Origin of the sequence: Rhizobium sp. Root149, from assembly GCF_001427345.1 — a bacterium.
GTDB lineage: Bacteria > Pseudomonadota > Alphaproteobacteria > Rhizobiales > Rhizobiaceae > Neorhizobium > Neorhizobium rhizoryzae.
In genome coordinates this window covers 165,110-221,117 of the sequence record NZ_LMGD01000021.1, presented here as the reverse complement: position 1 = coordinate 221,117, position 56,008 = coordinate 165,110, and the positions used below count along the sequence as shown (strand labels likewise).

At 59.0% G+C, this 56,008-nt stretch carries 55 protein-coding genes, 1 other RNA gene and 1 pseudogene (2 of these 57 cut by a window edge); 21 read left to right on the top strand and 36 right to left on the bottom strand.

All coding sequences use genetic code 11. From position 1 onward, the window contains the following. Window positions 1-210, top strand: the 3' portion of a protein-coding gene (locus ASD54_RS16570) for a KpsF/GutQ family sugar-phosphate isomerase (protein ID WP_156379262.1). Its footprint begins 783 nt before the window's first position; the window shows 210 of its 993 coding nt (coding positions 784-993); the start codon falls outside the window, past its left edge; it ends in the stop codon at window positions 208-210. Here ASD54_RS16570 and ASD54_RS16565 read toward each other — a convergent pair whose 3' ends face one another. Together ASD54_RS16565 and ASD54_RS16560 are read right to left on the bottom strand one after the other, a co-directional pair. Continuing rightward, window positions 211-672, bottom strand: a complete 462-nt coding sequence (locus ASD54_RS16565; RefSeq protein ID WP_062555720.1) for an NfeD family protein — start codon at window positions 670-672, stop codon at window positions 211-213. Next, on the bottom strand, window positions 669-1,688 hold the full coding sequence (locus ASD54_RS16560) for an SPFH domain-containing protein (RefSeq protein WP_062555719.1): 1,020 nt from the start codon (window positions 1,686-1,688) through the stop codon (window positions 669-671). Before ASD54_RS16560 ends, ASD54_RS16565 begins: the two co-directional genes overlap by 4 nt. A 167-nt stretch (window positions 1,689-1,855) precedes the next feature. Here ASD54_RS16560 and queC point away from each other — a divergent pair, with 167 nt between their 5' ends. The 4 genes from queC to ASD54_RS16540 all read left to right on the top strand — a co-directional run bounded on the left by queC (window position 1,856) and on the right by ASD54_RS16540 (window position 4,649). Further along, complete coding sequence (queC, locus tag ASD54_RS16555) at window positions 1,856-2,563, top strand: 7-cyano-7-deazaguanine synthase QueC (RefSeq protein ID WP_062555718.1); 708 nt, start codon at window positions 1,856-1,858, stop codon at window positions 2,561-2,563. Window positions 2,564-2,566: 3 nt separating this feature from the next. Next, window positions 2,567-2,923: a 6-carboxytetrahydropterin synthase QueD gene (gene queD, locus ASD54_RS16550; RefSeq protein WP_062555717.1), complete on the top strand. Its 357-nt coding sequence runs from the start codon at window positions 2,567-2,569 to the stop codon at window positions 2,921-2,923. Further along, window positions 2,902-3,648 carry a 7-carboxy-7-deazaguanine synthase QueE gene (gene queE / locus ASD54_RS16545; protein WP_062555966.1) on the top strand — a complete coding sequence of 249 codons (747 nt, stop codon included), beginning with the start codon at window positions 2,902-2,904 and terminating at the stop codon, window positions 3,646-3,648. The genes queD and queE overlap by 22 nt, the downstream gene beginning before the upstream one ends. 116 nt (window positions 3,649-3,764) lie before the next feature. Continuing rightward, complete coding sequence (locus ASD54_RS16540; protein ID WP_062555716.1) at window positions 3,765-4,649, top strand: GGDEF domain-containing protein; 885 nt, start codon at window positions 3,765-3,767, stop codon at window positions 4,647-4,649. A gap of 48 nt (window positions 4,650-4,697) precedes the next feature. On the opposite strand, the gene hemH is transcribed toward ASD54_RS16540, so the two are convergent. From hemH to ASD54_RS16495, 9 genes are all read right to left on the bottom strand, one after another. Then, window positions 4,698-5,732 (bottom strand): ferrochelatase, encoded by a 1,035-nt coding sequence (hemH, locus tag ASD54_RS16535; protein WP_062555965.1) that lies wholly within the window; start codon window positions 5,730-5,732, stop codon window positions 4,698-4,700. A gap of 138 nt (window positions 5,733-5,870) precedes the next feature. Beyond that, window positions 5,871-7,853 (bottom strand): 5'-nucleotidase C-terminal domain-containing protein, encoded by a 1,983-nt coding sequence (locus tag ASD54_RS16530; protein ID WP_062555715.1) that lies wholly within the window; start codon window positions 7,851-7,853, stop codon window positions 5,871-5,873. A gap of 220 nt (window positions 7,854-8,073) precedes the next feature. After that, on the bottom strand, window positions 8,074-8,445 hold the full coding sequence (locus tag ASD54_RS16525) for a hypothetical protein (RefSeq protein WP_062555714.1): 372 nt from the start codon (window positions 8,443-8,445) through the stop codon (window positions 8,074-8,076). A 120-nt stretch (window positions 8,446-8,565) separates the two neighbouring features. Further along, window positions 8,566-10,014: a homospermidine synthase gene (locus ASD54_RS16520; protein WP_062555713.1), complete on the bottom strand. Its 1,449-nt coding sequence runs from the start codon at window positions 10,012-10,014 to the stop codon at window positions 8,566-8,568. A 139-nt stretch (window positions 10,015-10,153) separates the two neighbouring features. Continuing rightward, on the bottom strand, window positions 10,154-11,065 hold the full coding sequence (locus tag ASD54_RS16515; protein WP_313291248.1) for a DUF3445 domain-containing protein: 912 nt from the start codon (window positions 11,063-11,065) through the stop codon (window positions 10,154-10,156). Further along, on the bottom strand, window positions 11,058-11,714 hold the full coding sequence (locus tag ASD54_RS16510) for an aminotransferase class IV family protein (RefSeq protein ID WP_062555963.1): 657 nt from the start codon (window positions 11,712-11,714) through the stop codon (window positions 11,058-11,060). The genes ASD54_RS16515 and ASD54_RS16510 overlap by 8 nt, the downstream gene beginning before the upstream one ends. Further along, window positions 11,663-12,832 carry an aminodeoxychorismate synthase component I gene (locus ASD54_RS16505; protein ID WP_244484781.1) on the bottom strand — a complete coding sequence of 390 codons (1,170 nt, stop codon included), beginning with the start codon at window positions 12,830-12,832 and terminating at the stop codon, window positions 11,663-11,665. Before ASD54_RS16505 ends, ASD54_RS16510 begins: the two co-directional genes overlap by 52 nt. A gap of 52 nt (window positions 12,833-12,884) precedes the next feature. Beyond that, on the bottom strand, window positions 12,885-14,771 hold the full coding sequence (locus tag ASD54_RS16500; protein ID WP_062555711.1) for a diguanylate cyclase: 1,887 nt from the start codon (window positions 14,769-14,771) through the stop codon (window positions 12,885-12,887). A 158-nt stretch (window positions 14,772-14,929) separates the two neighbouring features. Further along, the gene (locus ASD54_RS16495) at window positions 14,930-16,747 is read right to left on the bottom strand and encodes a M3 family oligoendopeptidase (protein ID WP_062555962.1); all 1,818 of its coding nucleotides are present in this window, start codon (window positions 16,745-16,747) and stop codon (window positions 14,930-14,932) included. A 242-nt stretch (window positions 16,748-16,989) separates the two neighbouring features. Here ASD54_RS16495 and ASD54_RS16490 point away from each other — a divergent pair, with 242 nt between their 5' ends. Both ASD54_RS16490 and ASD54_RS16485 read left to right on the top strand, forming a co-directional pair. Beyond that, a complete protein-coding gene (locus tag ASD54_RS16490; protein ID WP_062555710.1) occupies window positions 16,990-18,528 on the top strand; it encodes a sigma-54 dependent transcriptional regulator in 1,539 nt (512 codons plus the stop codon). A 299-nt stretch (window positions 18,529-18,827) separates the two neighbouring features. After that, window positions 18,828-20,711, top strand: a complete 1,884-nt coding sequence (locus tag ASD54_RS16485; RefSeq protein ID WP_082547246.1) for a DUF882 domain-containing protein — start codon at window positions 18,828-18,830, stop codon at window positions 20,709-20,711. 207 nt (window positions 20,712-20,918) lie between these two features. Here ASD54_RS16485 and ASD54_RS16480 read toward each other — a convergent pair whose 3' ends face one another. The 3 genes from ASD54_RS16480 to ASD54_RS16470 form a co-directional block, all read right to left on the bottom strand. Further along, complete coding sequence (locus tag ASD54_RS16480; RefSeq protein ID WP_062555709.1) at window positions 20,919-21,188, bottom strand: DUF2312 domain-containing protein; 270 nt, start codon at window positions 21,186-21,188, stop codon at window positions 20,919-20,921. A gap of 177 nt (window positions 21,189-21,365) precedes the next feature. Next, window positions 21,366-21,674, bottom strand: a complete 309-nt coding sequence (locus ASD54_RS16475; RefSeq protein ID WP_062555708.1) for a DUF1244 domain-containing protein — start codon at window positions 21,672-21,674, stop codon at window positions 21,366-21,368. 12 nt (window positions 21,675-21,686) lie between these two features. After that, a complete protein-coding gene (locus tag ASD54_RS16470) occupies window positions 21,687-22,487 on the bottom strand; it encodes an N-formylglutamate amidohydrolase (protein WP_062555707.1) in 801 nt (266 codons plus the stop codon). Window positions 22,488-22,717: 230 nt separating this feature from the next. Between ASD54_RS16470 and ASD54_RS16465 the strand changes: the two genes are divergently transcribed. Together ASD54_RS16465 and pyk are read left to right on the top strand one after the other, a co-directional pair. Then, window positions 22,718-23,146 carry a DUF1036 domain-containing protein gene (locus ASD54_RS16465; protein ID WP_062555960.1) on the top strand — a complete coding sequence of 143 codons (429 nt, stop codon included), beginning with the start codon at window positions 22,718-22,720 and terminating at the stop codon, window positions 23,144-23,146. Beyond that, on the top strand, window positions 23,146-24,585 hold the full coding sequence (gene pyk / locus ASD54_RS16460; RefSeq protein ID WP_062555706.1) for a pyruvate kinase: 1,440 nt from the start codon (window positions 23,146-23,148) through the stop codon (window positions 24,583-24,585). Before ASD54_RS16465 ends, pyk begins: the two co-directional genes overlap by 1 nt. Window positions 24,586-24,665: 80 nt before the next feature. On the opposite strand, the gene ASD54_RS16455 is transcribed toward pyk, so the two are convergent. From ASD54_RS16455 to ASD54_RS16430, 6 genes are all read right to left on the bottom strand, one after another. Beyond that, window positions 24,666-25,631, bottom strand: a complete 966-nt coding sequence (locus ASD54_RS16455) for an alpha/beta hydrolase (RefSeq protein WP_244484780.1) — start codon at window positions 25,629-25,631, stop codon at window positions 24,666-24,668. Between the two features lie 72 nt (window positions 25,632-25,703). Beyond that, a complete protein-coding gene (locus ASD54_RS26215; RefSeq protein ID WP_244484779.1) occupies window positions 25,704-26,441 on the bottom strand; it encodes a hypothetical protein in 738 nt (245 codons plus the stop codon). Window positions 26,442-26,539: 98 nt separating this feature from the next. Then, the gene (ykgO, locus tag ASD54_RS16445) at window positions 26,540-26,665 is read right to left on the bottom strand and encodes a type B 50S ribosomal protein L36 (protein WP_003497670.1); all 126 of its coding nucleotides are present in this window, start codon (window positions 26,663-26,665) and stop codon (window positions 26,540-26,542) included. Window positions 26,666-26,813: 148 nt separating this feature from the next. After that, window positions 26,814-27,872, bottom strand: a complete 1,059-nt coding sequence (locus ASD54_RS16440; protein WP_062555704.1) for a 5-(carboxyamino)imidazole ribonucleotide synthase — start codon at window positions 27,870-27,872, stop codon at window positions 26,814-26,816. After that, window positions 27,869-28,369, bottom strand: a complete 501-nt coding sequence (gene purE, locus ASD54_RS16435) for a 5-(carboxyamino)imidazole ribonucleotide mutase (protein ID WP_137133540.1) — start codon at window positions 28,367-28,369, stop codon at window positions 27,869-27,871. Before purE ends, ASD54_RS16440 begins: the two co-directional genes overlap by 4 nt. A 17-nt stretch (window positions 28,370-28,386) precedes the next feature. After that, window positions 28,387-28,590: a DUF465 domain-containing protein gene (locus ASD54_RS16430; RefSeq protein WP_062555703.1), complete on the bottom strand. Its 204-nt coding sequence runs from the start codon at window positions 28,588-28,590 to the stop codon at window positions 28,387-28,389. A 455-nt stretch (window positions 28,591-29,045) separates the two neighbouring features. Here ASD54_RS16430 and ASD54_RS26210 point away from each other — a divergent pair, with 455 nt between their 5' ends. Beyond that, a complete protein-coding gene (locus ASD54_RS26210; RefSeq protein WP_082547245.1) occupies window positions 29,046-29,219 on the top strand; it encodes a DUF465 domain-containing protein in 174 nt (57 codons plus the stop codon). A 133-nt stretch (window positions 29,220-29,352) separates the two neighbouring features. Here ASD54_RS26210 and ASD54_RS16425 read toward each other — a convergent pair whose 3' ends face one another. Further along, on the bottom strand, window positions 29,353-29,610 hold the full coding sequence (locus tag ASD54_RS16425) for a metalloregulator ArsR/SmtB family transcription factor (protein ID WP_062555702.1): 258 nt from the start codon (window positions 29,608-29,610) through the stop codon (window positions 29,353-29,355). 77 nt (window positions 29,611-29,687) lie between these two features. Then, entirely contained in the window at window positions 29,688-30,464 is a 777-nt protein-coding gene (locus tag ASD54_RS16420; RefSeq protein WP_062555701.1) for a sulfite exporter TauE/SafE family protein, read from the bottom strand. Between the two features lie 149 nt (window positions 30,465-30,613). On the opposite strand from ASD54_RS16420, the gene ASD54_RS16415 reads away from it, so the two are divergent. The 6 genes from ASD54_RS16415 (at window position 30,614) to ASD54_RS16390 (ending at window position 37,517) form a co-directional block, all read left to right on the top strand. Further along, window positions 30,614-31,267, top strand: a complete 654-nt coding sequence (locus tag ASD54_RS16415; RefSeq protein ID WP_062555700.1) for a thiamine phosphate synthase — start codon at window positions 30,614-30,616, stop codon at window positions 31,265-31,267. Window positions 31,268-31,275: 8 nt separating this feature from the next. After that, complete coding sequence (locus ASD54_RS16410; RefSeq protein WP_062555958.1) at window positions 31,276-32,412, top strand: tetratricopeptide repeat protein; 1,137 nt, start codon at window positions 31,276-31,278, stop codon at window positions 32,410-32,412. Window positions 32,413-32,568: 156 nt separating this feature from the next. Next, complete coding sequence (locus ASD54_RS16405; protein ID WP_062555699.1) at window positions 32,569-33,369, top strand: inositol monophosphatase family protein; 801 nt, start codon at window positions 32,569-32,571, stop codon at window positions 33,367-33,369. Between the two features lie 306 nt (window positions 33,370-33,675). Then, on the top strand, window positions 33,676-34,731 hold the full coding sequence (locus tag ASD54_RS16400; protein WP_062555698.1) for a hypothetical protein: 1,056 nt from the start codon (window positions 33,676-33,678) through the stop codon (window positions 34,729-34,731). 3 nt (window positions 34,732-34,734) lie between these two features. Then, window positions 34,735-35,766 carry a peptidoglycan -binding protein gene (locus tag ASD54_RS16395; RefSeq protein ID WP_062555697.1) on the top strand — a complete coding sequence of 344 codons (1,032 nt, stop codon included), beginning with the start codon at window positions 34,735-34,737 and terminating at the stop codon, window positions 35,764-35,766. A gap of 80 nt (window positions 35,767-35,846) precedes the next feature. Then, entirely contained in the window at window positions 35,847-37,517 is a 1,671-nt protein-coding gene (locus tag ASD54_RS16390) for an FAD-binding dehydrogenase (protein WP_062555696.1), read from the top strand. A 63-nt stretch (window positions 37,518-37,580) separates the two neighbouring features. On the opposite strand, the pseudogene ASD54_RS16385 reads toward ASD54_RS16390, so the two are convergent. Beyond that, a pseudogene (locus tag ASD54_RS16385) lies at window positions 37,581-38,495 on the bottom strand (tripartite tricarboxylate transporter substrate binding protein); the annotation flags it as partial. Window positions 38,496-38,759: 264 nt separating this feature from the next. After that, window positions 38,760-40,544, bottom strand: a complete 1,785-nt coding sequence (locus ASD54_RS16380; protein WP_062555694.1) for an ABC transporter transmembrane domain-containing protein — start codon at window positions 40,542-40,544, stop codon at window positions 38,760-38,762. Between the two features lie 199 nt (window positions 40,545-40,743). Between ASD54_RS16380 and rpmE the strand changes: the two genes are divergently transcribed. Continuing rightward, window positions 40,744-40,965, top strand: a complete 222-nt coding sequence (gene rpmE, locus ASD54_RS16375; RefSeq protein WP_062555693.1) for a 50S ribosomal protein L31 — start codon at window positions 40,744-40,746, stop codon at window positions 40,963-40,965. Window positions 40,966-41,091: 126 nt separating this feature from the next. Then, window positions 41,092-41,985 (top strand): D-alanyl-D-alanine carboxypeptidase family protein, encoded by an 894-nt coding sequence (locus ASD54_RS16370; protein ID WP_062555957.1) that lies wholly within the window; start codon window positions 41,092-41,094, stop codon window positions 41,983-41,985. 80 nt (window positions 41,986-42,065) lie between these two features. Here the strand turns inward: ASD54_RS16370 and ASD54_RS16365 are convergent, their stop codons facing one another. From ASD54_RS16365 to ASD54_RS16315, 11 genes are all read right to left on the bottom strand, one after another. Continuing rightward, window positions 42,066-42,578, bottom strand: coding sequence for a DUF1465 family protein (locus ASD54_RS16365; RefSeq protein ID WP_062555692.1), 513 nt, complete (start codon window positions 42,576-42,578; stop codon window positions 42,066-42,068). A 447-nt stretch (window positions 42,579-43,025) separates the two neighbouring features. Next, window positions 43,026-43,217, bottom strand: coding sequence for a DUF1192 domain-containing protein (locus tag ASD54_RS16360; RefSeq protein ID WP_062555691.1), 192 nt, complete (start codon window positions 43,215-43,217; stop codon window positions 43,026-43,028). Between the two features lie 7 nt (window positions 43,218-43,224). After that, entirely contained in the window at window positions 43,225-44,049 is an 825-nt protein-coding gene (locus ASD54_RS16355; RefSeq protein ID WP_062555690.1) for a TIGR00282 family metallophosphoesterase, read from the bottom strand. Window positions 44,050-44,059: 10 nt separating this feature from the next. Then, entirely contained in the window at window positions 44,060-44,641 is a 582-nt protein-coding gene (locus ASD54_RS16350; RefSeq protein ID WP_062555689.1) for a 5-formyltetrahydrofolate cyclo-ligase, read from the bottom strand. Then, window positions 44,638-45,924 carry a hemolysin family protein gene (locus ASD54_RS16345; protein WP_082547244.1) on the bottom strand — a complete coding sequence of 429 codons (1,287 nt, stop codon included), beginning with the start codon at window positions 45,922-45,924 and terminating at the stop codon, window positions 44,638-44,640. The genes ASD54_RS16350 and ASD54_RS16345 overlap by 4 nt, the downstream gene beginning before the upstream one ends. Before the next feature lie 186 nt (window positions 45,925-46,110). Beyond that, window positions 46,111-47,151, bottom strand: coding sequence for a histidine kinase dimerization/phosphoacceptor domain -containing protein (locus ASD54_RS16340; RefSeq protein WP_062555688.1), 1,041 nt, complete (start codon window positions 47,149-47,151; stop codon window positions 46,111-46,113). Between the two features lie 15 nt (window positions 47,152-47,166). After that, window positions 47,167-47,604: a response regulator gene (locus ASD54_RS16335; protein ID WP_062555687.1), complete on the bottom strand. Its 438-nt coding sequence runs from the start codon at window positions 47,602-47,604 to the stop codon at window positions 47,167-47,169. After that, window positions 47,601-49,100 carry an ATP-binding protein gene (locus tag ASD54_RS16330; protein ID WP_156379261.1) on the bottom strand — a complete coding sequence of 500 codons (1,500 nt, stop codon included), beginning with the start codon at window positions 49,098-49,100 and terminating at the stop codon, window positions 47,601-47,603. The genes ASD54_RS16335 and ASD54_RS16330 overlap by 4 nt, the downstream gene beginning before the upstream one ends. Before the next feature lie 94 nt (window positions 49,101-49,194). Further along, a non-coding RNA gene (gene ssrS, locus ASD54_RS16325) (6S RNA) lies at window positions 49,195-49,353 on the bottom strand. Between the two features lie 61 nt (window positions 49,354-49,414). Next, a complete protein-coding gene (locus tag ASD54_RS16320) occupies window positions 49,415-49,795 on the bottom strand; it encodes a cell division protein ZapA (RefSeq protein WP_062555686.1) in 381 nt (126 codons plus the stop codon). Window positions 49,796-49,828: 33 nt separating this feature from the next. Then, entirely contained in the window at window positions 49,829-50,101 is a 273-nt protein-coding gene (locus ASD54_RS16315; RefSeq protein WP_062555685.1) for a DUF4164 domain-containing protein, read from the bottom strand. Window positions 50,102-50,449: 348 nt separating this feature from the next. Between ASD54_RS16315 and tkt the strand changes: the two genes are divergently transcribed. Together tkt and gap are read left to right on the top strand one after the other, a co-directional pair. After that, complete coding sequence (tkt, locus tag ASD54_RS16310; RefSeq protein ID WP_062555684.1) at window positions 50,450-52,429, top strand: transketolase; 1,980 nt, start codon at window positions 50,450-50,452, stop codon at window positions 52,427-52,429. Window positions 52,430-52,496: 67 nt separating this feature from the next. Beyond that, window positions 52,497-53,507, top strand: a complete 1,011-nt coding sequence (gene gap, locus ASD54_RS16305; protein ID WP_062555683.1) for a type I glyceraldehyde-3-phosphate dehydrogenase — start codon at window positions 52,497-52,499, stop codon at window positions 53,505-53,507. Window positions 53,508-53,581: 74 nt separating this feature from the next. On the opposite strand, the gene ASD54_RS16300 is transcribed toward gap, so the two are convergent. Then, on the bottom strand, window positions 53,582-54,868 hold the full coding sequence (locus ASD54_RS16300; RefSeq protein ID WP_244484777.1) for a TadE/TadG family type IV pilus assembly protein: 1,287 nt from the start codon (window positions 54,866-54,868) through the stop codon (window positions 53,582-53,584). A gap of 321 nt (window positions 54,869-55,189) precedes the next feature. Here ASD54_RS16300 and ASD54_RS16295 point away from each other — a divergent pair, with 321 nt between their 5' ends. Then, window positions 55,190-56,008: the start of a potassium/proton antiporter gene (locus tag ASD54_RS16295; protein WP_062555681.1), read on the top strand. Its footprint extends 1,011 nt past the window's final position; the window shows 819 of its 1,830 coding nt (coding positions 1-819); it begins with the start codon at window positions 55,190-55,192; its stop codon lies beyond the right edge, outside the window.

Below are 56,008 nucleotides of genomic sequence, written 5' to 3'. Positions count from 1 at the left end.
GCGCGAAACCTGACGCGCAATCTGGGCGAGCTGACGGTCGATGACGTGATGACCCGGACGCCGAAGACTATTCCCCCGGAAACACTCGCGACAGCAGCCCTTGCCCTGATCAACAAGCACAGCATCGGTGCCTTGATCATTGCCGATGCAGAAAAGCGCCCGCTTGGTCTCGTCCATTTCCACGATCTCTTGCGGATCGGCGTGGCCTGATCAGGCCACCGGTTCCACGATCAGTTCGCTGCCGCTCCAGTGTGCGACGCGCACGCGCATTCCCGCCGGAAGGTCCGGGCCGCTGACCGGCCACCAGGTATCGTCAAGGCGAATCCGGCCTCGCCCTTCGCGGATGGGTTCCGCCAAGGTGGCCGTTCTCCCAACCAGGCTTTCGCCCCGGCGGTTGAGCAGTGGTTGGTCGGTCTTTGCATCGTCGCTTCCGTAGAAACGCCGGCCGATCAGCGTGATGATCACCGAAAGGCCCGCGAAGAGCAGCAACTGGATCTGCCAGCTCCAGAAGGCCTGTTCCCAAACGAAAAGGGAGGCCGTACCCATGACAAGGGCGGCCAGACCGATCCAGATCAGGAAGACACCGGGTGCGGCCAGTTCCGCGGCCAGAAGCACAAATCCCAGGATCCACCAGTTCCAGGGACCAAGGGAAGCGATCATGCTCGCGATCATAGGTCGCTCTCGGGATTACGGTTGAACGGATTGACGGGGGGCGTGGTGCGCGGCTGATTGCTGACGCGGCGTGCCGTGTCGCGAGGTGTTTCGGATCGTTCGCCGAAGACCTCGCGAGCAATGGCGCCGATGCCGCCCAGAGAGCCGATCAGGGACGAGGCCTCCATCGGCATCAGCACGATCTTGGAATTGGATGCGGTGCCGATCGAGGCCATGGCTTCTGTGTATTTCTGTGCGACGAAATAGTTGATGGCGTTCACATCGCCTGCGGCAATGGCCTCGGACACCATGCGCGTTGCTTTCGCTTCGGCTTCTGCCAGACGTTCGCGCGCTTCGGCCTGCCGGAAGGCCGCTTCCTTTTCGCCCTCTGCCTGAAGAACGGCTGCCTGCTTTGCACCTTCTGCCCGCAGGATGGCGGCATTACGCGAGCCTTCCGCTTCCAGAACCTGCGCGCGCTTTTCACGCTCCGCCTTCATCTGGCGTGCCATGGACTGAACGAGGTCGGCAGGCGGCTGGATATCCTTAATCTCGACGCGCGTGACCTTGATGCCCCAGGGCTGGACGGCTTCATCCACGACGCGCAGCAGGCGTTCGTTGATGACCTCGCGGTTAGAGAGCAGTTCATCGAGATCCATGGAGCCCATGACCGAGCGGATGTTGGTCATGGTCAGGTTCTGGATTGCGTTCTGCAGGTTCGAGATCTGGTAGGCGGCCTGCGCCGGGTTCAGCACCTGGTAGAAAGCCACCGCATCGGCAGAGACGCTGGCATTGTCCCGGGTGATGACTTCCTGTGTCGGTACGTCCAGAACCTGCTCCATCACGTTCATCTTCGCACCGATTTTCTCGATGAAGGGCGTGATGATGTTGAGGCCCGGATCGAGCGTTCGGGTGTATCGGCCAAAGCGCTCCACGGTGTAACGATAGCCCTGCGGCACTGTTTTCACGGCGGCAAACAGCACCAGTATGACGATCACCACGGCTGCGATGACGACGATATCGAAACCAGACATAGGCATGGTTGTTCTCCCGCGCTTTCTACTCTTCCTGTCCGTGTAAACCTTATCGCACCAACCTGCCAGCGTCATGACAGCGCAGTGCTTGCCAAAGACGCGCTCCCTGCGCTAACAGGCGCGCAGGTAAAACTCCGGTCGCAGCCTACCCGGTAAAAACAAGGAACACGATCATGAAGACCCTCGTCGTCTGCTCCGGCGGACTCGATTCCGTTTCGCTTGCCTACAAGATCGCGGCGGAACAAACCCTCATTGGCCTCATCTCCTTCAACTATGGCCAGCGCCATTCCAAGGAAGTGGACTTCGCCGCCAAGGCTGCAGCAAGACTTGGCGTGCCGCACGACATTATCGATATCAACCCCATCGGCAAGCACCTTACCGGGTCCGCGCTGACCGATGACGTGGATGTGCCGGATGGTCATTATGCGGAAGAAACGATGAAGATCACTGTCGTTCCGAACCGCAACGCCATCATGCTGACCATTGCCTTCGGGCTTGCGGCAGCCCGGCAGGCTGATGCGGTCGCCGTGGCCGTCCATGGCGGTGACCACTTCATCTACCCCGATTGCCGTCCCGGTTTCATCAACGCCTTTCAAACCATGCAGAACGCGGCGCTGGAAGGCTATGCCTCGGTGACGCTGTTGGCTCCCTTCGTGGAGGTTCCAAAGTCAGAGATCGTGCGGGAAGGGGCGAAATACGATACGCCGTTTGCCGATACCTGGTCCTGTTACAAGGGTGGCGCGAAACAGTGCGGGCGCTGCGGCACCTGCGTGGAACGGCGCGAGGCTTTCCATCTCGCCGGGATCAATGACCCCACCGAGTACGAAGATCCGGATTTCTGGAAAACCGCGACGGCGGGCTTTGAAGCGCGGGAGGTCTGAACCATGTTCCGCATCACCAAGGAATTCCATTTCTCCGCCTCACACCGGCTGGACCATCTGCCGGAAGACCATCAGTGCAATCGTCTCCATGGTCACAACTACATTGTGGTGGTGGAACTGGCCGGGGAGAGTTTGAATGCCGATGGTTTCGTGCGCGATTACCACGATCTCAAGGCGCTGAAGACCTATATCGATGACCAGTTCGACCATCGTCATCTGAACGATGTGCTGGGTCACGGCTACACGACCGCGGAGAATCTCGCCCGCCATTTCTATGAGTGGTGCAAGGCGCGCTTTCCGGAAACCTCTGCCGTCAAGGTTTCGGAAACGCCGAAGACCTGGGCGGAGTATCGCCCGTGAGCGGTGACTTGATCCGGGTTTCGGAAATCTTCGGCCCAACCATTCAGGGCGAGGGCGTGTTGATTGGCCAGCCGACGGTTTTTGTCAGAACCGGCGGCTGCGATTATCGCTGTTCGTGGTGCGACAGCCTGCATGCTGTCGAGAGCGCCTATCGCGACACGTGGACTGCGATGAGTGTTCCAGACATCTGGGCCGAGGTCGAACGGCTTTCGGGCAAATCCCCGTTGATGGTGTCCCTTTCCGGCGGTAATCCGGCGATCCAGCCTCTAGGCCCATTGATCGAGCACGGAAAGAGGCGCGGTTACCGGTTCGCTCTCGAAACGCAGGGCAGTCTGGCGAGAGATTGGTTTTCGAGCCTTGATGTGCTGGTTCTTTCGCCCAAGCCGCCCTCCAGCGGAATGGAGTATGACCGGCAGACGCTTGTTGATTGCACCGCCCGGGCTGGAGAAGGCCCGCGCGTGGTGCTGAAATTCGTCGTGTTCGATGAGGCAGATTATGCCTTCGCCCGCTCGGTTTCGGCAGGATTTCCGCAGCTTAGCGTCTATCTCCAGCCCGGAAACCATACCCCACCGCCGCCCGATGCGGAGGATTTCCCCATCGATGTGGAAGGAATCATGGGCCGTATGCACTGGCTGATCGACCGTGTTATGGCCGATCGCTGGTTTGCCGCAACGGTTCTGCCACAGTTGCATGTGCTGCTCTGGGGAAACCGGCGCGGCGTTTGAAAATAAAAAAATCCGAAGCCTCTTTGATTCGAATTTTAACGATTCGCTTAAGTACTGATTAGCCCCCCGGTCCTAGGGTCCGGCACCTGACATGAATCAGTTGAGAGGAATTCGGAATGATTCCGACGCCATCCATGGCACTTCGGGCCGTTCGCGGTTCGTTGGTGGCCAAGATTTTTGCCGTTTGTTTTCTGGCCATTCACCTGCCGCTCATTGCCATGATCGCCTATCTTGGCAGCGGCTTTTCAACCAATCCCGGCCCGGTGCTCACCATTTTGCTGGCTGCGACCCTGATCGGCACGATCACCTGCCTGTCCACACTCTGGTGGTTCATCCGCCCCTTGCGCAGCCTGGCAAGCGCTGTGCAGCAATATCAGGCGGACGGGACGCCTGTGAGACTGCGCCTTGCCCAATCCGATGAAATTGGTGTCGTTGCCAACACGGTTGCCACGACGATTGCGGAACTGGATGGCGTGATGCGCAAGCTGCGCCAGCAGGCATCCACCGACCAGTTGACGGGACTTGGCAATCGCCGATGGCTGACAGAACGCATCGCGATCGAACAAACGCGGGCGGAGCGGGAAAAGGCTCCCATTTCCGTCGTTCTGTTCGATCTCGATCACTTCAAGAATATCAACGACAGCCACGGCCATGATGTGGGCGACAAGGTTCTGATGGCCGTTGGCGAAGTCATTCGCGACAACCTGCGCCGTTACGATCTTGCGGCGCGCATCGGCGGCGAGGAATTTTGTCTGGTTCTGCCGAAGACAAGAGCGAGTGAGGCTGCTGCGATTGCCGAGCGGTTTCGGGCGCAGTTCGAAAAGCTCTGGATAGAGCCTCTGCGGCCCGGTCGCGTGACCGCGTCGTTCGGCGTTTACGAGGCAACACCCGCCGATAGCATGCAGGCCATGCTTTTGCAGGCCGACCGGGCGCTGTATCGCGCAAAGGAGACAGGTCGAAACCGCGTTCAAAGCGCCGGTTGGCCGGCGGAATCGCGGTGAAATGTTAAAATGCCCGGCTAGCCGGGCATTTTCACTGCTTTTGGATCATCAGATCCAGCCTTTGAGTTCCTGGCGCGTGATGTGCTCGATCACGCGCATGCCGTCTTCGCTGTCGTTCAGGCAGGGAATATGGGTGAATTTCTCGCCGCCATTGTGCAGGAAGTCCTCGCCCGCTTCTTCCGCAATTTCTTCCAGTGTTTCAAGGCAATCGGAGACAAAGCCGGGGTTGAGGATGGCGATGCGCTTGATGCCTTCCTTGGCCAGTTTTTCGACCGTTTTGTCCGTATAGGGCTGTAGCCACTCTTCCGGTCCGAAGCGGGACTGGAAGGTAACCATCAGCTTTTCCTTCGGCCAGCCCAGCCGGTCGCGCAGCAGGCGTGTCGTCTTGTAGCACTGGCAGTGATAGGGATCGCCCTTCCTGAAGTAGGACATGGGAATGCCGTGATAGGAGGTGATCACCAGTTCCGGTTCCCAGTCCAGCGTCGCCAGATGCTTCTCGATCGAGTTCGCCAGGGCATCGATGTAGACCGGATCATCGTGATAGCGCGGCACGGTGCGCAAGGCGGGCTGCCAGCGCATTTTCAGAAGCGCCTTGAAGGCTTCGTCGTTCACCGTGGCCGTGGTCGCGGCAGCATATTGCGGATAGAGCGGGAAGAGCAGGATCTTTTCGCAACCCGCCTTCTGCATCTCGTTCATCTTGGCCTGGATGGCCGGCTGGCCGTAGCGCATGGCCCAATCCACATGCACATGTGGCATGTCCTTGAAGCGCTCTGCCAGGATTTCCGCCTGATTGCGCGTGTAGGTGCGCAGGTAGCTTTCATCCAGCTCCTTGTTCCAGATCGACTCGTAGGCCTTGCCCACCTTTTGCGGACGACGGTTCAGCACGATGCCGTAGAGGATCGGATACCAGAACAGGCGCGACCATTCGATCACGCGCTTGTCGGTCAGGAACTCGGCCAGATAGCGGCGCATGGATTTGTAATCCGTGCCATCCGGCGTGCCGAGGTTTACGAGCAGGACGCCCACCTTGCCGAACCGAACCGCAGGGTGATCTGAGGGCAGGTGGCCTGCTGCAGCATTCATCATCAAACTATTCCCCGGAAAACTATTGAGACCCGGCCTCAATACGCACAGTTTCCATCAACGGTTCTATTTAGAAACAAAAAGCGGTCCGGGAAAGCCCCGGACCGCTCATCGGTTTGTGGCAAAACGCCTCTCGACTTATTTCGCCGGAATCTGCAGTTCGGAGCCGATCTCGATCAGGTTCGGATTGCGGATCTTGTTGGCGTCCGCAATCTTCTTCCAGTCCTCGCCGTCGCCGAGCGTGCTTTCGGCGATCTTCCAGAGCGAGTCACCCTTCATGACCTTGTAGGTCTTGGGCGCTGCCGGAGCGGCCGCAACCGGTGCAGCAGCAGGCGCTGCCGGTGCCGGTTTTGCCGCAGCAGGCGCCTGTGCCGTTGCCGCAGGCGCAGCCGGTGCTGGCGTTGCAGCTGGTGCCGGTGCCGGTGCTGCAGGCGCTGGTGTCGCGGCAGCGGTTGCCGGAGCGGCTGGAGCCGCAGCAGGGGCGGGAGCCTTGGCCGGAGCAACGTAATCAGCCGGGGTCGTATCGGTGATGCGACCGTCGGTGTAAGGCTTGTAAGGATTGTTCGCGGTCAGATAGTCGGCAACCGTCTGCTCAAGGTTCGGACCAAAATCGTAGGGGTTGATGGCGTTGGTCGCAAACATCTTGAAGCCATCGCCGCCGCCGCGCACGTAGTTGTTGGTGACGACGCCGTAGGTCTTGGCTGGATCGAGCGCAACGAACTTGTCGCCTTCCTTGACCTGAACGTCGCCAACGCGGCTACCGACCGGCTTGGAGCGATCGAACGAGTATTTCATGCCGCCGACCTGCACGAAGCGTCCCGCACCATCCTCGATCTGGCTGACGCCGTTTTCAAGAGCCGCCTTGAGATCCGAACCCTTGATCTGGAAGGTGGCAATCGTGTTCTGGAACGGCAGAACCGTCAGAACCTCGCCCATGGTGATGTCGCCCTGGTCGATGGACGCGCGCAAACCGCCACCGTTGACGATGGCGATCGTAATGCCCTGATCTTTCACACGGGCCAGCGATGCATCGGCGAGCAAGTTGCCCATGGAGCATTCCTTGGCGCGGCAATTCTTGCGGTCACCGTCGATCAGGCCGTCCGAGACGCCCACGACTTTCTTCTTCAGTTCTTCCAGCGGCGCGCCCAGTTCCTTGACGCGCGCGGCATAGGCTTCGTCCGGCGTGACCGAGGCGTCCAGAAGCTTCGGAGCGCCGCTCGTTGCCTTCACCACGCCATTGTCGTCGAAAGTGACCTTCAACTCGCCGAGATACTTGGAATAGGCGTAGGCTGTGACCACCGGAATTTCGACGCCAGCCGGGTTCTTGACCAAGGTTGGATAGGGGCCGGAAGACTTGTTGTCGGTGGAGGACAGATAGGTGTGGCTATGACCACCGACGACAACGTCGATACCGTCTACGGCTGCCGCGATTTCCTTGTCCTTGTTGTAGCCGACATGGGTGAGCGCAATGATCTTGTTGACGCCCTGGCCTTCCAGATCCTTCACGGCGGACTTCAGGTAGGTAATCTCGTCTTCGAAGCTGATGTCTGGGCCGGGGGATGATGTTTCGCCGCTATCGGTTGCCAGAACAGAAACCACGCCGATCTTCTGGCCGCCGATTTCCTTGACCACATAACCCTTGTACTTGCCGTCCAGCAGCGAACCCTTCTTGGCAATCGTGTTGCCGGAGATGATCGGGAACTTCAGCGCACCGATGAACTTGTTCAGCTCTTCCGGACCATCGTCGAACTCATGGTTGCCGATTGCCATGGCATCGAAACCGATGCCGTTCATGAATTCAGCGACAGGCGCGCTCTTGAATGTGGAGTAGTAGAGAGAGCCCTGGAACTGGTCGCCAGCATCCAGAACAAGAATATTGGCACCAGCATTGTCCTTGCGGAATCCATCGATTGCGCTTTTCACGCGGGCGATGCCGCCGAAGCATTCCTTGGCGTCTGCCTCCTTCTGGGAGCAGGTCGCGTCCGACTTGTTGATCGCTTCGATTCGCGAATGCAGGTCGTTGATGTGAAGGACGTTCAGCTGGTAATCGGCAAACGCGACGCCGGACGACAAGGTCAAGGTCGCTGCTGCCAGTAGGCTGAAACCAAAGCGTTTCATCATCCTGAGTTCTCTCCTGTTCATGGGCGCGGTGTCACTCGCCCGTTCCGCCTGTTCTTAGTTGTTTTTTGTGACACGCGTTTCATGCGCATGTTTTCATTTGAAGATGCTGAACTCAAGCGAAATATGACAAGACGAATGTATCCATCAACAGGCTCGGATCGTCATGCTTACCAAAGAAAAAACCCTGCCGAGGCAGGGTTTTGCGGGGCGATACAATGTTTCAAATCTTGCGTGTCAATGCAAATTGTTTGCCGTTTTGTGACGTGCAGAGCAGCTGCCCGCTGGATCCCAGGCGGCAGTTTACCAACGATGTGGTTTTGTTGACGTTGGAATAGAGGCTCAATTGATACAAGCCATCGGGCTGTTGTGAGTAGGTGCCACTGGCCATTTGGGTGTTGGTGCCATCAGCGGTTCTGGTCTCAAACTTTCCTCCCATGAATGTAGAAACCAGGCCATTAGGATCTTGCCAGTTACCTTCTACGCCCTGCGGTTGTTGCTGGACGACCGGCATGGAGCGCGGCTGAGGGGATGAAACACAGGCCGACAGCATGGCTGCGGCAGCGATGAGCGCTAGGCTCCCTTTGATTTTCATTCTTGTCTCCCGCGATTCGGACGCGATTCAACTTTATCCAGATGTAATACAAGGCGGATGCTTTCACACCCGCCTTGCGATGAATTTCAGTGGAAATTGCGGCCTAAGACCGGAAACGCATCAGTTGCGCACAAGAATATTCTTGAACTGCCAGGGATCTTTCTCGTCCAGCTCCTCCGGGAAGAGGCCCGGGCGGCCATCGAGTGGCGTCCAGTCCGTGTAGTGCCCTTCGACCGGGCCGAGATAGGGCGTTTGCACTTCGAGGCAGCGCTTGTAATCCATCTCGTCGGCTTCAACGATGCCAGCTTTCGGATTTTCGAGTGCCCACACCATGCCGGCCAGAACAGCGGAGGTAACCTGAAGACCAGTGGCGTTCTGGTAAGGCGCAATCCGGCGGGTTTCCTCCAGCGAGAGGCGTGAACCATACCAGTAGGCGTTCTTGTCGTGGCCGTAGAGCAGCACGCCCAGTTCGTCCACGCCGTCCACCAGCTCGTCTTCGTTCAGAACGTGAAGCACGGGCTGTGCATTGCCGCCATTGCCGAACATTTCGTGCAGCGAAAGCACGGCATCATTGGCCGGATGGTAGGCGTAGTGGCAGGTCGGGCGGAAGCTGACCTCGCCATCCTTGTCGCGAACCGTGAAGAAATCCGCGATTGAGATCGACTCGTTGTGGGTCACGAGGAAGCCGTATTGCGGACCCGGCGTCGGGCACCAGGTGCGCACACGGGTGTTGGCGCCTGGCTGCTCCAGATAGATTGCAGCCTTGCAGCCCTTCTTGTGCTTCTTGGCGTTCTTCGGCATCCACTTCTCGTGCGTGCCCCAGCCGAGTTCAGACGGCTGCAGGCCTTCAGAGATGAAACCTTCCACCGACCAGGTGTTCCAGAACACGTTCAGCGGCTTGGGGTTCTTGGTGCGTTGGGTGTCGCGCTCGGCAATGTGAATGCCTTTCACGCCCACCTTCTTCATCAGCCTCGCCCAGCCTTCGCGGTCATCCACGGCAGGCTCTTCGAATTCGAGGCCGACATCTCTGGCAATGTCCAGGAGCGCCTGCTTGACGAACCAGGAGACCATGCCCGGATTTGCGCCGCAGGTGGAGACGGCTGTCGTGCCGCCCGGATTCTTCTTCTTTTCCTGACGAACGGTTTCGCGCAGCGCGTAGTTCGTACGCTCGGAGTTCTTCATGTTCTTGTCGAAATAGAAGCCAAGCCAAGGCTCAACCACAGTATCGATGTAGAGAACATCGAGCTTGCGGCACAGCTTCATCAGATCCAGCGAGCCGGTATCGACCGACAGGTTGACGCAGAAGCCCTGGCCTTCGCCTTCGGTCAGAAGCGGCTTCAGCAGTTCCTTGTAGTTTTCCTTGGTGACATGCGACTGGATGAACCTGATGCCATGCTTGTCGAGAATGGCCTTGTCGTCGTCGCGCGGGTCGATCACCACCATCCGGCTCTTGTCGAACTTGAAGTGGCGCTCGATCAGCGGCAGCGTGCCGCGACCGATGGATCCGAAGCCGATCATGACGATCGGACCGGTAATCTCGCCATGAACCGGATAGGTCATTTCACTCATCTGTGTCTCCTTGAGGTGCAAGGGCGTAAAACACCCGTGCATGGGGCCGCCAGCCTATCGTGTGCCAGCGGGCCAATTGTGCCGGTTCTAGATCACAAAACGGCGACATAATAAAGTGTTGGGGCCGGTTCTGATCGCTTCAAAACTGATTTTTGGAGAGTGCCATCTGTCTCAATCGCTGAACGAGTGGTGACCGTTGCCGGTCCAGACCCTTGTAGGCTGCCTGCTCCCCGCTCAATCCATCCAGTTGATCTGCAAGGGCCAGAGCCATGCGGCTTCCATCGGGGTGGGTGGCAAACAGACTGACGGGATCCAGATAGATCCGTATCGTGAAGACGATGTCGCCCGTGACCGGCAGTTTCGTCAGGGTCTGGCGTTCGACGCGCACGACAGCGGTTTCCGGCTCTGCCGCATCGTTGCGGCCTGATTCCGGATGATAGAGTTTTTCCTGCCAGTTGATCGACCAGTTGAAGCGCTCGGCTGGTTGTTCCGGCAACAGATTGTCGAAGATGCGGTTCACCATCATCGCATTGCGCGTTCCGCCCTGAAACCCCGGTACATGGGCGTGGATCTCTTCCATCGGGCGATCGAACTTCTCTGCAAGCACCCAGGATGAGGGAAAGGAAAGATGCGCTGCTGCAATATGCCAGCCGGTTGCGCGGCGGCGCATGATCACCAGATCATCCTGCACCAGAAATCCGGCGCGCAAGAGCGGCGGAACGGCCTCGTCGGCAAGGTCTATCTGCTGGCCCGCGAAACTTATGGTGGAGCCATCGCGCCGATAGACATGGGGGTGATCACGTTCCAGATGCAGGAGCAGGCAATCAAGGCATTCCTGTTGCGCATCAAGGCTGTCATGCGTGGCGCGAAACACATCATGCAGCCGCTCCCCGGCCAGCTTTTGCTTCTCGCGCACATAACGCGGCAAGTGCTGATCCGGCTCGATCCAACGGCTTGGATCGAGTGAGGAAAGACCTATCGTGAACGGACGAAGGCGTGTGGCATAGGGCGTATGGGTCAGCGGCATGAGGTCGGCACGTCGATCAGGCAAGCTCGCCTGCAATCAACCCGCGCAACGAGTTGCCGACGAAGATCTTCCGATGCTTGAGATCTGCGGGCTTGAGGACTTCCGAGCGAGCCTTGCGTTCGCGAATGAGCTCCGCGCGCAAAACACCCGGCAGGAGACCGCAGTTGAGCGCCGGGGTCAGCAATTGCCCATCTTCAGCCTCGACGAAGAGATTTGTGATCGTCCCCTCGCATAGTTCTCCGCGCTCGTTCAGCAGAAGAACCTCATCCGCTTCGTCTGATGAAAACTCGGCGCGGGCCGCTTCATAGGGGTCGCGTCGGCTGGTCTTGTGCCGGAACAATGTGTCATCGGACAGCAGGGTTTGCTTGGCAATGCGAAGCTTCCAGACCGTACCCTCGGCAATCGGCTGGAATGGAGTGGCGGTTACCTCTGCCTTGCCGCGGAATGTCACGGTCAACCGTGTCCGCATCGGGGTTGATGCTTCGGCCACGGCTTCCTCGAGCAGCTTGCCGACTTGCTGGGGCTGACGAAAGCCCAGCGCATCCGCAGAGCGGGTCAACCGCCGCAAATGCTGGTCAAGCCGCAGGAAGCCCTGTCCCGGCTCCCAACGGAGGGTTTCGATCAGCGAGAAATCCGCTGCTGGTTTACTGCGAAGCGCGCTTTGAGCAGGCATTCTTCATATTCCGCTTTTGCGTTCGAATCGAACACGATACCGCCGCCGACATTGAAGACCGCTTTTCCATCCGGAAAAAGGGTCAGTGTGCGGATAGCCACCGAAAACCTCATGGGTCCGGCCGGATCGCAATAGCCTATCGCGCCGCAATAGACATCTCGTGGTCCGGCTTCCAGCTTCCCGAGGATCTGCATGGCCCACATTTTGGGCGCACCTGTGACCGAACCGCAAGGAAAAAGTGCGGCCAGAATGTCCGGGAACCCGATATCCGGGAGCAGCTTTGCGCGGACATGGCTAACCATTTGATGAACCGTTGGATAAGTCTCGATGGAAAACAGCTTCGGCACATCGAGCGAGCCGACCTCCGAGATGATCGATACGTCGTTGCGCAGGAGATCCACAATCATGCGGTTCTCGGCCTGTGTCTTCTCGTCCGCCAGCATGGCAGCAATGATCGCGTCGTCTTCGGCGGGAGTTTTTCCCCGCGGTGCCGTGCCTTTCATCGGATGGGTTTCGATCCAGCCGGTTTCATCCACCCGGAAGAAAAGTTCCGGCGAGCGGGATACGATGGCCGGTCCGCCCAGTTCGATCAGTGCGCCGTAGTGCACCGGCTGGCGTTCGACCAGAGACGCGAAAATGCCCGTTGGCGTACCTGACCATCTGGCATGGACCGGCATTGTCAGGTTCGCCTGATAGCAGTCCCCCCGCCGCAGATGCTCATGCAGGGTGTCGAAGCGGCTTTGATAATCGGAGAGGCTCCATTCGGCCTGTGCGTCGTAGAGGACCGCCTCATTGTCGCCGATGGATGGCACGGAGACGTCGCTTTCGTGTTTCGGAGCCTCGAAAACGCCCATGCAGACCAGCGGCGTTTCCCGGTCATCGACAATCAGATGTCGCAGCTTCTCCTCGAAGATATGGCCTGCCTCATAGGATATGTATCCCGCCAGCCAGAAGCCATCTTTGCGCGCCTGTTCCAGACGCTGAAGTGCGGGCAGGATCTCCGCGGCTGTGCGTGCCACAACGATCTCGCGCGGATTGCTGAAGAGCATAGATCGCGAGGTGCGGTCATCGCGAAAGAGCGCATAGGGTTTCAATGCCGGTTCCATCTCGTTCTGCATGGCGCTTCTTATCGGGCAGAACTGCGGTGAACAATGGGGCTGTCGGGAATGTTCAAACCGCAGCGAATTGTTTGAGCGGTGGTGCTGGAACGGCACTCAAGGCTATGCGGTTGCGCCCTTGGCTCTTGGCCTCATAAAGCGCCTGGTCGGCAGAGACAATCAGGGTTTCCGACGTTTCCGAATGGCCTTTCGGGAGCACGCACAGGCCGATGCTGATGGTGACAATGCCGGACGGCGCATTCGCTTCGTGAGCAATCTTCAGGGCCTCCACTGCACGGCGAAGCTGTTCCGCCAACAGAAGACTTGCGGCCTGTCCAAAGCCGGGAAGAAGAACAGCCATTTCTTCTCCGCCAAAACGAGCAGCAACAGCGCCACTCTCCGGTAGGGCGCTGCGGATGGCATTTGCCACGTCGCGCAGGCAGTTATCGCCCGGCAGGTGGCCATAGGTGTCGTTGAACTGCTTGAAACGATCCAGATCAAGCAGCAGGAGTGAAACGGGAGCGCCGGGGCTTTCGCTCAAAACTGTCTGGAGATGCTGGCTGAAGTAGCGCTTGTTGAAGAGGCCCGTCAGTTCATCGGTCACGGCCAGAGTGTCCAGCTCACGCTTCGCCGTTTCCTGGCGGGTCACATCACGCGTTACCACAACAATTCCATCCGCCGGTGCGCCGTTTTCGCTGCGCACGCAAGAAAGAACACTCTCCAGCCAGATAACAGAGCCATCGGCACGCTGGCGCTGCGCCAGAATGGTTTCGGCCAACGAGCCGGATTGGAGCCGCAATTGCGCGGATCTCCATGCTGTTCTGGTCGCCTCGTCCTGCCCGTCCGTAACGTTCGTACCAATCAGCGTTTCAGGAGCTTGCTCAAAAAGTATTGCGGCAGCCGGCGATACGTATTCACGAAGACCCGCCATGGAATGCTTTTCAATGACATCGGAGGAAGCATTGGCGATCAGGCGGAGTTCGGCCTCGCGGGCCGCAACCTTTCGGTCGCCAATCTCGCGTAACCTGATCTGGCGTAGCCAGCGAAATGTGATGCCGAGGCCCACGACATAAGCTGCTATCAGGCATGCCCAGGGATATTTGGACCGCGTGACCCAATTGTGAAAGAGCGCACTCTTGGACCGCGTTACTATCGCGGTCACGCGGGTGTCTGGACTATAATAATAGCCGCTGAGGCGAGACTCGCCGCTTTGCAATCGATATTCGTGGTTGCCCTGCTGCTTTGCCGGACCTTGATCCTGGAAAAACTCCCTGTCGCCCAGGTCCGCCTCCACCGATCTGGCCCAGAAGGGATAGCGCAGCAGGACCCCGCCTTCGCTGTGCACCAGATAAAATGCCGTGTCGCCACGCAAGTCGAAGCTCTCGATAAACCTTGCGAAATGATCGAGACGGATTGTTGCAAGCAATACCCCGGCAAAGCTGCCATCAGGGGCGTCGATTCTTCTGGACACAGGCAGGAGCCAGTCTTTGGCAGACTTGCTGCGCACAGCCGTGCCGATATGTGTGTCGGTCGATGCGTGTGAACGGTGAAACCCAGAATATTCTTCCAAGGATAGTTCGGCGGTGGTGGCCATAGCATCCGGCCTGGAATGCGAAACAGTGCCATCTGCCTGAATGTAAATTATTTCATTCAGGAAGGTGGAGGATCGCCGCAGGCTCTGCATGTCTTCCAGAAGGGCCGCTTCCGGGCGCTGGTCCTGTCGTACGATTTGCGCCTTGAGTGCCAGTTGTGCAAGCGGCTGCTCTGCCAGAGCAAAGACATCATCGGTGTGTAGACCAATTGCTCTGGCTGTTTCCAGTAGCCGGTTGTTGGAGCTTAGCACCAGCCGTTGCCAAGTGGTGATCTCGTTCCAAACGCCCAGGCCAGCCAGCAAAGCAGCGATGACAATCACGGTCAGAACGCGAATTCTAGGCTGCCAGTTATCAATCGTCGATGTCATGGAATTTCATAGCCGTAGATCAAACCGGACATTGTCTACTATTTTATTCAAATTAATGAAGAATTCGAAAATGATCCGTGCAAGTGTAATATTCGCGGATCGGCGAGCAGTTCTGCCAAAAGCAGGGTCAGAGCCGCTCGCCAGTCGCCCGCTTGAGGTCATCCTGTCGTGTGTGCTGAATGTTCCAGCGCTTCCAGCTCGTCGATCAGACCTTCGATCATCGAAAGGCCCTTGCTCCAGAAGCCCGGATCGGTGGCATCGAGACCGAATGGTGCCAGCAATTCAGAGTGGTGCTTGCTGCCACCGGCCTTCAACAGATCGAAGTATTTCTGCTGGAAACCTTCCTCGGCGTTTTGATAGACGGCATAAAGCGAGTTCACCAGGCAGTCGCCGAAGGCATAGGCATAGACATAGAACGGCGAATGGATGAAGTGGGGGATGTAGGTCCACCACGTCTCGTAGCCTTCGGAGATTTTGATCGAGGGGCCCAGGCTGTCGGTCTGGACAGAGAGCCACAGTTGCCCGATCTGCTCAGCAGTCAGTTCGCCTTGCCTGCGGGCCGCGTGCACCTTTCTCTCGAATTCGTAGAAGGCGATCTGGCGCACGACCGTGTTGATCATGTCCTCCACCTTCTGCGCCAGCATGGCCTTGCGTTCTTTGCTGTCAGCGGTCTTGTTGAGAAGTGCGCGGAAGGTCAGCATTTCGCCGAACACCGAGGCGGTTTCGGCCAGCGTCAGCGGTGTCTGGCACATCAGAGCGCCTTGTCCGCCTGCCAGCACCTGATGCACGCCATGCCCCAGTTCATGGGCAAGGGTCATGACATCGCGCGGCTTGCCGAGATAGTTGACGAGCACATAAGGATGGGCGGATGGAACGGTGGGATGGGCAAAGGCGCCGGGCGCCTTGCCGGGACGTGCGGGCGCATCGATCCATTGTTCATCGAAGAAGCGGCGTGCAATGTCCGCCATTTCGGGCGCAAAGTTTCCGTAGGCGTCCAGAACCGTCTGGCGCGCCTGGTTCCAGGAAATCAGGGCCTTTGGTGTTTCCGGCAAAGGCGCATTGCGATCCCAGAAATTCATCTGCTCCATGCCAAGCCATTTGGCCTTCATGGCATAATAACGATGGGAAAGCCGCGGATAGGCCTCGCGTACGGCAGAGGCCAGCGCATCCACCACCTCCCGCTCGACCCGGTTGGCCAGATGGCGGCTGTCGGCGATATCCTCAAACCCACGCCAGCGATCGGAAATCTCCTTGTCCTTGGCAAGCGTGTTGGTAATCAGCGTGAAAACGCGCAGATTATCCTTGAAGGTCTTTGAGAGTGCCGCCGCCGCTCTGGCGCGAACCCCTTCGTCAGCTTCCTGAAGCAGATTGAGCGTGCGCTCCAGAGGAAGCTTCTCGCCATCGATCTCAAACCGAAGCTCGCTCATGGTCTCGTCGAAGAGGCGATTGAAAGCGGCCGCACTCGTCATGGATTTTTCCAGGAAGAGCTGCTCCAGCCTGTCCTCCAGCTGGAACGGCTTGTCCTTGCGCAGATCCACAAGCCAGGGGGCATAGTGAGCGGCCTTTGTGTCGCGTTCCAGGCAGCGGTCTATGATGGCATCCTCGATGCGGTTCAGTTCCAGTGTAAAGAACAGAAGATGCGAGGAAAGTTCGGTGAGCTTCGACTGGACATCGCCGAAAAACTTGCCGTTGGCAGGATCAGACGTATCGGAAAAATAGGTCAGGCCTGCAAAGGAACCGAGCTTCCCGGCCAGATCCTCCAGCGCTTCGAATTCCTCAATGGCTGCGCCAAGGCCTTCAGAGCCGCTCGCTTGTGCTGCCTGCTCAAGTTTGCCCTTCCACTTGGTCTCGAACGCCTGCGCAAGCTCTGCTGCTTTCTTCAGATCTGTGTTAAAGCTTGCGCTGTCGCGCGCCTCGTATAAATCCTGAAGGCGCCAGGTGGGCAAATCGCCAAGCGCGTCCTCGTTCTGGCTCAGATCTTGACCGCCGGGACTCGACGCGTGGGCAAATGCTGCATACGATCCGGGGTGACGAGGATGCTTAACGGTCAATGGTGATCTCCCAACTAAATTCTGGCGCAAATCGAGGCGCCTGTTCTGTTTTCCGTGACGGCAGTTAAAATGCAAGCATTTCCCAAAACAGGATATTCAACCCTTTCTGACACAACGATGTTCGATGGTCCCACTGAAGGGACAGAACTTGAGCACTCGGAGCAAGCATGACGGCCCATATACTTGTTGTCGATGACGACCCGGTCCAGCGGCGCCTTCTGAAAAATGCGGTGGAGCGGCATGGACATACGGCTCACCTGGCCGAGAACGGTCGCATTGCGATCGAGCTCCTGAAGCGAAATCGTCGCCAGTTCAATGTCATCGTGCTCGATCTGATGATGCCGGAAATGGATGGTCTTGGCTTCCTGCAAGCTGCGGCTGAAATCGATGTCGACGTGCCTGTGATCGTCCAAACCGGGCAGGGCGGCATCGAGACCGTTGTCCAGGCCATGCGAGCCGGTGCCTTTGATTTCGTCGTCAAACCGGTTTCACCAGAGCGCATCGCGGCATCCATTTCCAATGCACTGAAGGTGGATACGCGGGAGGCCAAGGTCAAGGCGACCCGAAAGACCAAGGGCGCGAGCATCGGCTTCGGTGACATCGTGTCGGCAAGTCCGGACATGCTGCGCGTCATCGATCTTGCCCATCGCGCCTCCCAATCCAACATCCCGGTCGTGCTGGAAGGCGAATCCGGCGTTGGCAAGGAAATGATCGCCCGCGCCATTCAGGCAAGTGGCGAGCGTGCGCACAAGCCGTTCATCACCGTGAATTGCGGTGCCATTCCCGCCAATCTCGTGGAGAGCATTCTCTTCGGTCACGAGAAGGGGGCCTTCACCGGCGCAACGGAGCGCCATACGGGCAAGTTCGTCGAAGCGGATGGCGGCACCCTGTTCCTCGACGAGATCGGCGAACTTCCGCTTGACGTGCAGGTCAAACTTCTGCGTGCCGTGCAGCAGGGCGAGATCGAGACGGTCGGGGCTTCGAAGGTTCAGAAGGTCGATGTCCGGCTGATCTCCGCGACGAACAAGGATCTGATCGAAGAGGTGCGGGCGGGCCGGTTCCGCGAGGATCTCTACTATCGCCTGAATGTGTTTCCGATCACCATTCCTGCCCTGCGTCGTCGCAAGGAGGATATTCCGCATCTGGCCCGGGTCTTCACGGAGCGGTTCTCTGCCGAGCAGAAGCTACCGACAACCCTGACGGTCGGTGCCAGCGCCATGGCGCTTCTGACGGCCTATGACTGGCCGGGCAATATTCGCCAGCTGGAAAACGCGATCTTCCGGGCCGTTGTGCTGGCGGAAGGGCCTGAGCTGACGGACAAGGATTTCCCGCAGATTGCGGCGCAAATCCCGGCCTATCAGAGCCCCGAGCTTCTGGCCACGATCGTCGAACCGCAACCTCATGACGACCCGCAGGACGAACAGGCAGCACTGTCTGATCTCTTGCGCTCGGCACGGGCCGACCATAACCGCACCAACAGCCATCATCACCCGGCGAGCGACAATATCATTGTCAGCACGGACGATACCGGCGAGGTGCGCAAGCTGGCGGATGTCGAGGAAGAACTTATTCGTTTTGCGCTCAAATTCTATCGCGGCCAGATGAGCCAGGTAGCGCGGAAGCTGGGAATCGGTCGGTCGACCCTTTATCGCAAGCTCAAGGATTACGGGATTGACCCCGACGACCCTTTGAAGGAGGCGGCGTGAACCCCGCGTCGCCTCCGAACTAGGCCCACATCATCACGAGTTTGGGAGCGCCTCGCCAGCGCTCCCGAATGCGTTTGCGCGTTTACCTTCGGGTAAGGATGGATTGTTACGTTCCGTCAACCATTCAGTAGTCATTTGTTGACCATGAAATAAATGCTTGTACACGTGTGGCAGATTTGCCATCGTGTCACCGCAATTCACGGTCATGTGAGGCAGCACCGGATGTTGTCTATCGGACGGGGAACGTTTTGCCGTATCAGAATGCAGATTCCACGCCTTCGGGTGACAACGGACGGCGAATGCTAGGCCGCGTGGCGCGCGCCGTAGCCAAAGCCGCGAAGGCGTCCGTGTTGGGACTGGCCCTTGGCCTGTCCCTGAACATCCTGCCTGTCAGCGATGCAGCGGCAGCCAACGAGACCCGCAGCCTCAAGCTCTATTTCGTGCATACCGGCGAACGCGCCGTGATTACCTACAAGCGCAATGGTCGCTTTGATCCCAAGGGCTTGCAGGAGCTGAACCGTTTCCTGAGAGACTGGCGCCGTAACGAACCCACCCGCATGGATCCGCGCCTTTTCGATCTGGTCTGGGAAGTTTACCGCCGGGTTGGCGGCTCCGAGTATATTCATGTCGTCTCTGCCTATCGTTCTCCCAACACCAACGGCATGCTGCGCTCGCGTACCAAGGGCGTGGCCAAGAACAGCCAGCATATGCTGGGCAAGGCGATGGACTTCTTCATTCCTGGCGTGAAGCTTGCGACCCTGCGCGAAACCGCCATGAAACTGCAGGTCGGCGGCGTCGGCTTCTATCCAACGTCCGGCTCCCCCTTCGTGCATCTTGATGTCGGCGGCGTTCGTGCCTGGCCGCGCATGTCGCGTCAGGATCTCGCGCGCCTGTTTCCGAACGGAAACACGGTTCATCTTCCCGCAGATGGTAAGCCGCTTCCCGGTTACGAGCAGGCCGTTGCCGATTACAAGCGCCGTGTCGCGGCCGATTCCATCCAGATCGCAGGGACTGCCGGTGGCGTAAGCTCTGGTTCGAGCGGCAAGTCCAAGAACCTCTTCGCAATGCTGTTTGGCGGCGGGGATGAAGAGGAGGATGCGGAAGAATCCGCTCCAACCATGGTCGCCCAGCGTCCAGCACCAACACGCGCTGCCGCCTCCGCGGCTTCCGAGGATGAAGAAGGTCCGGCACCTGCACCGGTTGCCGTGGCAACGGCTGCACCTCCAGCACAGCCGCAACAGGTGGCCATTGCCGCTCCGGTTCCGTTGGCACGCCCGGCATTCCGTCAGGAGCCCGAGCCGGGCAGCCTTGCGACGGCGCTCTATTCCCCACAGCGCGACACGGCACAACAGGCCATTGCGGCCGCCATGCCGGCAAGCCCGGCCACGCCGCTTGCACGCCCTTCGCCTGAAAATGCAGGCTTTGCCGATCTCGCCAGCATGTCGGTCCCTGTACCCACGCTTCTTGGTCCCCGCGGCCTGAAGGGTGATGCGCAGGGCGTGGCAACGGCATCGCTTGGTCAGCCGGGCAGTGACGAATACATGCTGGCTTCGGTTCCTGTACCGGCTCAGCGTCCAGCCTTGGCGCAGGTTCGTGCCGAAACTGTTGCCGCAGCGACCGCGCCGCAGGAGACGGACAAGCAGGCGCTGACACCTGACCTGATTGCCGAGCTGGCACGCACCGCAGAAGAGCCGCAAAGCCCTTCGGTTCCAGTTGCAGCAGTTCCGGTTCCGGCAAAGCGCGAGCCCCAGCAGCAGGTCGCCCTTGCCTCTCCAGCACCAGCGGATACGGGTGCCCGGGGCATGATCTTCAACGACGGTTTCGATCCACCGAAGCCTTCTGCAGAACCGCCAGCGCCGCATCCTGCCCGTGCTGCACAGCCCAAGCCGCCACGCCCGCAGGACATGCAGAACGTGCGGGCCGTAAAGGGTGGTGCGGTGACCAAGCTTGGTGGAACGCCAGCCACACCTGACGCCAAGGTCTTGACCGGTGATATTCTGGCGAAATGGGCAAGCTCCAACAGCCGCCCGGATCCGAGTGCATCCACGAAGGCGCCGCGCCTGATGACCCGAGTCTTCAGCACCGATTCCTCCAGTGCCTATAGCGGTGGTTTCCGCCCCGTTTCGCAGGCGGTTGCCGTGGATCCCAATCGTTTCAGCGATGCCAATACCGTAAAGCCCTGAGCGGCACTACGGAAAGCGATCCCGAAGTTTCAAAGCATCTGCCGGTTGATGAAATCCATCGATCTGCAGGTGCTTTCTTGCCGTGAACGACGGCCATGTCGATGCTGTGCGGACATGGGGAAGGGCATGTTCGATGTCAGCCCAAACAAAAATACCCGCCGAGGGGTCTCGACGGGCATGTCTTGTACGATGAAGTTCGGTTGCCGATCAGGCGGCTTCGTCCGCCGGGGCAATGACCATGCCCAGAGCCTGCAGGTAGGTATCGAGAATAAGATCCTCTTCCATACGCTCCTGCTCATCCTTCTTTCGAAGGGCGATGACCTTTTTCAGGATCTTGGTGTCGAAGCCCATGGACTTGGCCTCGCCATAGACATCCTTGATGTCGTCGGCGATGGTCTTCTTTTCTTCTTCCAGTCGTTCGATGCGCTCGACAAAGGCGCGGAGTTGGTCGCGGGCGACGCCATGAGCATCAGACATCGGGGCCTCCTGTCATATTAAGGATTTGGGTGTGGCGAGTGCCCGTCCGGACACGCGCATGCATCTGTTCGCAGGCAGCAGCAGGAAGGATCATCATGACCGGTCCGACCGCTGTCGTCTTGGGTCGTCCAAGTGCCGTGAACTCATGGCAAGGTCAAGGCGTTTTCAAATGCCGCCTCACGATTTGTGCGGGCCGCTGCTCTCGAAGGCTGCCTTTTGTGCATCGCTGGCTTCCGCCTGATACCGCGCCTTCCACTCCTCGTAGGGCATGCCGTAGACCATCTCGCGCGATTGATCCTTGCTGACGGGAAGGCCAGCTTCTTCGGCTGCTTCCCGATACCAGTTGGAGAGACAATTGCGGCAGAAGCCTGCGAGATTCATGAGGTCGATGTTCTGCACATCCGTCCGGTTGCGCAGGTGGGAGACAAGGCGACGGAAGGCGGCAGCCTCCAGTTCCGTCTGTTGCTCCTGGGTCAGTTCGCTCATCGCTTCATTCCTTCAAGGTTCGGACGGGTAGGGACCAGTGCGGGACGGGAAGATCGAATAATGGTGCAATTCCGGCCTATCATTGAGGGTCTCAAAGATTGGCGCCAGACGATCCACCCAGGCCGCAATGCCGTTATCGTCGCCGATCAGGTCCTGCCGTACTTCCAGCAGTGCATGGGGAATGCCCCGCATCATGCAATGGCGGTACATGGTGTCGTTCTTCAAGGCACCGTCGTAGGGTTCGTTGTCACCCACCAGAATGTCGCCCGCTTCCCGCAAGTGCGCGATCAGCGGATGCACGGCGCGATGATCGGTATCCCACAGAACGGCGGCATGCCAGGGTCTGGGCGTCCCCTTCCAGGCGGGCGTATAGGAATGCAGGGACAGCACCAGAGGCGCGTTGCCTGCCTTGGCCGCGACCTTCGAGATTGCCTGATCAACTGCATGATGGTAGGGCCGATGAAACCTGTTCAGCCGGTGCTGCCATTCCTCGTCGCTGATAGGGTAATTGCCGGGAATGATGGCGCCGTCGGAAATCTTCATGATCAGTGTCGGGTCATCCTCGCCGCGGTTCGGATCAATGAGAAGGCGCGAGAAACAGGACAGGACCGCAGGAACACCAAGCCTTGATGCCAGCTGCCGTGTCAGGCCTTCGATGCCGATATCATAGGCTATGTGACGTTTGAATGCCGATGCATCGAGACCGAGCGAACCATAGCTTTCGGGAAGACGGTTCATGGCGTGATCTGCCAGAAGGATCATGCCTTTCGTATCGTCTCCCTCAATGATTTCATGCGATTCGAACTCTTGCATCTCGATAAAGCGCCTGCCTTGCTTATGTCCATTTTGTCTTTGATGGCATGCCAGACAATCGTGGCGCAAGCAGGAAAGCAGACAAGTCAACCGTGGCTTACGGTAATTTAATCGATTAGATTTTGTTGACTTTCCAACGCTCGCGGGCGAAGACAGTGCAGATCATTTCTCATGGAGTCCCAGCGGAAGCCGTGTCGACAGTTAAATTCTCATCCATTCTTCTCAAGCTGATGCCGGCAATCGCGCTGACATTGGTCGGCGCGCCGGTTCTTTTGGCCGCAGCACCTGCTCACGCGGATTTTCGTGTCTGCAATGGCACGCAAAACCTCGTCGGCGTGGCCATTGGCTATCGCGCCGCCGAAGGCTGGATTTCGGAAGGGTGGTGGCAGGTTCCGGCCTCCAGCTGCGCGACTCTCATCGAGGGTGAACTGCAATCCCGCTACTATTATCTCTACGCGGAAGATGCCGCGCGTGGCGGGCGCTGGACCGGTGACGTGAACATGTGCGTTGCCGAAAACGAGTTCAAGATCACCGGCGTCGGTGATTGCTTCGCTCGCGGCTATCAGCGCATGGGATTCAAGGAATATGACACGGGCCGTCAGGGAAGCTGGATGGTCCAGTTGTCTGATACGCCTGGTACGCAAGAAGGCCAGAACTGATGAAGCGCAATCGCAAAGTGAAGATCCTCGCAACGCTGGGGCCTGCCTCCTCCGACGAGGCGATGATCGAGAAATTGCATCTGGCAGGCGCCGACCTCTTCCGCATCAACATGAGCCATGCCAGCCATGATGTGATGCGCACGCTGATCGAGCGGATCCGCTCGGTCGAAGCGAGGAACGGCCGCCCCATTGGCATTCTCGCCGACCTGCAGGGTCCCAAGCTGCGCGTCGGAAAGTTTGCAAATACCAAGGTGACCTTGGCTCCGGGCCAGACCTTCACGCTCGACAACAATGAAGCGCCGGGTGATGAGACCCGTGTTTTCCTGCCGCATCCGGAAATTCTGGAGTCCGTAAAGCCGGGTCATCGCCTGCTGATCGACGATGGCAAGCTGATGCTGAAGGCGGAAAAGTGCGACGGCAAGAGCATTGTCTGCACTGTGGTTGCCGGAACCTCCATCTCTGACCGCAAGGGCGTCAGCCTGCCGGATACGCTGCTCGCCGTCGGTGTTCTGACCGACAAGGACCGCGCTGATCTCGATGCCGTCCTCGCAACCGACCAGGTGGATTGGGTGGCGCTTTCCTTCGTGCAGCGTCCGGAAGATCTGGCAGAAGTGCGCAAGATCTCCAAGGGCCGCGTCGGCCTGATGTCCAAGATCGAAAAGCCACAGGCCATCGAGCGCATCGAGGAAATCATAGAGCTTTCCGACGCGCTGATGGTAGCCCGTGGCGACCTGGGCGTGGAAATGCCGCTGGAAACCGTTCCGGGCCTGCAGAAGCAGTTGACCCGCGCCTGCCGCCGCGCCGGCAAGCCGGTGGTCGTTGCCACGCAGATGCTGGAAAGCATGATCACGGCGCCGGTTCCGACCCGCGCTGAAGTGTCGGACGTTGCCACGGCGGTGTTCGAAGGTGCGGACGCCGTCATGCTGTCGGCGGAATCCGCATCCGGTCAGTATCCGGTCGAGGCGGTCTCCACCATGGCGTCAATCGCCAGCACGGTGGAGCAGGATCCCTACTATTCGAACATCATCTATGCGCAGCGTCCGTCGCCGGAAGCGACCGGAGCAGACGCTATTTCGCTTGCTGCGCGCCAGATCGCCGAGACGCTGAAGCTGTCCGCCATCGTCACCTATACCTCGTCCGGCACGACAGGCTTGCGCGCTTCCCGTGAGCGTCCGCAGGTTCCGATCATTGCGCTTTCGCCGGTCGTACAGACCGCACGCCGTCTTTCGGTCTGCTGGGGCCTGCATTGCGTTGTGGCCGAAGAGCCGAGCGATCTGGACGATATGGTCAACAAGGCCTGCCGCATCGTGGCGAATGAAGGCTTCGGCAAGCCCGGCGACCGCATCATCATTTCCGCAGGTGTTCCGCTGGGTACGCCCGGTGCGACCAACATGTTGCGCATGGCCTATATCGGCCCGGACGGCCAGTCCGGCGTCTGAGCCTCACCAATTCTGATCGTAAAGCGCCCGGCATTGTCCGGGCGTTTTCGTTTGACTTAATGCGAGAGTTACCTGGACGACTACTGAGTCGCATTCTCCTGTGCCACGCGCGCATCCACCTCCTTCGCAAGCGCCTGCAGATCGCGCGGCTTGCCGGAAAGCTTTTCAATGGCTGCAACGGCCAGATCGGTCGCCACATAGTCCGGCTTGTGGCCGACACCCTTCAGCCAGATCAGCTCCGAATTCTTGATGTCGCGTCGCAATCCCACCGAGTGAATGTTTGCCAAAACGACCGGATCGTCGTCGCCTGTGATGATTACGGCCGGCGTCTGGATTTCCGGATAGCGTGGGGAGACACGGGTCACGTAGTCGAGAAGATTGGCGACATCCTGTGCGTTGTACTGGAAGTTTGCCGGGCGCAGAACGAGGGCAGGGGCGCCTTCGGTCACATAGGTCTCGCGGCGTCTATTGGGGGCGAACACGCTCTTGGTGGCAGCGTCCAGGATCGTCATGCCCGCAGGCATGACCAGCGTGTGGCTGAACAGCCAGCCGATGACTGGCGTCGATGTCACCCTGTAGTGCCAGTCGATGCCGCCCGGCCAGGGATGGGTGGCAGGAGCCAGGAACAGCGAACCGATCACCTTGTCCGGGTGGTTGAGGGCAAAACTGGCCACGATGGCGCCGCCGAAGGAATGGCCGACGATGATGGCTTGGCGCATGCCGTAGGCCTCCATCAGCCTGGCGATAGCGTCCGCCTGCCCGTCGGGATAGGCGTTCTCCGGTCCACCGCGTTCCGAATAGCCGTGACCGGGACGATCAACGAAGAGCAGTTCAGCACGGCCTTTGAGCGGCCCCAGAAAGGCGGCCTCCTGATCCCGCAGGTTGCCGCTTGCGCCATGGACGAAGACGATCGGCGGCAGGTCGGCATTCGGCCCGGGGGGCACGTGCAGGGCGTTCATCTTGAAGCCGCCGACATCGGTCAGCGTGCCGATGTTCGGATACGTGTCCTCAATAACCTTGGCCTGCCAGGCGGTGAAGCCAAACAAGCCCGCGACAAGCGCTGCGACGATGATCAGAGCGATGATGATATAGGACAGGGGGAATGCCTCGGATGGGAATCAGGTACGGCTGCCAGCCAGCTTCTCGGAAAGCTTGGTAACGTTCTCCTGCGCGTCCCGTTCCGCAGGATAGATGGCAAGAAAGCGTTCCCATGCTTTCAACGCAAGCTCATCCTGTCCGTTTTCCATCAGAATCGTTGCCATGCCCGCCAAAGCAGGGAAATGGCGAGGTTCCCGTTGCAGAACCTGATTGATGTCCGTCATGGATTTGCGCCTGTCGCCCATTGTGTAATGCAGCGTTGCACGGCGATTCCATCCTTCGATATAGTCAGGTTTCAGAACCGTCACCTCATCCAGAAAATCCAGTGCGGCAGCGTTCTTCTTTTCGGCAATCGACCTGTTTGCCCATTGCATCAAGAGATCGACTGTCGGGCTATCGGATGCATTCCAGTTCGCAATGATCTTGTTGGCGATCTCTTTTGCCTTTGCCGCGTCGCGCTCCCGGCCCAGATCTTTCAGCAGCTTGTCCTGAGCCAGTTTCGGATCGGTGATCGGTGGCTCGGCAGGAACTGCAGCCTGAGTGCCTGCAGGAACGGTGACCGCACCCGGCTTCGGCGGCAGGGGCTGAAGAGGCGAAGGTTGACTGGGAGTAGGTTGAGGAGGTCTGGCTTGTGGAGCCGGTGCCTGGCCCGAGAGTGGGGGGCTTGATGGCAAGCCTGTCCCTGGTTGTTGCGCGCCCACAGGGCCGCAGAGCAAAGCGGAGGACAGAATGGCGATGGTCAAACGAAATCGGCGCATGGGATAGATTTAATCCGCATGCGCCGAGTTTCAAAACAAAAAACACACGTTATCGACAACGTGATGTCGAAGCTGCCCAAAGGCCGCTTCCGTCGATATCAGCCCTGACGAGCCTTGAAGCGTGGGTTCTGCTTGTTGATGATGTAAACGCGGCCCTTGCGGCGAACCAGACGGTTATCGCGATGACGGGCCTTAAGCGCTTTGAGCGAGTTCTTGATCTTCATTGTTCTGGTCCGCGTATTTCAGGGCGCTAGAGCCCTTAAGTCTCTGACAATCAAAAGCGCGCATTTACAGCGCGCCCTTTAGGATGGAGGGTGGATACAGGTTCACCAGCAGCCTGTCAACCGACAAGCCCCTGCGGAGAAGGGCTTTTCACCGCAAAAGCGCGGTGACATGGCCCATTTTGCGGCCAGGACGCGACTCCGCCTTGCCATAAAGATGAACCAGCACATGCGGCCTGGAGAGCCAATCGTTCAACTGCTCGATATCGTCGCCGATGAGATTGGTCATGACACAGTCCGAATGCCGGGCAGGATTTCCAAGTGGCAAGCCCGCGACCGCGCGGATGTGTTGCTCGAACTGGGAGACCACGCAGGCCGCTTCCGTCCAGTGTCCCGAATTGTGCACACGGGGGGCAATTTCGTTGGCAATCAGCGTTCCATCGGCCATGACGAAGAATTCCATGCCGATCACGCCGACATAGGAGAGGCCGGAGAGCAGGCGCTCGGCTGCCTGTCTTGCCGCATCGGCCGTGGATGAACTGATTCTCGCAGGCAGGGTGGAGGTGTGCAGAATACCGTTGCGGTGCACATTCTCCGCCAGGTCAAAGGTCTCAATCTCGCCGCTGATGCTACGGGCGGCGATGACCGAAACTTCACGTTCGAATGGAACAAAGCTCTCGAGAATCAGCGGCACGCCGCCCATGGCATCGAAAACGCCTGCGGCACTCTCGTCCGCCGAGCGAAACACGCGCTGGCCCTTGCCATCATAACCCAGTCTGCGCGTCTTCAGGACGCCCTGGCCGCCGAAATCGGCAAGCGCCCTTTCGAGATCCTCTTGCGAGTCAACGGCGTGAAACCGTGCTGTCTCGATGCCGCACTGGTTCAGAAAGCGCTTTTCGTGCAGACGGTCCTGCGCCACTTCAAGCGCTTTTGCAGGCGGATAAACCGGTCGCGTTTTTGCCAGCGCTTCAGCGGCACCGACAGGTACGTTCTCGAATTCGTAGGTGACGACGTCGCAACTTGCCGCCAGCCGTTCCAGCGCTGCGGGATCATCATAGGCGGCCACGATCTGTTCGTTGGCAACCTGTGCTGCCGGACAGTCTGGCTGTGGTTCCAGAATGATGGTGCGGAAATTCAGCCGGGCTGCGGCCATGGCAAGCATGCGGCCCAACTGGCCGCCGCCGATAATGCCGATGGTGGAAAGCGTCATGGCGCCTCGTCGATGGGATAGTCTGCAACGGACGCCGTCTGGCGTGCGCGGTATTCATCCAGCCTGTCGGCCAGATCCGGATCGGACAGTGCAAGCACGGCTGCTGCGAGAAGGGCCGCGTTGACGGCGCCTGCGCGTCCGATGGCCAGCGTTCCGACGGGAATGCCGGCAGGCATCTGGACGATGGAATAAAGACTGTCCATGCCCGACATGGTGCGCGATTGAACCGGTACACCGAAGACCGGAAGAGCGGTGAGTGCGGCCACCATTCCCGGCAGATGGGCGGCACCGCCAGCTCCGGCGATGATGACCTGGAAACCTTCCTCCCGCGCGCCCTTGGCAAAGGCAACCATGCGGTCCGGCGTGCGGTGCGCAGATACGATGCGGGCTTCATAGCCGACATCCAGGGCATCCAGCATGTCTGCAGCGTTCTTCATGGTTTCCCAGTCGGACTGGCTTCCCATGATGATGGCAACCGGCGGTCTCTCCTGCGGCAAGCTCACGTCCTCCGTGCTCACGCGATGATGTCGGGAATGATCTGGTCTTCCAGCTTCGTCATCTTATCCTTGATGGCGAGCTTCTTTTTCTTCATCCGTTGGATGCGCAGGGCCTCGCAACCGGTCGCGATCATGGCGTTGATGGCGGCATCGTAGTCTTCGTGTTCCTGCCGGAGGCGCGCCAGCGCCAGCCTGATATCCGCCTGTTCCTGATCGGCCATCGTCTGTATGTCCCCACATTTTCAATCCGGTCTTTGTATCGCCGGGGAATGCAGGCATGCTCCTAGCATCAAACCTGCCAAGCGACTAGTAGATCGCGCAGTAAAAGCGTTGGAAAGGCTTTTGGCGACGCATCCAATCTTGCGCAAAGATAAGAAATGCTAAACCACTCGCAACGGTAAACCGCGCCTGTTGATCTGCCAAGGGGCTGAAAAGAATAGACAATTTTGACGGACGTTGAAAAGTTGTCCGTGCCCGCCTGTTTCACGACAGTTCACGCAGGGTCATGCATCTTCGGGGATTTATTCACATTTAATCAAGACCACCAATTTGCCACGGAGAAGCCCCTATTTCGCCTTCGACAAAGCAGGCGGATCATGTCACACTTCCTTCGCAAACCAAAAGCCGCTGGCTCAGGGGAGCTGGTGGCCGGAGAACAAAAGGAAGGACGTGCCACATGACCATTCAGGCTCATATCGCATCGCTCGAGAAGAAACATGGTGCTCTTGAGGAGGAGCTCCAGTCAGTTCTAGCGTCCCCATCCTCCGATGACACACAAATTGCCATGCTGAAACGGCGCAAGCTGCGCCTGAAGGATGAACTGGAACGCCTCAAAAAGACGAAGCACTGACGCTATCGCGATCGTTTATGAGTTTTTGAAGATTGATCGCCGCCATGGATCGGAAAGATCCGCAGGCGGCGATCTCTTTGAAGAGGGGAGTTAAAGGGTCTCGCCCAGTGCTTCAATCGACAAGCCTGAACATTCAGGCCCAGAACTGGTCGAGCCAGATATTCAGCTTCTGGAATCCCTTGATATTCACGGAATAGATGCGGCGCGTGCCTTCGGACGTCACCGTGACCAGATTGCTGTCGAGCAAAGCCTTCAGGTGCTGCGAAACCGCAGGGCGGCTGATCGGCAGGCCTTCCGCCAGTTCGTTGACCGTGCGCGGGGCGCGCCTCAGCTCTTCCAGCAGGTGGCGACGATTGGGGTCGGCAATGGCTGCAAAAGGATCGGTCGACATGCAAGCACGCTACGCGAAGTTCATGCCCTCAGCAAGCGGATTTGTGCGGTGCGAAATGACCTTCTCGGCAAGCCTTCTCAGAGGGGCAGCGAGTCGTAGAGCAACTTGATCGCGGCGATCAGCCCCAGTCCGTAAGCAAGCGGATAAAACACGTCCGGCTTGAGCTTTTTGACGATGTATGCGCCCGCCATGGTGGAGATCAGAGCGACGGGGAGCAGCGTGAACGAAAGCGTCAGGTTTTTCGTATCGAGAGCGCCCAGCGCCACGTAAGGTATGACCTTCACCGCATTGACGATGGCAAACAGGCGAACGCTGGCGCCGGTGTAATTCTTCGGATCGAGCTTCAACGGCAGGGCGTAGATCTGGAAGGGTGGGCCGCCCGCATGGGCGACGAAACTGCCATAGCCAGAGATCGTACCCCAGAAGAGTGCCGGACCCTTGCGATGTCCGGTTGCTTCCACGGGCGTGGCACGATGAGGTCCATAGGTTTGATAGAAATAGCGGCTTGCAAACAGGATCATGGACACGGCGATGACGAAACGCAGTGCGTCATCCGGAACATAGGCCGATGTCGCCCAGCCGAGCGCGATGCCGATGATGCATCCCGGAAGCAGCGTCAGCAGCAGCTTCCGGTCGTTGAAGTTCCGCCAGGCATAGAGCGCGACCAGATCCATGATGATGAGGATGGGCAGGAAAATGGCAGCGGCGTCCACCGGGGTTACAACCATGGCCATCAGCGGCACGCCAATCAGCGCGAAGGCACCACCCAGCCCACCTTTGGACAGGCCAACGAGCGAAACCGCCGGAATGGCGGCGGCAAAAAAGATCGGGTCCGGTAGGGAAATGGCGAACATGAGGGATGACAGTTGATTGAAGGGCCTGTCCGGTCTATCGGACTCGTTGACCTATGACGAGCCTTGTCCGGATCAACTTGCATTTCAGAGTATGACGATGTTGAACGGTAAAGGCGCTTATCCGCCTGCCACACGAACTGGAGCCGATGATGACCCTTCCTGAAGATCGCTGCCGTCTTGTGCTGATCGTGCCGGCCATGGAAGACGACAACTCGCTGGCAGAGCAGTTGAGCCATGCTCTTCGGGGCGGTGACGTCGCATCCGTCATCCTGCCGCAATATGACAGCAATGACAGTGCATTCCAGAAACGGGCGGAGAAGCTGGTGCCCATCGTACAGGCAGCCGGTGCGGCTGCGTTGATTGCAGGCGATTCGCGCGTTGCCGGTCGCGTCAAGGCCGACGGCCTGCATCTGAGCGGCTCCATGGAAGAACTCAGCGAAGCCATGGAGAAGTTCTCGCCGAAGCTGATCGTCGGCTCTTCAACCGCGACGGACCGGCACACGGCGCTGGAAGTGGGCGAAGCGCGTCCAGACTACATCTTCTTCGGGCGCCTGGATGGCGATATCAAGCCGGAAGCGCATCCCAAGAATGTCGCCTTGGGCGAATGGTGGGCATCGATGATCGAGATCCCTTGCATCGTCATGGGCGGTACAGAGGTTGGCTCCGTGGTTGCCGTGGCCGAATCCGGTGCGGAGTTCGTGGCGCTTCGTACGGCAATATTCGATAATCTCGCCGGGGCGGCGGCCGCAGTTGCCGAAGTCAACGCAGTTTTGGACGAAAAAGCGCCACGGTTTGACGATTGAACATCGACATGCGTCGCACCCACCGTTCCATCAGGTCCAATTTGCTGAAACATCACCTTTTCCTTGCCGTGTCTGCGGCAGGCCTGATCTTCTGCTCTCCGGCATTCGCGCAGACCTCGGAGCGAGCGGTCACACGTCCCGTCGAGAACAATGCCGGGACTTTGCAAAAGGGAAGCCCGCCTGAAAAGGCTGGCGAAGAGGGCAAGCCGCCTGTGGAAGCCTATCCCTCCAGCGGCATTTCGCTGTTGCAGCGCATGGGGACGACACTGCCGCCGCTTCCGCCGGAAAAGCCCTATACCGGCCCGGTCGATGAAGCCTATGGCGCCTTCCAGCGCGGTCTCTATCAATTGGCGCTGGAGAAGGCGCTCCCCCGTGCCGAGGCCGGAGATGCCGCCGCGCAGACGCTGGTGGCCGAGATGATGACGCGCGGGATGGGCATTCCACGTGATTCGAAAAATGCAGCCTTCTGGTATCAGCAGGCAGCCGAGCGCGGCGATCCTTCCGCCATGTTCCAGTACGCACTGCTGCTGATGCGCGGCAAGGATGTGGCGCGCGACAAGGCAAAGGCCGATGATTTCATGCGGCGTGCGGCAGAGGCGGGCAATGCCTCGGCGCAATTCAACTGGGCGCAGCTTCTCGTAGCCGATAATCCCGGTGAGAAGGGGTTACAGCTGGCGCTTCCGTTTTACGAAAAATCCGCTGGACAGGGGGTCGCCGATTCCCAGTATGCCGTCGCCCAGCTTTACCAATCACTTCCGGACGTGCCGCCTGAGAAGAAGGCCAAGGCGCGTGAATGGCTGGAGCGGGCCGCCAAGGCGGGGTTCGACACCGCGCAACTCGACATGGGGATCTGGCTCGTCAACGGTGTAGGTGGTGAGCGCGACTATGACAAGGGCTTCGAATGGCTGCGTATCGCAGCTTTGCGCGGCAATGTCGTGGCGCAGAACAAGCTCGCTCATATGTATGTCAATGCGCTTGGCACGCGTCCCAATCCGGTGGAAGCGGCCAAATGGTATGTTCTTTCTCGACGCGCGGGGCTCTCCGATCCTGTGCTGGAAGACTTCTATCTCGGCATCAATGACGAGCAGCAGAAACAGGCCATTGATGCCGCAAACCGTTTCCGGAGAGGCGCGCAGAAGCCATGACGAAAGGCGCATCTTAACCCTTGCGCCGAGCAAAACTCCGGTCGCACTTGAATTTCAGCCGGTTTTGTGGTTCTGAACGCGCCTATTCACGAAAATTCGCCAAGTTTCGTTCCCTGATGGATCGGGAACACACGCCGTTTACCCAAGGATTATCCGATGGCTCGCTCCGCCCTTCTCAACGTTATGGTTCAGGCAGCAATGAAAGCCGGCAAGTCACTTGCTCGCGATTTCGGCGAAGTGCAGAACCTGCAGGTTTCGGTCAAGGGTCCGGGCGATTTCGTTTCGCAGGCAGACCTGAAGGCGGAGAAGATCGTCTATGACGAGCTGATGAAGTCCCGCCCGACCTACGGTTTTCTGGGTGAGGAGAGCCAGGAGATCAAGGGCACGGACGGTGCGCATCGCTGGATCGTCGATCCGCTCGATGGCACCACCAACTTCCTGCACGGCATTCCACAGTTCGCGGTTTCCATCGCGCTGGAGCGGGACGGCGAAATCGTTGCCGGTGTCATTTTCAACCCGGCAACGGATGAGTTGTTCACGGCGGAAAAGGGCGGCGGTGCATTCCTCAACGATCGCCGCATTCGCGTGGCGGCCCGCCGCGTTCTTTCCGATTGCGTCATCGGCTGCGGCATGCCGCATCTGGGTCGCGGCAATCACGGCAAGTTCCTGGTCGAACTGCGCCATGTCATGGGAGAAGTTTCCGGCGTTCGCCGTTTCGGCGCGGCCGCTCTCGATCTGGCCTATGTGGCAGCAGGCCGTATCGACGGCTTCTGGGAAGTGGGCCTTTCTCCGTGGGACATTGCGGCTGGTCTGATCCTCATCCGCGAGGCGGGTGGCTTCACCTCCACGCTCAAGGGCGGCACCGACATGCTGGACGATGGCACGGTCGTTGCCGGTAACGAATTGATCCAGAAGCAATTGCTGGAAGTGACCAACCGTCCGGTGCCGACGCGCTGATTCGCGACGACGCTAGAACTTTGAGGTCTGAAACATCTTCGGCCCGGTTGGCTGGCCGAAGATCCTAATGCATGTCGCGCTCAACCGGATTCGGTTGAGCGGAACGTACATGCATCAAGTCAAAGTCTTACAGCGTCGTTCGCGCGTTCAATCGAACGCGCCGCGCTGTAGCGGATTTTTCCGATATTCACTCGGGGATCATTCGAACGGGCGGGATAACCTGCTCATTGCCCGAGAGCATCACTTCAATTTGTCTCATTTTTGAAATAGCCTCCGCACCACTGTTGCGTGGAGGTTGCGTGCATCATGGCGAATGATACCCTGGAAGATGTGAACGGGACTGAGCTGGCGCCCCGGCACCACGGGTACAAACTTTCCAATCCGCTTCCCTTCATCTGGACCATGGTGATCTTCCTGATCATCATCGGCTTCATCGCTGCTATCCTTTATCGGCAGGCGCATACGGCATTCATGACCAATCCGGGTCTGAACGGGCTCATTCTCGGTGTGCTGGGCATCGGCATCATCCTGATCTTCAGCCAGGTCATCAGCCTCATTCCGGAGGTGCGCTGGTTCAATTCCTTCCGTGCAGCCGGCAGCGCCGACAGGGTTGGCAAGGAGCCGCGTTTGCTGGCACCCATGCGCGCGCTGCTGGGGCGTAGCCGCCACGTGGCGCTGTCTGCCAATGTCTTGCGGTCGATCCTCGATTCCATCGGGACGCGACTGGATGAAACACGGGATATATCCCGCTATCTCATCGGCCTGCTGGTGTTTCTCGGTCTTCTCGGCACCTTCTGGGGATTGATTGGAACGATCGGCTCGATCAGCGAGGTCATCCAGGGTCTCGACCCGAATTCCGGCAACAACAATGACATTCTGACGGCGCTGAAAAGTGGCCTGACGGCGCCGCTGTCCGGCATGGGTACGGCCTTTTCGTCCTCGCTGCTCGGTCTTTCCGGCTCGCTGATCCTCGGATTTCTCGATCTCCAGGCCGGGCGTGCGCAGAACCGCTTCTACACGGAGCTGGAGAACTGGCTGTCTTCCGTCACCGACGTGAACTCCGAGAACGCCGTTGCCGACGTGTCCGGCCAGCCTTCGTCCGACGAACTGCGCCGCATGGTCGAGCAACTGCGCAAGCTGGTTGCGCTTCAGGCCAAGGGGCAGGCGCCTGGCGATGCAGGCTCGCAATCGGAACGCTCCATGGCAGCCATCAGCCAGCTTGCCGAAAGCATTCAGGGGCTGGTCAAGAACATGCGCAACGAGCAGCAGATGCTGCGTGATTGGATCGAGGCGCAGCAGGACGAGGCCAAAGCCATGCGCCGCGCGCTCGATCGCCTTTCCGACAAGATCGGGGAGAAATAAGCCATGGCGCTAGGTCGCAACCGGCGCCGCGAGCGCGGGGTCGATTACTGGCCGGGCTTTGTCGATGCGCTGTCGACGCTGCTGCTCGCCATCATGTTTCTGCTCACGGTGTTCGTGCTGGCCCAGTTTATTCTCGGTCGGGAGATCACGGGTCGCGATGAGGTCCTGACGCGTCTGAACAGCCAGATTGCCGAACTGACCGAACTGCTGGCGCTTGAAAAGAGTGGCAAACAGGATGCCGAGGATGTGCTGGCCAATCTTCAGGCCTCGCTCTCGGCATCTGAAACGGAACGCTCGCGGCTTCAGGCGCTTCTTGATCGCGGGGCCGGCTCCAGTGACGCGGCCAATGCCCGGATTGGTACGCTGACCGAACAGCTCAATCAGGAGCAGCAGGCAAGTGCGCGCGCCATGAGCCAGGTCGAACTGCTCAATCAGCAGATCGCCGCCTTGCGAGCGCAGATCGCCGCCGTCGAAGCGGCACTGCAGGCTTCTGAAGCGAGGGATCAGAACTCGCAGGCGAAAATCGCCGATCTTGGCCGGCGCCTGAATGTGGCGCTTGCCCAGCGCGTTCAGGAACTCAACCGCTACCGTTCCGATTTCTTCGGTCGGTTGCGGGAAATTCTATCCGACCGCCAGAATATCCGCATTGTCGGAGACCGCTTCGTGTTCCAGTCGGAGGTTCTGTTTCCCGTTGGTGGATCTGATCTTGATGACCGCGGCCGGACCGAAATGGACAAGCTTGCGACCGCACTTCTGGAACTTGCGCAGGAAATTCCCGCGGAAATTAACTGGGTTCTGCGTGTCGATGGCCATACGGACAATGCGCCTTTGAGTGGCACCGGGCGCTATCGCGATAACTGGGAGCTTTCCTCCGCCCGTGCTACGTCCGTGGTAAAGTATCTTATTTCGAAGGGTGTGCCCGCCAATCGTCTGGTGGCAGCAGGCTTCGGCCAGTTCCAGCCGATTGCCGAGGGCGAAACGCCGGAAGCACGGTCGCAGAACCGCCGTATCGAGCTGAAGCTTACCGAGAGATAATCCGCTAAATAAGCAGTTTTCGAAACGTATTGGGCTCCACGTCTGCCCCTTGCCCTCTATTGACGTTTGCGTAAGAGTAAATGGAAATCGGGGGAGGGAGATTCACCGTGGAGTTTGATGTCATCGTCGTTGGCGGCGGGCTGGCGGGTCTGGTCGCAGCAACGGAAGCCACTGCCGCGGGCAAGCGCGTTTGCCTGATCGATCAGGAAGGGCCGCAAAATCTCGGTGGACAGGCTTTCTGGTCGCTGGGTGGCCTGTTCTTTGTCGATAGCCCGGAACAGCGGCGAATGCGCATTCGCGACAGTCTGGACCTTGCCCGTCAGGACTGGCAGGGTTCCGCTGGTTTCGATAGGCCGGAAGATCACTGGCCGCGTCTGTGGGCCGAAGCCTATCTGCAATTTGCAGCGGGCGAAAAGCGGGCATGGCTGCACCAGATGGGCATGCGCTGGTTCCCGGTTGTCGGCTGGGCGGAGCGGGGCGGCTCCCAAGCACATGGCCATGGAAACTCGGTTCCGCGCTTTCATGTGACCTGGGGAACAGGGCCGGGCGTCATTGAACCCTTCGTCAAGCGTGCTCAGGCCGATGCGGACAAAGGTCTCCTGACGTTCAAGTTTCGTCATCAGGTCGACAACCTCGTCAGTCAAGCGGGGCGCATCACCGGCGTGTCCGGCACTATTCTTGCGGATGATCCGGTCTTGCGCGGGCAGAAGAGTTCGCGCGAGGCTGTGGGGTCCTTCGAATTCACTGCCGTTGCCGTCATCGTCGCATCGGGTGGCATTGGTGGAAATCACGACCTCGTCCGGCGCAACTGGCCCCGCGAGAGGCTGGGCGAGCCACCGCAGAGCATGGTCAGCGGTGTGCCTCACCATGTCGATGGCCGGATGATCGGGATCACCCAGGCAAGCGGCGGCGCAGTCATCAACCCGGACCGCATGTGGCATTATACGGAGGGCTTGCGGAACTGGGATCCGATCTGGCCCAACCACGGCATCCGCATTCTGCCGGGGCCATCCTCCTTCTGGTGCGATGCGAATGGGAAGCGCCTGCCTGCGCCCGCCATGCCGGGATTCGATACGCTCGGCACGTTGAAGATCTTGCGAGATCGGGGATTGGATTACAGCTGGTTCATCCTCACCAAGGCGATCATCAAGAAGGAGTTTGCCCTTTCAGGATCTGAGCAGAACCCGGATCTGACGGGTAAGAATATCCGGCTTCTGTTGAAGCGTCTCGGCAAGGAGCCTCCCGCGCCCGTTCAGGCCTTTATGGACAAGGGCGAGGATTTCGTGGTGCGCAACTCGCTGGAAGAGTTGGTTGCGGGCATGAACAGGCTGACCGGTGAAAACAGGCTGGATCCCTCGCGCATTCGCCAGCAGATCGAGGCGCGAGACCGTGAAATTCTCAATAGCTTCTCGAAGGATGCGCAAGTCACTGCCATACGCGGCGCCCGAAACTATCTCGGCGACAAACTGATGCGCACGGCAAAGCCGCATCGTTTGCTCGATCCGGCAGCAGGCCCGCTCATCGCGGTGCGTCTGCATATCCTGACGCGAAAGACGCTTGGCGGCATCCACACAGATCTCAATGCGCGCGTGCTGGGGGCAGATGGCGAGGTCGTGCCGGGGCTTTATGCCGTTGGCGAGGCCGCAGGTTTCGGCGGGGGCGGCCTGCACGGGTACAATGCGCTGGAAGGGACATTTCTCGGCGGCTGCCTGTTTTCGGGCCGCATCGCCGGGCGACATGCGGCAGCCTGAGCAGGGGAAGCCAGAGAGGTGGCGTAAGCTGCCTCTCTGGCCTTTTCGTTCAGGGTCGTAGACTTAATCCATCGTCACATTGGCGCTCTTGACGATGGGTGCCCATTTCGCCAGCTCAGCCTTCACATGGTCGCCCAGTTGCTCCGGTGAGGAGGCAACGATGGAGGCGCTGAATTCCTTCATGCGGTCGGCCACGGCTGGCGTTGCGAGCGCTGCCTTCGCGGCTGCGTTCAGGCGGTCCACCACGGGCTTGGGCGTGCCCTTTGGAGCAAAGAGAGCGTTCCAGGTATAGGTCTCATAGCCCGGGATGCCAGCCTCAGCCATGGTCGGAACATCCGGGAAGGATGGTGCGCGCTGTGATGTGGTGACGGCGAGGGCGCGCAGTGTTCCGGCCTTGATGTGACCGGAAGAGGAGGGAAGGTTGTCGAACATGATCGGCACCTGATTGCCGATGACGTCGTTCAGTGCAGGACCGGCACCCTTGTAGGGTACGTGCTGCATGTTGACGCCCGCCATGCTGTTGAACAGCAGGCCCGACAGATGCAGCGGCGTTCCATTGCCGGACGAGGCATAGCTGTACTTGTCCGGATTGGCCTTCAGAAGCGCCAGCAGTTCGGCAACATTCTTGGCGGGAAGCTGCGGATTGACGACCAGCACGTTCGGAACGACCACCAGCAGCGAGACTGGAGCAAAGTCCTTTTCGGCATCGTAGGGCTTGGCCTTCAGCATCAGCGGGTTCAGTGCATGGGTGGCGACGGTTCCCATGAGGATGGTATAGCCATCCGGTTCGGCACGGGAGACGTTGGCCGCTCCCAGGCTTCCGCCAGCGCCCGCGACGTTCTGGATGATGACCTGCTGGCCAAGATCGGCAGACATGCGCTCGGCAATGACGCGAGCAACCACATCCGTTGAGCCACCCGCCGCGAATGGCACGACGAGCGTGATCGTACGTTCCGGAAACTGCGCGCTGGCGCTGCTTGCGGCAAAAAGGCCCGTCATCAGGCCAGCGGCCAGAATGGATTTGAGAAACTTCATCCGATCATCCTCCCGTAAATGGTCAAGCCAGCAGACGGTTCTCCTCCACGCCTGCCAGATGCGCGGAATTGTTGTCGCACGGATGCACAACACAACGGAAATACGACGATCGATCGGAAGGCACGCGCCAGACAATCTGCGAATGGGTGATTTTCCACCCATGCACAGCATTTGCCGGGTGGATTTCCACCCAACGTCCGGCCTTGCTTATTGCGCGGCGATGAAGCTCTGGCTGCCAGCCTCGAATTGTAGTTTGGCAAGGCTGGCATAGAGGCCGCCCTTCGCAACCAGTTGCTGGTGCGTTCCTTCCTCAACGATCCGCCCGTTCTCCATGACCAGAATGCGATCGGCCTTGAGAATGGTCGCGAGGCGATGAGCAATCACGATGGTCGTACGGTTCTGCATCAGACCATCCAGTGCCTTCTGCACCAGCGTTTCGCTTTCGGCATCCAGCGCCGAGGTGGCTTCGTCCAGAAGCAGTACGGGTGCATCCTTGAGGATGGCGCGGGCTATGGCAATGCGCTGTCTCTGGCCGCCGGAAAGGGTGACGCCACGTTCGCCTGCCATGGTGTCATAGCCGTTTTCGAGACGGGAAATGAACTCATCCGCCTGCGCCGCAATCGCCGCCTGCCGAACGGCCTCGCGCGTGGCATTCGGCTGTCCGAAAGCGATGTTGTCATGGATGGAAGCCGCAAAGATGGTCACATCCTGCGGCACGATGGCAAGACGGGAACGAAGTTCTGCAAGCCTTGCCTCGCGCAGATCGACGCCATCGAGGCGAATTGCGCCGGATGTCGGATCATAGAAACGCATCAGCAGGGCAAGGAGCGTGCTCTTGCCAGCGCCGGAAGGGCCGACGACTGCGACTGTTTCACCCGCAGCGACCGTGAAGGACAGCTGCTCGATGGCTGCGGCATTGGTCCGTGTCGGGTAGATGAAGCCAACCTTGTCGAAGCTGACTTCGCCGCGTGCGGGGGAGGGCAGGGAAACCGGATGCTGTGGATCGCGAATCGCCGGGACTTCGCTCAGCAATTCGCTGAGGCGCTCCGCCGCGCCACCAGCCTGCGAAAGCTCTCCCCAGACCTCGGAAAGTTGACCGAGTGAGCTTGCGGCGATGACTGAATAGAGAACGAATTGCCCAAGCGTTCCGGCGGTCATGGTGCCGTTCAGCACGCTTTGTGCGCCGTACCACAGCACGCCGACAATGCTGCCAAAGACCATCAGGATGGCGAAGCCGGTGAGGAAGGCCCGTGACCGGATGGCAACGCGCGCTGCGTCATAGGCCGCTTCGACGGTCGAGGTGTAGCGCGCGCTCGCGGCCTGTTCGGCGCCGAAGGCGTGAACGGTCCGATTGGCCGATATGGTCTCAGACGCGAAGGCGGAGGTTGCAGCCAGCGTATCCTGGGCCGCGCGCGCACGGCGGCGAACGGAGCGCCCGAAACCTACCAGCGGGAAGACGATCAGCGGAATGGCGCCCAGAACCAGAAGCGAGAGCTTCGGGCTCGTCAGGATCATCATCGCCATCGCACCAAGACAGAGGATGACATTGCGCAGGGCCTGCGAGGCGGCGGAACCAAAGGCGGACTTGATCTGTGTCGTATCCGCCGTCAGGCGCGAGACGATTTCACCGGACTGGTTGACATCGAAGAAGGAGGCCGAGAGCGCGGTGACCCGCTGGAAGACTTCTGTGCGGAGATCGGCAACGACGCGTTCACCGATCGTGATGACATAGTAGTAACGCATGGCGCTCGACACCGCGAGAAGCACGGCCAGCGCCAGCAACATGGCAAAATAGCTGTTGATGAAGCTGCCGTCTGCCGCCGCAAAACCATGATCCACCATGCGGCGCACGGCCAGCGGCAACATCAGCGTTGTTGCCGCCGCAAGCGCCAGAAACACGCCTGCAGCCGCCACCATCTTCCTGTAGCGCATGACATAGGGCATCAGGCGCAGCAGAGGCTGGGGGGAGCGGCGCGTCTTCTCGGCTTTCATCGGGCATTTCCGTCTGGCTTGGCCACAAAACAGGGCTGTTCAGCCCGTTTGCGGGTACTTGTGCTTTGGGAGACCTTCCTGTATAGGCTCCGCATCGAATTGGGAAGCCGTGGCCTTGACCGGTGCACGGCTTCATTTACGGAATAGGGTCGCTCGCTGCAATTGCGACATAAAGACCCCGCAAAGCAGGAACTGTGTCATGAAGGCGAACATCCATCCCGACTACCACAAGATCAAGGTTGTCATGACTGACGGCACCGAATACGAAACCTTCTCCACGTGGGGTTCGGAAGGCGCAGTGATGAACCTGGAAATCGATTCCAAGTCGCATCCGGCATGGACCGGCGGCAGCCAGCAGCTGATGGACCGCGGTGGCCGCGTTTCCAAGTTCAACAAGCGCTTCGGCGGCCTCGGCCTCTGATCTTGAGCCGGATCATGCATCCGGTTCTCTGACGATATCCTGCCGCCCGAGGCGAAAGCTTCCGGGCGGTTTTCTTTTTTGTCCGAAAGCCGGTATCTCGGCTTTCGCAACATGAAGAGAATGCTCATGTCTTTTGCCTTTTCGCGGTCGCTGACCTCGCTTTTCGTCGCAGGCTCCCTGTTTCTGTCCACTGCACCGGTCCATGCCGAAGGCAATCAGGCCAGCCTGGTCATCGATGTGAAAACCGGCCAGGTGCTGGAAGCTGACCGTGCGACGGAGCTGCATTATCCGGCTTCGCTCACGAAGATGATGACGCTCTACCTGACATTCGAGGCGCTTCACTCCGGCAAGTTGAAATGGACGGACCGGATCAAGATTTCCGAGAACGCCAATAACAAGGAGCCGTACAAGTTTGCGATCGGTGCCGGAAACACGATCAGCGTGCGCGAGGCGGTCGAAGGCATGATCGTGATCTCTGCCAATGATGCCGCAACCGCCATGGGCGAATATTTTGGTGGCACCGAAGAAGGGTTTGGAAAGCTGATGACGGCAAAGGCGCGCCAGCTCGGCATGGCCAATACCGTCTTCAAGAATCCCGCCGGACTTCCAGACCCCGAGCAGGTGACCACTGCTGCCGACATGGCGAAGCTTGGCATGGCGCTGATGCGCGACTTCCCCGAAGACTTCAAGATGTTCTCCGCGCGGTCCATCCAGTTCCGCAGCATGAAGATCCGCGGTCATAACGGCGTGCTGAACACCTATCCGGGCGCCAGCGGAATCAAGACAGGCTATACGGATGCATCCGGCTACAACCTGGTGACCTCGGTTTCGCGAGGAGGGCGCAGTCTCGTCGGTGTCGTGCTTGGAGGAAAGACGGCTCAGGAAAGGGATGAGACGATGAAGGTTCTCCTTGATCGCTTCCTGCCGACTGATCCGACGGCTGTTGCAAAGCGTCCCGGTGCGGATGTCGTTGCTCCTGCAAAGACAGCGACGGTCAAGACAACCGTTGCCCAGCCCTGAAAATACTTATTCGAGCAAAGAAAAAGCCGCGTCGCCCTTCATGGGCATCGCGGCTTTTTTCATGAACTTCTTCGTTGGGCTCAAGCGCCCTTGAAGGCCGTCCGTAGGAGATCGAGCTGCGCACGGACGCTGTTCTCGTTGTCCGGAACGATGGCTTCCTGCGGGCGATAGATTTCGCGATCGAGAAGCGCAACGCGGTTCTGCAGACGCAGCGAACGCTCGACAAGATCACGGAAGGCTTCCGGAAGATCACCCCAGCCCGGCGCCATGCGATCGACATTGAAACCGTCGAGGCGAACCTTGTTCTTTTCGGCAAGCACCTGATCGTAGCTCATTTCGCCATTGTTGACGGCGCGCTGCAGCAGCAGCCACGATGCCATCTGCATCAGGCGGGTGGTGAGCCGCATGGATTCGGCTGCGTAAAGAACAGTCGCGACTCGCGGCAGCACCTTGGACGCGGCGCGGCCCGGGCCATCCAGATAAGCGGCGGTCTCTTCGACCAGCGACATGCCTTCCGTATACAGCGCCTTGAACTGCGACGAGCTAGCGGCGCGGCCTGCGAAACTGACGGTATTCAATACCTGCTCTGACATCGAGATAATCCTGCTAACGCATCCACTTGATCAGGCAATGACGAAACCACTCAAAAGGTTCCGCTCTCGCTTCTTTCTGCAACAGAAGATGATCCCACTAGCGCAAATCCGCAAGGCGTTTCTTAAAGAAGGGTTAATTCCCACAGTTTACAAGCATAGACACAAAAAAAAGAGCCGCGGGAGCGGCTCTCAAGGTAAAACAGGGAGAATCAGACCAAATCGCCGATTGGAGAAACTGTCTGAGACCAGGAAACCCGGTCGAGATCATCATTACTGAAAATGCTTAATGGCCGATTAATAGGTTTACACGCGGTATAAATTCTTCGCGAGCAGCTATTCCAGTCTGGATCAGATCTGTCCCATAACGCCAAGTAACGCCACTTGTGATCGAAACCCCGCTCAAGTGATTCGTACGGTTGCAAACGCAAACGGCGTCAAGGGCCTCGCCTATCGCTTGAAGAAGTCTTCCGCCGCCCGGCGTCCTGCATCCTTCTGCGCGCGCTCTGCCTTCAAACGGACGATTTCCGCCTCGAGCAAAGCGACCCGCTTATCCAGCTCGTCCGCAGACAAGAGCGAGAGGTCGCAGCCGATTTCGTGTTGCGTTACCTTTTTCGGGCGGTCGTCGTCGAAGATGCTCATTGTCCGGTTATCTCCAGAATTCGGGAATGGCTTCCTGCAGGCGAGGGCCGATTCGAAGCGGGGCAATTTTTTCCGCAAGCCCGGTGCTGTCGGATATTTCCACGCCAACGCCACAGATCGTTGCGGGACCGCTGGCGGCCTCGAAACGCCCCTTCGGCATCTTGGAAATGAAACGGTTCAGCGGCTCTTCCTTCTCCATGCCGAGCGATGAATCGTAATCGCCGCACATGCCGGCATCGGACATATAGGCGGTTCCGCCGTTCAGAATCTGGTGGTCGGCCGTCGGAACATGCGTATGGGTGCCGACAACGAAGCTGGCACGACCATCGACGAAATGCCCGAAGCACTGCTTCTCGCTTGTTGCTTCCGCATGGAAATCGAAGACGATGGCGTCCGCCTGTTCCTTGAGCGGGCAAGCGTCGAGAATGGCTTCGGCGCTCTTGAAGGGATCATCCAGCTCCGGATGCATAAACACGCGGCCCATGATGTTGGCGACCAGAACGCGCGCGCCGTTGCGGGCGTAGAACAGACCGGAGCCGCGACCGGGGGTGCCAGCCGGGTAATTGGCAGGGCGCAGGAACTGATCGTGACGGCCAGCAAAGGACACGGCTTCCTTCTGATCCCAGACATGGTTACCGGTGGTGACGACATCGGCGCCGGCATTGATCGTCTCGAGATAAATATCTTCAGTGATGCCGAAGCCGCCCGCAGCGTTCTCGCCATTGACGATGACGAAATCGAGCTTGAGGTCCGAGATGAGGCCGGGAAGACGATCCCAGACGGCAGTGCGTCCGGTTTTGCCCACCATGTCGCCAAGAAAGAGAAGTCGCATGCCAATCCGTTCAGCTGTTCAGGCGTCTCAGGCCACTTTCTGTGAGGATGCCGTGAAGACGCATATCGTGAGGTTCTGCGGGTACTGATGCCACTTCCTGGCAATCGAAGGCAATGCCGATCAGACGTGGATGCAAGCCTTTCCTGTGCAAACGGTCGATTGCGCGGTCGTAATAGCCGCCGCCATAGCCAATGCGATGGCCGGTCCTGTCAAAGGCTGCCAAGGGTACGAGCATCAGCGAAGGGTCGAGTTCAGCGCAGTCGGCACCCGGACCGAAGGTGCCAAATCCCATCGGCACCAGAGGACGGTCCGCATGCAGTTCGCGAAACACGATGGTCGTCTTGTCGAGGATAACCGGCAGACAAAGAATGGCGCCGCGTGACTTGAGGCCTGCCATCAGCGGTCTGATATCCGCCTCGGACCGGATCGGGAAAAAGCCGGACACAATCGTGCCCGGCTCCATTTCCAATTCCTTGAGGCCAGTCTCGGCGATTGTCAGGCTCTTCTCGATGCGTTCTGCCGGCGCCAGCTGATTGCGGGCTGCCAGCCGTTCCGCTCTCAGAAGAGCCTTCGCCTCGACATCGCCGGTCATGCCTCGACCGCTGCCTTCTGCACCAGAAGCTTGTCGATGCGCCTGCCGTCCAGATCGATCACTTCGAAGGACCAGCCATTCCAGTTAAATCGCTCACCCAGTTCCGGCAGGTGCTTCAACTCGTCCAGCACGAAGCCGGCAACGGTCTCGTAATCCGGATCTTCCTTCATGGAGAAACCCATCTGATGGGCAAATTCATCGACCGGCATCCAGCCAGCAACGAGGAAGGAGCCGTCATCCCGCTGAACGATTGCAGGCTCTTCGACCTCGTCTTCCTGGAACACGCCGGTAATGGCCTCAAGAATATCGCCGGAGGTTACAATGCCTTCGAAATGGCCATACTCGTCATAGACCAGAACCATATGGGCGCTGGACTTGCGCAGAGCCTGGATCACGTCGATGGCGCCCGTGAGGTCGGAGACCACGGGAGCCTCGCGCATGCGGTTGCGAATGTCCGGATCCTTGCCTTCGGCAATTGCCTCGTAGGCATCCTTCACGAACAGAACGCCGAGAATTTCGTCGGACGAGCCGTTGCGAACCGGTAGCCGGGATTTTTGCGTGTTCCTGAGCTGAGCGCGGATTTCCGCCGGATCGTCCTCGATGTCGATGACTTCCACATCGCGGCGCGGGGTCATCAATCCGCGAGCGGTCCGGTCTGCGAGGCGCATGACACCGGAGATCATCGCCGATTCTTCGGTCTCGATCACGCCCGCGATCTGCGCTTCGGCAAGAACCGTACGAATTTCCTCATCGGTCATTCGCTCCTCGGATTCGCCCTTCTGACCCAGGAGCGCCAGGACGCTTCGACCGGAGGCATCCAGCAGCCACACCAGGGGAAGCGCGAGCTTCGACAGAAGCACCATCATCGGTGCAACGCGCGCTGCAACGATTTCCGGGGCTCGCAGCGCGATCTGCTTCGGCACCAGCTCGCCAACAATCAGCGAAAGATAGGTGATGGCCACAACGACGGAGCCGACGCCGAGGCCATCCGCCCAGCCTTGAGGAAGACCCATGGACAGAAGCCAGGCGGACAGGCGTGCCCCGAGGGTTGCACCGGAGAAAGCGCCTGAAAGGACGCCGACGAGCGTAATGCCGATTTGAACGGAGGAAAGGAAACGGCCAGGGTCTTCCGCCAGCTTGATGGCTTGCGCGGCGCCTCTGTTGCCTTGTTCGGCCATAACCCTCAGGCGCACGGCACGGGAGGAAACGACAGCCAGTTCGGACATGGCCAGTACGCCGTTAAGGATGGTGAGAAGAACGACGATGGATATTTCGGTTAACAAGTGACTCTCATTTGTTGCGCCAGAGCCAAGGCCACCTTGAATAAAGCGTGGCAGGCCCGGGCCGACTCGAACATCCGGTCGACCCCGCCGCGCAAACACATAGAAACTGTTTCGGTTCCATGATGAAGGCCACGGCTGACGTTAGGAGCGCGATATTATCGGTGGCGCTGCGCCTTGGCAATGCGCTCAGCCAGTTTGTCCGAGTTCCAGAGCGAGTTCCGCACGCGTTCCGCGTGTGACGTCCGCATAGGCGATGGAGCTTCCAAGCGTAGCCGCCATCGAACGGATGATGCGGCTGCCGAGCCCTGTTCCCTTGGGGGTGGATCCTTCGACAAGGCCAACGCCGTCATCTTCCACGGCAAGGAGGGCGGTGCCGTCACCCGAGTGTTTAAGATGCACGCGCACCTCGCCGCCAGAGCCCACGGGGTAGGCGTATTTCAGGGCGTTGGTCAGAAGTTCGGTCACAATCATGCCAACGGAGACCGCACGATCCGATGTCAGCGATACAGCATCGGCATCCAGCGAAATGGATGGGCCTTCGCTACCCAGATTGACGGAGCGGTGAACCTCCTGCACCAGAGTGGCAAGATACTTGTCCATCTCCACATGCCGGACATCGTCGGATGTATAGAGACTGCGATGCATGCCCGCGATGGCGGTGATGCGGGCCTGCGTCTCCGTCAGGGCGTCGCGCACCGCCTCATCCTTGCTGCTCGTCACCTGAAGGCGGATCAGAGCGGCGACAAGTGCCAGACTGTTGGCAACCCGGTGGTTGACTTCTGCCAGCAGAACTTCCGCGCGTTCTTTTCCGCGGCGGATTTCCTGTTCCGCAAGCTCCTTCGCCCGGTGCAGTTCCGCTGTGGCGATGGCCTGGCGCAGCGCGCTTTCCATCAGCGACCAGAATTCCTCGCCGACAGTCTTGATCACATAATCTGCTGCACCGCTTTTCAGCGCATCGACGGCAATCGTCGCCTCGCTCGATCCCGTCACGTAGATTGTCGGGATCGAGAGGCCGCGTTCCTTCAACAGGCGCAGAATGTCGAGACCTGTCTCGGATCGCAGATAATGATCGAGGACAATGGCATCGTAATGGTTGGCGTCCAGTGCCGCGAGGCAGGCGGCACCGTCCATGACATGCTCCACCGTATAGCCGACGCGACCGAGCGAACGCTGGGCCAGGCGGCCAAGCGCTGCATCGTCGTCAACGTAGAGGATGGTCTGCGACATTGTCTCCACGCGACATCAAGGGATCTGCATGACGGAAAAGAACAGGCCCAACTGCCGGATGGCATTGGCAAAACTGTCGTAATCCACGGGCTTGGTAATGTAAACATTCGCGCCAAGATCGTAGCAGCGCTGAATCTCGCGCTCGTCATCCGTCGTCGTCAGGATCACCACTGGCAGGCGCTTGGCATGCGGGTTGGACTTCACCTTCTCCAGAATATCGATGCCGGACATGTCCGGCAGGTTGAGGTCGAGAAGGATGAGGATATACCTGTTCTGGATATTGTCGCCGGTGCGGTCGGGGCCGAGAATGTAGTCGAGAGCGGCGTTCCCGTTGGTAAAGGGAATGATCTCGTTGTTGACGCCCGCCCGGCGCACGTTCTTTTCAATCAGGCGGGCATGGCCTTCGTCATCCTCGACCATGACGATTGTGACTTCGCGTCCTGCAGCTTTCATACCCCGTGACTCCTGACATACTGGGAAAGATCCATCGGCAGGCGCACAATGAAAGTTGAGCCGCCGCCGAGCGTGGAGGTGACCGTAATCTCACCTCCTAAATTTCTAACTAATGATCTGACATGGGCGAGGCCGATGCCTTCGCCCGGGCTGTCCTGCAGTCCCGACCGACGGAAGAGCTCGAAAACCCTTTCATGATCTTCCGGCGCTATGCCTCGACCATTGTCCTGTACTTCGATGCGCAGCGCGGTTCGACCGACAGCATAGGCTTTGACAACCAGTTGCAACGGACGCTGCGGGCTTTTGTACTTCACCGCGTTGTCGAAGAGATTGCCGAAGATCTGTTCGAGCGAGAACTTGTCGGTGACGAGGTTGCGCGCCGCCTGGGCGGAGATGCTGACCTCACCATCACCATCGGTTACCTGATGATTGATGCTGGCCGCCGTTGCTTCCAGAAGCTCCTGCAGGTTCACCGGTTCCGGCTTCAATTCCCTGCGCCCATCGCGCGAGATTTTGAGGATGGCGTTGATCAGCCCGTCCATCTTCTTCGTGGAGGAGCGGATGAAGGAGATTGCTTCCGGCAGATCCTCTTCCACGGCGAGGCGTGCCTGCTGGATCTGATCGTCTGACAACTTGTCGCCATCCGCCAGGACATAGGCGCGGATCGATTTCAGTGTCTGGTCCAGTTCACTGGTGAAGCCCATGATGTTGACGAGCGGCGCACGCAGATCATGGCTGACGATATAGGCGTAGCGCTGGATCTCGCGGTTTGCCTGCATGAGGTCCTCGGTGCGCTCATCGACCCGCTCTTCCAGCCCAGCATTCAGCGCTTCAACCTCACGATGGGCGTGGGACAGCTCTCGAACGTGTTGTACGACAACGAGAATGGCTCCGCCCACAACGATCATGATGACAATGCCGCCGCCCACTGTCGCCCATTGCAGCGTGCCAGCGGTGCCGTTGAGCTCCTGAATCCCAGTACTCAGCCGTTCATCCAGATCGCGGATAAGGGTGATCAGCAGGCTGCTGATACTGTCCATTATTTCGCGGCCAGTTGCTTCGCGGACGAGCGTGATCGCCTCGTCAAATCGATCCGCCTCGGCGAGATCAAGCGTGCGTTTCATTTCAGCCAATTTCGCATCGAGCAATTCGTTGAACTGCTCCACCGGAAAATGCACCGCCGTCTGACCGTCGTAGGCTTTCTGGAAACGGGATCGAGACGCGGCAACCCGCTCGGTTGCCGCCAGATAGGGTTCGAGAAACTCTTGGTCACGGCTTAGCAGAAAGCCACGCTGCCCGGCTTCTGCCGCCCGCAGCAACAGCATCATGTCCGCTGAGGAACTTCTCAAGTCGCGCAGACGCACGACGTCGGCAAAGTAGCTTTGCGTCGAGCGCGCCAGATAAACGGACGAAACGACGATAGCGGCCAGAACGGCTGCGCCAACCATCAGCATCAAAAGCGACGAGCGCGCGAATTTTGTATTTGTGAATGGCATATATGAGAGAACCCTACCCCGAACGGGGTAGTTGGTCCTGCGGCGCGAGAAGTCAAGGCTTTACACGCAAAAGGTTTTTCAACCTTCAAAGAAAGTACGATCCACGGCGACCGATGGAGATTTACGATCCTGGGTGCCTACAAAAGTAGGTGGGCACCGTGTGTCCAGGCCCACGGGCCTGGTCAGGGACAGCTCCCTTTGGATCGAGTATGGCCCCAGGGATTGTGGTTCCTGTCGGGAAGCGCAGACCGCAACGACAATATAAGCGAGAAGGTGAGGGATCGCCAGTGGGGCGAACGGAAATAGATGAGATATCAGTTGGCCGGATTCTGGGAGGGCCGCGTGTTGAGCTTTGCCGTGATGCCTTCAAGGCGGCCTGCAAGTTCCGAGAGCGTGTGGATCATCGCCACCTCGCTCTTGTGCTGTGCTTCGGCGGCGCCATTGCCTTCCGCCTTGAGCACGTCAAGCTCCCCCTCGAGGGACGCGATGCGACGGTTGAGCTCGGAAAGCTCGTCCATCACCATGATCCCCGCCATGACGGTGAGGCGCAGGTCTCCGATCTCGCCGAACTGGCTCTTCAGGTGGCCGACATAGCGATCAAAACGGGAAGCCAGCGTTTCAAGGTGGCCTTCCTGGCCTTCCTCGCAAGCCATGCGGTAGGCCTTGCCGTCTATGGTGATGGTTACCTGAGCCATGGCTGTCGCCTGCTTTCCTGATTATCGGCCTGATTACCGGTCGAGAACGGCACGAATGGTTTCCATCGCCGTCACCAGACGGCGTGATACTTCGCGGTTGACCTCTTCCAGCCGGTTGGCACGGAATTCCGATTGATCAAGCTCATGCGCCAGACGTGCGCGATCGGCATGAACGCGCCGCACTTCACTTTCCACATCGGCGGCTTCCCGCTGACGCTCCATGCGCATGTCCACGGCAGTCTCGAGGCGGCTAACGGCAGCCCAGAGTTCGGCTATGGTGGCTTCCAAGGTTTTACTCACCGGCATCCTGCGGGGTCACAAGGCATAAGATATGGCGATTGCGAATCGTGGCCGCCAGATCTCTCATAAGCATTGCACACTATGCGTCGTGTCATTTCCGGTCAATAAACCGAGCCATGCGTCGGCATGCCTTTGCTGTGGATCAAGTCTTTCGACCTGAGGGACGCTATCCTCATTTTTAGGCCTTTCAAGTGAAGCCGACAGATCCTACTTTACGACTGCATCAAATGCAGCGACGAGCCCAGTTCGCGGGTGGCATTTATTGACTTGGCCGTTGCACCTGATATGGAACACCCGCGCCTCGTTTGGTCCTACTCACGGGCTTGATTGACACTGCAAACCAGCGGACTAGCCATGACCTCTGCCGAAAAACATAACCGGATGGCGAATGCGATCCGTTTCCTCTCCATGGATGCGATCGAAAAGGCAAACTCCGGGCACCCAGGCCTGCCAATGGGTGCGGCCGACGTCGCAACCGTTCTGTTCAGCCGTTACCTGAAGTTCGATCCCAAGAACCCGCTCTGGCCGGATCGCGACCGTTTCGTGCTCTCCGCCGGTCACGGCTCGATGCTTCTCTATTCTCTCCTGTATCTAACAGGATACGAGGATATGACGATCGAGGACATCAAGCAGTTCCGTCAGCTCGGTTCCAAGACTGCGGGGCATCCGGAATACGGACATGCCTCGGGCATCGAGACCACCACGGGTCCGCTCGGTCAGGGCGTTGCCAATGCCGTGGGCATGGCGATCGCTGAGCGCAAGCTGGCGCAGGAATTCGGCTCTGAGCTGCAGAACCATTTCACCTATGCGCTGGTCGGCGACGGCTGCCTCATGGAAGGCATCAGCCAGGAAGCCATCGCGCTCGCCGGTCACCTGAAGCTCAACAAGCTCATCGTCTTCTGGGATGACAACAAGATCACCATCGACGGTGCGGTCTCCCTGTCGGATAGCACCAACCAGATCGCCCGCTTCAAATCGGTGAACTGGAACACGATCGAGATCGACGGCCACGATCAGGACGCGATTGCCGCAGCGATCGAGCAGGCGCAGAAATCCGATCGCCCAACCTTCATCGCCTGCAAAACCATCATCGGTTTTGGCGCGCCGAACAAGCAGGGCAGCCACAAGGTTCACGGTTCACCGCTGGGTGCCGAAGAAATCGCGGCAACCCGCAAGGCGCTCAACTGGGAAGCGGACGCATTCAGCGTTCCCGCCGACGTTCTGGACAACTGGCGTCTGGCCGGTCTGCGTTCCACCAAGGCACGCAAGGAATGGGAAGAGCGTCTGGCTGCTGCCGAAACCGAAAAGCGTGCCGAGTTCGTGCGCCGTTTTGCCGGCGACCTGCCGGGCGGTTTTGACAGCGCCATCGATGCCTTCAAGAAGAAGGTGGCTGCCAATAATCCGACTGTTGCCACGCGCAAGGCTTCCGAAGATGTGCTGGAAGTGATCAACGGTCTTCTGCCGGAAACGCTGGGTGGCTCCGCCGACCTGACGCCGTCCAACAACACCAAGACCAGCCAGATGAAGTCCATCTCTCCGGATGATTTCTCTGGCCGTTACATGCACTATGGCATCCGCGAGCATGCCACTGCCGCTGCCATGAACGGCATTGCGCTGCATGGTGGACTTATTCCGTATTCGGGCGGCTTCCTGATCTTCTCGGATTACTGCCGCCCGTCCGTTCGTCTGGCAGCCCTGATGGGCATTCGCGTGGTTCACGTCTGGACGCATGATTCCATCGGTGTTGGCGAAGACGGTCCCACGCACCAGCCGGTCGAGCATGTGGCATCGCTGCGCGCTATCCCTGGCCTCATGCTGTTCCGTCCGGCCGACGAGACCGAGACGGCGGAATGCTGGCAGATCGCGCTTAACAACAAGCATCGTCCGTCCGGTCTGGCGCTGACCCGTCAGAACCTGATGCCGGTGCGCAAGGAGTATGAGGAAAAGAACCTCTGCGCCTCGGGAGCCTATGAACTGGTTTCGTCCAGCGATGCCAAGGTCACGCTGTTTGCATCCGGTTCGGAAGTCGAGATTGCGGTCAAGGCTGCTGAAGCTCTGGAAGGCAAGGGTGTTGCCACGCGTGTCGTATCGGTCCCGTGCGTCGAGCTGTTCTTCGAGCAGTCGGAAGACTATCGCAAGGCAATCCTCGGCAAGTCGCCGGTCAAGATCGCCATCGAGGCAGGCGTTCGGGAGGGCTGGGATGCCTTCATCGGCAACGATGGTGCCTTCATCGGCATGAAGTCCTTCGGTGCTTCCGGTCCGGCCAAGGATCTCTACAAGCACTTCGGCATTACGGTCGAAGCTGTCGTCGCAGCCGCCGAAGCCAAGCTTTGATTATTCCGGGCGCCTAATGGCGCCCGTTTTCCATCACCATAAGCCCAAGTCTAGGGAGTTAATGCACATGACTGTCAAGGTTGCCATCAACGGCTTCGGCCGCATCGGCCGCAACGTTCTCCGTGCCATCGTCGAGTCGGGCCGCACCGACATCGAAGTCGTCGCGATCAACGATCTCGGCCCGGTCGAGACCAATGCTCACCTGCTGCGCTACGATTCCATCCACGGCAAGTTCCCGGCAGAGGTCAAGGTCGAGGGCGATACGATCACCGTTGGCGGTGGCAAGCCGATCAAGGTCACGGCAGTCAAGGATCCGGCAACGCTGCCGCACAAGGAACTGGGCGTTGACATCGCTCTGGAATGCACGGGCATCTTCACAGCGCGCGACAAGGCTGCCGCTCACCTGACGGCTGGCGCCAAGCGCGTCATCGTTTCGGCCCCGGCTGACGGCGCGGACCTGACGGTTGTCTACGGCGTCAACCACGACCAGCTGACGAAGGACCATCTGGTCATTTCCAACGCCTCCTGCACCACGAACTGCCTCGTGCCGGTGGTGAAGGTTCTGGATGATGCGGTCGGGATCGACCACGGTTTCATGACGACGATCCACTCCTATACAGGTGACCAGCCGACGCTCGACACCATGCACAAGGATCTGTACCGCGCCCGCGCCGCAGCCCTTTCCATGATCCCGACCTCGACCGGTGCTGCCAAGGCTGTTGGTCTGGTTCTGCCGCATCTGAAGGGCAGACTGGACGGCACGTCCATCCGCGTTCCGACGCCAAACGTTTCCGTGGTGGACTTCAAGTTCGTTGCCAAGCGCGACACGACCGCCAAGGAAATCAACGATGCCATCATCGCTGCATCGAACGGCGCTCTGAAGGGTATCCTGGGCTATACGGATGAGCCGCTGGTTTCGCGCGACTTCAACCATGACAGCCATTCCTCGATCTTCGCACTCGACCAGACAAAGGTTCTGGAAGGCAATTTCGTGCGTATTCTCAGCTGGTACGACAACGAGTGGGGCTTCTCCAACCGCATGTCCGATACGGCTGTTGCGATGGCAAAGCTCATCTGAGCCAGCCAGTAATCGACGAGAAAGGGCGCCTCGAGCGCCCTTTTTCATGTCCGGTGTGTTCTGCGGGCCGTCTGTTATTTGACGAGCCGTCCAAAGTTCGACGTGCTGCTGCCGTTCGAGGCGGAGGTCGTGGTGCTCGCCGTGGCAGATGGCGTAAATGGCTCCACGCGCCAGTTGGACGTGTTCATGATGACAGAATTGACCACCATGCTGATCTTGCTGGTCTGGTTCGTCGTGGAGTTATAGGTAACATCGCGGTTGGGCAGGTAGATGATGCCTTCGATGTTTTCGCCCTTGGAGCCGTTGAAGATGTATTGCGTCTTGCGGCTGTTGTTGGCCGCGTCCGATGTCTTTTCAAACATCAGAATGTCCTTGTAGGCGCCGCTGGTTGATGGCGAGCCGGTGAAGGTCAGCCCGCCATTGGCCCGGATTTCGCTGTCGACATCGGGAAAATAGAAGGTCACGCCATTTGCCGTGACCGTCGAACCGGAGTTCAGGATCATCCTGCCCTTGATGATGTGGAGGCCTGGCTTGAAGGTGACGGACGGGCTTCCGTTGAATGTGACATCGCAGTGCATGCCCGGCTCGAATGTAAAGCTGGCACCGTCCCGGACGCCGGAGGTTGTGCAGGATGAAGGCAGCTTCGGCTCGGTGAATTTGCCGAGGTAGGGATCGGGATTGACTGCACAGGCCGTCTTCAGGTTGGAGAGCGTGCCACCATTCTTGATATACTTGGTGCCCTTGACGCAAAATTCCGCCGTATCAACGGTCGATCCGCCGTTCATGATGAAGGCTGGATCGGCAGTCGAATGAACATCGATACGGCAGGCGTTCGACTTGAGGCTGACGCCCGAATTGATCAGCACCGCCTGCGACTGGTTGCCGAGAACATACAGGCAAGAGCCGGGCGTCGTCTGGGTCACTGTGGAGGAGGTGGATGGTGTCGATGGCGCGCCATTGACGGTAGCCGTTACGCTGAGCGGCAGAGTGGGCATTCCGATCAGGCCGAGAAATGAGGTGGTGTAGCCTTGCGAATAGATCCCCGTCAGGCTTCCATCCGAATTCCTGGTGACCTTCAGACGATTGGTCATGGCGCCGTCTGTCTGTGTATCAACATTCGCCGTATCGAAGGCCGCAATGAAATCCGCCGTCACATCCTGCTGCTTGCTCAGCTCGCTTTCGCGAGCCGCTGCCAGGAGACCGCCATCCAGATGCGCCTGCATCTGCTGGCGCTGATCATAGGCAGCGTAGATATCGAGAGCGCCTCCGCCTGCGAGGAGAAGCACAGGCACGACGATCGCTGTCAGAACGCCGAAGTTTCCAGACTCACACTGAGCAAAGGAAGATTTTGTTTTACGCAAGGCAGTTTTATCCCATCGCATGATGCTACTGTCGCTTCAGCGCCGGATATTGATCGAAGGCTATTAAGACAGAGTCACGGGGATACTTAAAAATCAAAGCATGTGTTATTTTAGTATTATAAAATATTTGATCGACATCGCACAATAGGAAAACCGCCCTGCTGCTGCCCGAATCATCGACGCCTATGCATAATGAAGCGAAAGTTTCTTTCAGTTGCCGTTGTCTTTTCGGTTGTCGACCGCAAGGCTAGGCTGGGAACATGGTGATGCGAGGCTGCACAAGCGGCCTTGGTGGTCGTAGGTGCGAGAGGGGCGGGATCTTTGGAGGCGTTTTATGTCGTTGTGCTGGTGGGAACGGTGCTTGTTCTCGCGGCCGCCTTCTCCAGTCTGCTCGCCTTCCGGTTTGGCGCGCCCCTTCTTCTGATCTTTCTGATGATCGGGCTCGTTGCCGGAGTGGACGGGATCGGCATCAATTTCAGCAACTTCTCGATGGCCTATGTGCTGGGTTCGCTGGCGCTGGCTGTCATTCTCTTTGATTCCGGCTTCGGCACATCGCTCCATTCCTTCAAGATCGCGGCTGCACCTGCCTTGACGATGGCCTCGGTGGGCGTGGTGCTGACGGCTGCGATATTCGCGTTTGCGGCGTCCCTGCTGCTCGGCATCGACTGGCTGCACGGAATGCTGCTCGGCTCCATCGTCGCCTCGACCGATGCAGCAGCTGTCTTCTTCCTTCTGCGCGTCGGCGGAGTTCACATCCGCGACAAGGTACGCTCGACGCTGGAAGTGGAATCCGGCACCAACGATCCGATGGCGGTGTTTCTGACCATCGCGCTGGTCGAACTCATTGCCTCCGGTCACGGTACCTCCGGCTTCAACCTCGATCTTCTGACCATGTTCGTCAAGCAGATGGGGCTTGGCGCTGCACTCGGCCTGCTGGGCGGTTTGATGATCGTCTCGGTCCTCAACCGGCTGCCGCTGGATCGCGGTCTTGCGCCCATCTTCGTGCTCGGACTTGCGATGCTGATCTTCTCCTTCACCGGGGCGGTGGGCGGCAGCGGCTTTCTGGCGGTCTATGTCGCGGGCATTTTTGCCGGGAACAAGCGCATCTTCGCCAAGGAAGCGATCCGCCGCTTCCAGGAT

What these genes read in the sequence shown, in the direction of transcription:
- ASD54_RS16430 (WP_062555703.1), bottom strand. Translation starts at nt 28,590, where the DNA reads ATGGCCGATCAGGAACAGGCGGATATCAGGCTGGCGCTGGCGCGCCTC.
- ASD54_RS16485 (WP_082547246.1), top strand. Translation starts at nt 18,828, where the DNA reads ATGCTAGGCCGCGTGGCGCGCGCCGTAGCCAAAGCCGCGAAGGCGTCC.
- ASD54_RS16330 (WP_156379261.1), bottom strand. Translation starts at nt 49,100, where the DNA reads ATGCCATTCACAAATACAAAATTCGCGCGCTCGTCGCTTTTGATGCTG.
- ASD54_RS16470 (WP_062555707.1), bottom strand. Translation starts at nt 22,487, where the DNA reads ATGCAAGAGTTCGAATCGCATGAAATCATTGAGGGAGACGATACGAAA.
- tkt (WP_062555684.1), top strand. Translation starts at nt 50,450, where the DNA reads ATGACCTCTGCCGAAAAACATAACCGGATGGCGAATGCGATCCGTTTC.
- ASD54_RS16355 (WP_062555690.1), bottom strand. Translation starts at nt 44,049, where the DNA reads ATGCGACTTCTCTTTCTTGGCGACATGGTGGGCAAAACCGGACGCACT.
- ASD54_RS16490 (WP_062555710.1), top strand. Translation starts at nt 16,990, where the DNA reads ATGACGGCCCATATACTTGTTGTCGATGACGACCCGGTCCAGCGGCGC.
- ASD54_RS16480 (WP_062555709.1), bottom strand. Translation starts at nt 21,188, where the DNA reads ATGTCTGATGCTCATGGCGTCGCCCGCGACCAACTCCGCGCCTTTGTC.
- ASD54_RS16500 (WP_062555711.1), bottom strand. Translation starts at nt 14,771, where the DNA reads ATGACATCGACGATTGATAACTGGCAGCCTAGAATTCGCGTTCTGACC.
- rpmE (WP_062555693.1), top strand. Translation starts at nt 40,744, where the DNA reads ATGAAGGCGAACATCCATCCCGACTACCACAAGATCAAGGTTGTCATG.
- ASD54_RS16565 (WP_062555720.1), bottom strand. Translation starts at nt 672, where the DNA reads ATGATCGCGAGCATGATCGCTTCCCTTGGTCCCTGGAACTGGTGGATC.
- ASD54_RS16440 (WP_062555704.1), bottom strand. Translation starts at nt 27,872, where the DNA reads ATGACGCTTTCCACCATCGGCATTATCGGCGGCGGCCAGTTGGGCCGC.
- pyk (WP_062555706.1), top strand. Translation starts at nt 23,146, where the DNA reads ATGAAGCGCAATCGCAAAGTGAAGATCCTCGCAACGCTGGGGCCTGCC.
- ASD54_RS16360 (WP_062555691.1), bottom strand. Translation starts at nt 43,217, where the DNA reads ATGAGCATCTTCGACGACGACCGCCCGAAAAAGGTAACGCAACACGAA.
- ASD54_RS16405 (WP_062555699.1), top strand. Translation starts at nt 32,569, where the DNA reads ATGGCTCGCTCCGCCCTTCTCAACGTTATGGTTCAGGCAGCAATGAAA.
- ASD54_RS16410 (WP_062555958.1), top strand. Translation starts at nt 31,276, where the DNA reads ATGCGTCGCACCCACCGTTCCATCAGGTCCAATTTGCTGAAACATCAC.
- ASD54_RS16505 (WP_244484781.1), bottom strand. Translation starts at nt 12,832, where the DNA reads ATGCAGAACGAGATGGAACCGGCATTGAAACCCTATGCGCTCTTTCGC.
- ASD54_RS16510 (WP_062555963.1), bottom strand. Translation starts at nt 11,714, where the DNA reads ATGCCTGCTCAAAGCGCGCTTCGCAGTAAACCAGCAGCGGATTTCTCG.
- ASD54_RS16315 (WP_062555685.1), bottom strand. Translation starts at nt 50,101, where the DNA reads ATGCCGGTGAGTAAAACCTTGGAAGCCACCATAGCCGAACTCTGGGCT.
- ASD54_RS26210 (WP_082547245.1), top strand. Translation starts at nt 29,046, where the DNA reads ATGACCATTCAGGCTCATATCGCATCGCTCGAGAAGAAACATGGTGCT.
- ASD54_RS26215 (WP_244484779.1), bottom strand. Translation starts at nt 26,441, where the DNA reads ATGCGCCGATTTCGTTTGACCATCGCCATTCTGTCCTCCGCTTTGCTC.
- ykgO (WP_003497670.1), bottom strand. Translation starts at nt 26,665, where the DNA reads ATGAAGATCAAGAACTCGCTCAAAGCGCTTAAGGCCCGTCATCGCGAT.
- ASD54_RS16390 (WP_062555696.1), top strand. Translation starts at nt 35,847, where the DNA reads ATGGAAATCGGGGGAGGGAGATTCACCGTGGAGTTTGATGTCATCGTC.
- ASD54_RS16415 (WP_062555700.1), top strand. Translation starts at nt 30,614, where the DNA reads ATGACCCTTCCTGAAGATCGCTGCCGTCTTGTGCTGATCGTGCCGGCC.
- ASD54_RS16395 (WP_062555697.1), top strand. Translation starts at nt 34,735, where the DNA reads ATGGCGCTAGGTCGCAACCGGCGCCGCGAGCGCGGGGTCGATTACTGG.
- ASD54_RS16540 (WP_062555716.1), top strand. Translation starts at nt 3,765, where the DNA reads ATGATTCCGACGCCATCCATGGCACTTCGGGCCGTTCGCGGTTCGTTG.
- ASD54_RS16335 (WP_062555687.1), bottom strand. Translation starts at nt 47,604, where the DNA reads ATGAAAGCTGCAGGACGCGAAGTCACAATCGTCATGGTCGAGGATGAC.
- queD (WP_062555717.1), top strand. Translation starts at nt 2,567, where the DNA reads ATGTTCCGCATCACCAAGGAATTCCATTTCTCCGCCTCACACCGGCTG.
- ASD54_RS16380 (WP_062555694.1), bottom strand. Translation starts at nt 40,544, where the DNA reads ATGAAAGCCGAGAAGACGCGCCGCTCCCCCCAGCCTCTGCTGCGCCTG.
- ASD54_RS16370 (WP_062555957.1), top strand. Translation starts at nt 41,092, where the DNA reads ATGTCTTTTGCCTTTTCGCGGTCGCTGACCTCGCTTTTCGTCGCAGGC.
- ASD54_RS16475 (WP_062555708.1), bottom strand. Translation starts at nt 21,674, where the DNA reads ATGAGCGAACTGACCCAGGAGCAACAGACGGAACTGGAGGCTGCCGCC.
- gap (WP_062555683.1), top strand. Translation starts at nt 52,497, where the DNA reads ATGACTGTCAAGGTTGCCATCAACGGCTTCGGCCGCATCGGCCGCAAC.
- ASD54_RS16465 (WP_062555960.1), top strand. Translation starts at nt 22,718, where the DNA reads ATGCCGGCAATCGCGCTGACATTGGTCGGCGCGCCGGTTCTTTTGGCC.
- ASD54_RS16560 (WP_062555719.1), bottom strand. Translation starts at nt 1,688, where the DNA reads ATGCCTATGTCTGGTTTCGATATCGTCGTCATCGCAGCCGTGGTGATC.
- ASD54_RS16350 (WP_062555689.1), bottom strand. Translation starts at nt 44,641, where the DNA reads ATGACCGGCGATGTCGAGGCGAAGGCTCTTCTGAGAGCGGAACGGCTG.
- ASD54_RS16520 (WP_062555713.1), bottom strand. Translation starts at nt 10,014, where the DNA reads ATGAGTGAAATGACCTATCCGGTTCATGGCGAGATTACCGGTCCGATC.
- ASD54_RS16530 (WP_062555715.1), bottom strand. Translation starts at nt 7,853, where the DNA reads ATGATGAAACGCTTTGGTTTCAGCCTACTGGCAGCAGCGACCTTGACC.
- ASD54_RS16365 (WP_062555692.1), bottom strand. Translation starts at nt 42,578, where the DNA reads ATGTCAGAGCAGGTATTGAATACCGTCAGTTTCGCAGGCCGCGCCGCT.
- queC (WP_062555718.1), top strand. Translation starts at nt 1,856, where the DNA reads ATGAAGACCCTCGTCGTCTGCTCCGGCGGACTCGATTCCGTTTCGCTT.
- hemH (WP_062555965.1), bottom strand. Translation starts at nt 5,732, where the DNA reads ATGAATGCTGCAGCAGGCCACCTGCCCTCAGATCACCCTGCGGTTCGG.
- ASD54_RS16400 (WP_062555698.1), top strand. Translation starts at nt 33,676, where the DNA reads ATGGCGAATGATACCCTGGAAGATGTGAACGGGACTGAGCTGGCGCCC.
- ASD54_RS16420 (WP_062555701.1), bottom strand. Translation starts at nt 30,464, where the DNA reads ATGTTCGCCATTTCCCTACCGGACCCGATCTTTTTTGCCGCCGCCATT.
- ASD54_RS16425 (WP_062555702.1), bottom strand. Translation starts at nt 29,610, where the DNA reads ATGTCGACCGATCCTTTTGCAGCCATTGCCGACCCCAATCGTCGCCAC.
- ASD54_RS16320 (WP_062555686.1), bottom strand. Translation starts at nt 49,795, where the DNA reads ATGGCTCAGGTAACCATCACCATAGACGGCAAGGCCTACCGCATGGCT.
- ASD54_RS16340 (WP_062555688.1), bottom strand. Translation starts at nt 47,151, where the DNA reads ATGTCGCAGACCATCCTCTACGTTGACGACGATGCAGCGCTTGGCCGC.
- ASD54_RS16525 (WP_062555714.1), bottom strand. Translation starts at nt 8,445, where the DNA reads ATGAAAATCAAAGGGAGCCTAGCGCTCATCGCTGCCGCAGCCATGCTG.